We start from the raw sequence: 57,671 nt of genomic DNA on the forward strand, positions 1-57,671 counted from the left end.
CCCGACCGCCCGACCGGCTCGTTCCTGTTCCTCGGCCCGACCGGCGTGGGCAAGACCGAGCTCGCGAAGGCGCTCGCCGACTTCCTCTTCGACGACGAGAAGGCCCTCGTCCGCATCGACATGAGCGAGTACGGCGAGAAGCACAGCGTGTCCCGGCTGGTGGGCGCGCCTCCCGGGTACGTCGGCTACGAGGCCGGCGGCCAGCTCACGGAGGCGGTGCGTCGCCGCCCGTACAGCGTCGTGCTGATGGACGAGGTCGAGAAGGCCCACCCCGAGGTGTTCGACATCCTGCTGCAGGTGCTCGACGACGGCCGCCTGACCGACGGCCAGGGCCGCACGGTCGACTTCCGCAACACGATCCTCGTGCTCACGTCCAACCTCGGCTCGCAGGTCATCACCGACCCCGGCCTCAGCGACCCCGAGAAGGAGGAGCTGGTGCAGGGCATGGTGCGCCAGGCCTTCAAGCCCGAGTTCGTCAATCGGCTCGACGACATCGTCGTGTTCTCGACCCTGTCGACCGATGACCTCGGCCAGATCGTCTCGCTCTACGTCGACCGGCTCGGCCGCCGCCTGACCGACCGGCGGCTGTCGCTGGCCGTCACGCCCGACGCGCGCGCCTGGCTCGCCGAGCGCGGCTACGACCCGATCTACGGCGCCCGGCCGCTGCGTCGGCTCATGCAGCGACAGATCGACGACCAGCTCGCCATGGCGCTGCTCGGGGGCTCGATCGCCGACGGTGACACCGTGCGCGTGGACGTGGCGGCCGACGGCGAGGCACTCACGGTGGAGCGCTTCGAGGTGTCCGAGCCCGACGCCGAGACGCTGGACGACCTGCCGGCGTAGGCGCTCGCGACCTCGTCCCTGCATCGACGCGCGCCTCCCCTGGTCGACCTCCCCGAGGTCGCCCGGGGGAGGCGTTCGTCGTCTCGTCCTGGTCATTTTGTGAACACGCATCTAATATCTGGAACATGAAGATCATGAGCGTCGTCGGCGCGCGTCCCCAGTTCGTGAAGCTCGCCCCGATGGCGCGGGCGCTCGCGGCCCGCTGTACGCACCTCGTCGTGCACACCGGGCAGCACTACGACCCGGCGCTGTCGACCGTCTTCTTCGACGAGCTCGAGATCCCGCGGCCGGACGACCACCTCGACATCGGCTCCGCCTCGCACGGCGCGCAGACGGGGCGGATGCTCGAGGAGCTCGAGGCGGTCATGACCCGTCGTCGCCCCGACGCCGTGCTGGTGTACGGCGACACCAACTCGACGCTCGCCGCGACGCTCGCGGCCGTCAAGCTCGGCATCCCCGTCGCGCACCTCGAGGCGGGCCTCCGGTCGTTCGACCGCAGCATGCCGGAGGAGCACAACCGCGTCGTGACGGACCACGCGGCCGACCTCCTCCTGGCGCCCACGGCCGAGGCCGTGAGCCACCTGGCCCGCGAGGGGCTCGCGGGGCGGACGCGGCTCGTGGGCGACGTGATGACCGACGTCCTGCTGCGGGTGCGCGACCAGGTGGCCGCAGCCGAGGAGGCGCGTCCCGAGACCCTGCTCCGTCACGGCATCGAGGGCGGCTACGTCCTCGCCACGCTGCACCGCCCCGCCAACACCGACGACCCCGTGCGGCTCGCCGAGGTGCTCGACGGGGTGGCGACCGCCGCGACGCCGGGCGCGCCCGTCCTCCTGCTCGCCCACCCGCGCCTCCGAGACCGCGCGCGTGCCGCCGGCGTCGCGCTCGAGCGGCCCGGCGTCGTCGTCGCCCCGCCGGTCGGGTATCAGGAGCTCGTCCGCCTGCTCGGCGGCGCCGACGGCGTCGTCACCGACTCCGGCGGGCTCCAGAAGGAGGCGTTCCTCCTGCGTCGCCCCTGCGTCACCGTGCGCTCCGAAACCGAGTGGCCCGAGACGGTCGACCTGCACTGGAACGAGCTCGTGGGCGAGCGCCCGTGGTCGATCGGCGCGCGCCTCGCGGCCCTCGGCTGCGACGAGACGGACGACGAGCCCTACGGGGACGGCCACGCCGCGGACCGTGCCGCCGACGCCGTCCTGGGCCTGGCGCTGTCCCGGCGCTGAGCCGGCGCCTCCTCGAGGCTGGTCGGGCTCGCATGCCCTTGTCCGGCCGTCGTCCCGCGTGTAAAATATCAAACATATCCGACTTCCCGACGCACCCCGAGAGGCACCCGTGCGAGTCATCGACATCGTCCAGACCCTGGCCGCGAGCTGGTGGCTCCTGCTGCTCGGCCTGCTCGTGGGCGGAGGCGGGGCCCTGGCGCTGTCCGCGAGCGTGACGCCGACCTACGTCAGCACGACCACGCTCTTCGTCGCCGTCCGCGGCCAGGCCGACACCACGGCGATGGAGATCGCGTCGGGCTCGAACGCCGCGCAGCAGAAGATCAAGACCTACACCGCCCTGGCGGGCAAGCCCGTCGTGGTCGACCCCGTCGTCGCCGAGCTCGACGACGGGACCACCGGGGCCGACCTGGCGGCCGCCGTCTCGGCCAGCTCGCCCACGGCGAGCACGCTGATGGCCATCTCGGTGACCGACCCCGATCCGGTGCGCGCCGCCGAGCTCGCCGACGCCGTCGCGGCCAGCCTCCGCACGGTGGTCACGACCGTGCTCGAGCCCGAGTTCTCGGCAGGCGTGCCCTCCGTCTCGATGGAGGTCGTCGAGCCCGCGCGGCCCGCGGCGTCCCCGTCGAGCCCCCGCACGACGGCGAACCTCGCCGCCGGGGCCCTGCTCGGCCTCGCGGCGGGCGCCGCCGCCGCCCTCGCCCGGCGAGCCCTCGACACCAAGGTGCGCGACCGGCACGACCTGGCGGGCGACGGCACGGCCGACGACCTCGCCGTCGTCGGCGAGATCCCGTTCGACTCCGGGGTCCGGCGCCGCCCGGTGATCGTCCGTGACGACTCGGCGCACGCCCACGCGGAGGCCTTCCGCATGCTCCGCACCAACATCCGGTTCCTCGGCGCGGGCTCGAGGGCGCGGTCGTTCGCCGTCACGTCGGCGACGCCCGGCGAGGGCAAGACCACGACCGCGGCGAACCTCGCCGTCTCGCTCGCCGACTCCGGCCTCCGCACCGTCGTGGTCGACGCCGACATGCGTCGCCCGAACCTCGCTCGCGTCCTCGGGCTCGAGGGCGCCGTGGGCCTCTCGGACGTCCTGATCGGGCGCGTCGAGCTCGACGACGTGCTGCAGCACTGGGGCCGCGACGGGCTCGTGGTGCTGCCGGCCGGCGACGTGCCGCCGAACCCGAGCGAGCTGCTCGGGTCCGGGGCGATGCGCGCCCTGCTCGACGACCTCGGGCAGCGCTTCGACGTCGTCGTCGTCGACACCCCGCCCCTGCTCTCCGTGACCGACGCCGCGCTCGTCGGCGAGATGGTCACGAGCACCCTCCTCGTGGTCGCCGCGGGCCGCACCCGTCGTGACCACGTCGCGACGGCCCTCGAGCGCCTCGCGGTCGCGGGGACCCCGCGTGCCGCCGTGCTCACCATGACCCGGCGGACTCGTCGCGACGACTACTCGTACTACGCCGAGGGCGTGGAGCCGCTGCGGGGGGCGCGGGCGCTGCTCAGGCCGTTCCGTGGCGGCCGCGCGCCGTCGGGGCGCTCGTGACCACCGCCTCCTCGACGACCGCGCGTGCCGCACCCCGGCGTGCCCGCGCCCGCGACTCCTCTGCTCGCCTGCTGCACCAGAACGGACCGACCATGACCCCGACCCGCCCCCAGATCGTTCACGTCTCGAGCGCCCACCCGTGGACGGACAACCGCGTCCACCTGCGCGAGGCCGCGGGGGCCGCCGCCACGGGCTGGCGGGTCCGTCTCATCGCCGTCGAGAGCGACGTCGGCGCGGAGCCGACCGGAGTCGACGTCGTGACCATCCGCCGCCGAGGTCGTGCGGCGCGGATGCTGCTCAGCTCCGCCCAGGCCGTCGGGCTCGCGGTGCGGTCCGGCGCACCGGTCTGTCACCTCCACGATCCCGAGCTGGCCTGGTCGATCCCCCTGCTCAGGGCGCTCGGCCGCAGGGTGGTCTTCGACGCGCACGAAGACCTGCCCGACCAGGTGATCTCGAAGGCCTACCTGCCGCCGAGGCTCGTGCCGGCTGCTCGTCTCGTCGCCCGGGCCGTCGTCCGCGTGGTCTCGGGCGCGGACCGCGTGGTCGCCGCCACCGAGACGATCGCACGGGCCTACCCCTCCGACCGGACCGTCCTCGTGCGGAACTACCCCCGCCTCCGCGACGAGGAGCAGATCGCCGCGCCGACGAGCGAGCGGGCTCCCGTCGTCGTGTACGTCGGGGCCCTGAACGACGCCCGCGGCGGTCCGCTGCTGTCCGCCCTCGTCCGGTCGCCGGAGTTCCCCGTCGGCTGGCGGCTCGACGTCGCCGGGGGCGTCAGCGGCACGTCGGCGGCCGACCTCGACCAGCTCGAGCGGGCCGACTCCGTGCCGGTGCGGTTCCTCGGCAGGATCGCCCCTGAGGCGGCACGGGACCTGGTGCTGTCGGCTCGGGTCGGGCTCGTGGTCTTCCAGCCCACCGCCGCGCACCTCGCCTCGCTGCCGACCAAGCTCTTCGAGTACATGGCAGCCGGGCTGCCCGTCGTGCTGAGCGACTTCCCGCTCTGGCGCCGACTCGTCGGCCACCTCGACTGCGCCACCTTCGTCGACCCGGACGACCCCCACGCGGTGGCCAGGGCGATCGCCGCCTACGCCGCCGAACCGGCCCTGGCCGACCGGCACGGCGCGGCCGGGCGTCGGGCCGCCCTCGACCTCTTCAGCTGGGAGAGCGAGGAGGCGACGCTCGTCGAGCTCTACCGGGGCCTGCTCGGCTCGCCGGGGTCCAGGGCGTGACCGCCGTGGGCCTCGCCCCGACGGGCGCGCCGCGACCGCTGCAGGTGCTCGTCGTCTGCACCGGCAACCTCTGCCGGTCGCCGCTCTTCGCGGGCCTGCTGGAACGCACCGCCCGGGGCGGCGAGATCGTCGTCGTGAGCCGTGGCACGCAGGTCGGCGGGGCCGTCGCGGTGCCCGCGGCGACCCTCGCGGCCGCGCGGCGGCGCGGCATCGACCTCGCAGACCACCGCAGCGTGCCGCTCACGGCCGAGGACGTCGGCCGGGCCGACCTCGTCCTCACGGCGACCCGGTCGCACCGACGAGAGGTCGTCCGGCTCGTCCCGCGGGCGGCGCCCACGACCTTCACGGTGAACGAGTTCGCTCGCGTGGTCGCCGACCTCGCGCCGGCCGTGCCGGACGCCGGCGTCGCCGAGGGACGCGACCGGCCCCGTCCCGGCGGCGCTGCGGCCCTGCTCCGAACCCGCCTCGACGACGCCGTCGCGCTGCGGGGGGTCGCGCGTCGACCGGCCAGGCCGAGCGACGACGACGTGCTCGACCCGATGGGGAGGCGCCGGGCAGCACACGAGAAGGCGGCGAGACAGCTGGAGGCCGCCGCCGCGCGCGTGGCTGCGTTCCTGGGCGGCAGCGTGGAGCCCGATCCTGTCCCGGCCACGGCGCCCGGACGCCGACGGGAGCGCACGCGCCAGCTCGCCTGAGCCGTCGGCCCCCTCAGGCCCCGTCGGCCCAGCGGTGCACCGTCGCGCCCTTGTTCCACACCGCGAGGTCGGTCTGTGACCAGTCGTTGGCGAGCAGGTCCACGGAGTTGCCCGCGTTGGCCACGGCCACGCCCCTGAGCGGACCGGTGGTCCGTCCGGCGTCTCCCTCGCCCCCGGTGCGCTCGACCCGGGTGGCGGAGATCGTGGCCGTGTTCGACGCGCTGCGGACCTCGACGGCCGACACCGCGCCTCCTGCGGTCGTGGACACGAGGTCGGTGACCCGGGTGCGCGTCACCGTCGCCGCGTCGTTCGAGTGGTAGAGCAGCACCCCGCGGTCCACGCAGCCCTCGAGCGCGTTGTCGCTCAGGACCACGTGACGAGTCAGGTACAGGACGATGCCGGCCTCGCCCGCGCCGCCTCCGTGCCCTCGCACGGTGTTGCCCGTGACGAAGCCGGAGGCGCGCTCCCCGAGGTCGCCGACCGTCGTGCCCGCCCCCTTCAGGACGATGCCGGCCCCCGACGCGCGCAGCGACGTGCGCTCGACCACGTTGCCCGAGACGACGACGTCGAGCGGGGCGTGCGCGTAGGCACGAGTCGTCTCGTCCCGGCACGGGACGACGGCGATCCCGACGCGGCAGTCGCGCACCGTGTTGTCGCGCACGACGACGTCCTCGCCGGCGTGCGTGTCGATGCCCTCCCACAGCGGGACGTCGGTCACGGTGTTCCGCTCGATGCAGAGTCGGGACGAGCGCGGCGTCGTGCTGAGCGGCAGCGTGTCGTCGCGCGTCGCGATGATGCCGTAGCTGTTCACGAAGGGGGAGGGCTGCCGCACGCCGGAGACGGTGCAGCCACGGACCGCGCCGTCCGTGCACGAGAGCAGCAGGACGCCGGCGTAGCCGACGTCCTCGACGGCGACGGACTGGACGACGAGGCCGGAGACGTGCGCGGCTCGGACGCCGTCGTGGCTCAGCCCGCTCAGGCGGCCGCCGACGATGCGGACGTCGTCGAGCGGTCGCGCCGGGGTGCCGACCACGTCGACGCCACGGCCGGCGCCGGAGCTGCCGCCGCCCCGCCCGCGGACGACGGCGTCGACGACGGCGACCCCGGACGCCGTGATCCGGATCACGCTGATGTCGGCGTCCGTGCTCAGCTGCCCCTCGCCGGTGAAGCGCAGCGTGGCGGGCGACGCGACCTCGAGCGGCACGCTGAGCACCCACGGTCGCGTGATCACCAGCTCGCCGCCCGCCGGCACCTCGTCGAGCGCGGCCTGGAGGTCCGGGGCGCCGACGTCGTCCCGGGAGGAGGTGCACGGACCCGCGCTCGCGGCCGGGCCGGCCGCAGCGGCGGAGGAGGCGCGGCCCGACGAGCCGAGGGCCGTGGCCGCGGCGACGGCTCCCGTCACGAGGAGGGCGCGACGCCCCAGGGGTGCGGGGCGGCCAGCGGGTCGGGGCTTCCGTACATGAGGCATGCATGCACTATACGTGATGTTCCCGTGGTCGCGGCGGCGACGGCAGGAGGGGGAGCCGGGGCCGCCCCGTCGGCTTCCTCGGCGGCCACATCGGCGGAGCCGGGCGGCCCCCAGCCCGTGCGGGGCGCCAGCGCCAGCACGAGCGCCCCGATCACGAGCCCGTGGGAGAGCATGGCCGTCGGCAGCGAGGTGTTCGAGAGGGTGATGCTCGGCATCACCATGACCATCGCCCCGACGGCGAGGGGCAGGCCGCGGGACACGTGGTCGACGACCCGGAGGAAGAGCAGCAGCGCGACACCCGTCCCGACGACGCCGGGGACGCCGAAGTTCGCGAACCCGTCGGCGAACAGGTTGGCGTTCGCGGCGAGGGCCCCGCCCGGCTGCAGGTACTGGCCCACCTCAAGCGGGATCGATCGGTCGTACGGGTAGTCGACCCACCAGCGCAGCACCGACTGGCCGAGCATGGCCGGCGGGTTGTCGCCGAAGAAGTCGACGTAGACGCTGGTCAGCACGCCGGGGGTGATGAGGAACCTGCGCGTGAAGAGCGAGGTCCAGACCAGTCCGCCCTGCAGCTCGTCGGCCATCGCGGCCGCCGCCATGAGCGCGACGGGCGCGGCGAGCCAGGCCGCACGGACGGCAGCTTTCCGCCGGCGGAGCAGCCCGGTGGCGAGGGAGACCGCGAGGACGGCCGGGAACGAGAACAGGATGGTCTTGAAGCCCGTGCCCGAGTAGAGGACGAGCTGGCCGAGCACGCCGAGGACGACCAGCGGCACGTTGCGCCGCGACAGCCCCCGCGCGATCACGAGCGTGTTGACCACGTTCGCCTGGCCGCTGAGCAGGTAGCCGAGCGCTCCCGAGCCCGCGAGCACCTCCTCCTTGTAGGCCGCCCGCACGTCGTAGACGTCGTCGAGGGCCACGAGGTGCAGGGAGAGCCCCGTCGTCGCCGCCATCAGGCCGTACGTGAGGGCGGAGTGCACGCCGCAGACGACCCAGGCGAGCGTGCCGGGGCGGAGGCGTCGACGGGTCGTGGGCGACGTCGTGGGCGACGCCGCGCGACCGGTGGGCGAGCGCTCGTCCTCGGCGTCGGCGACCCGGGCCGCCCGGCCGTCGAGCAGGGGCGTGCCCACGGTCGCGACGGCGAACCCCGCACCGACGGCGAGCGTGGCGAGGACGGCGTCCGCGCCCCGGACGTAGCCCGTGTAGGCGACCATCAGCATGGCCGGCGCGACGGCGACGACGAAGAGCACGAGCAGGACGACGTGCGAGACGCGCGACGGACGAGGAGGCAGGGTGAGGGCGACCAGGCACGTCGTGCCCGCCGTCGCGAGCGTCGTCTGCAGCGTCGCGGCCCGGTAGGTGAAGCCCGCGTACGCGAACGGCTCGGTCACGAGGTGCAGGTAGACCCAGTGCAGAGAGAGCGCGTAGGCGGCGGTCACGAGCACGGTCAAGCCGCCCCGGGCGAGCAGCGCGCCGGCCGCGCGGCGGGCCTCGTCGCGCGTCACGGTCGCCGCCCGTCGGACGGTGCGGCACGGCCCGGTGCGGATCGGCCCGACGCCGACGTCACGGCGGCGTCGTCCAGCCCCGCCGCGAACCGGGCGGCGAGCACGTCGTAGTCGTAGTGCTCGAGGACGTGGCGGCGCCCGCGCTCGCCCATCGCCGTCCGTTCGTCCGGCGTCAGGGCGGCGAGGGCGAGCATCGCCCCGGCGAGGGCCTCGACGTCGTCGCCGGGCACTCGGACGCCGGCCCCCGCGTCCGTGACCGGGTCCGAGTCGACGCTCGCCCCCAGCACGACCGGCTTGCCCAGCAGCAGGTACTCGAAGAACTTGTTGAGCGAGGTGCCGTGCCGGTAGAGGTCGAGCGGCTGCAGGTTCGCCACGAGGCAGTCGGCGGCGCGGCCCAGCTGGCGGGCCCTGCCCTGGCTCACGTGGCCCTCGAAGACCACGCGGTCGGCGTGCAGGCACAGGGCTGCCCTGGCGATGAGCTCGGCGCGCTGCGACCCGGTGCCGACGAGGCGCAGCACGAGGCGCTCGCCGCCGGGCGACCGGGAGGCGCGGTCGAACGCCTCGACGACCGCGCCGAGCGCGTTGGCCGGGCCCATGGAGCCGAGGTAGGCGATCTCGAAGGTGTCGGTGTCGGTGTCGGTGTCGGTGCCGGGCCGGGCGTGCTCCGTGGTCGTCCCCGGCGCGTCGCGGTCGGCCGAGACGCCGTTCGGAACCCAGAGGAACGGTGCGTGCAGGCCTCGGTCGGCGAGGTAGCGGCCGGCGCCCTCGAGCGGCGAGACGACGAGGGCCGCCTGCGCGACCGCGCGGCGCTGCAGGGACTCGAGGAGGCGCGTCACCGGGTGCCGACGACTGAGCACGCCGAACTGCACCAGCGTCTCGGGCCAGAGGTCACGAGGCTCGTAGACGAAGGGCACGCCGTGCCGTCGGGCCAGGCGGGCTCCTGCCCAGGCGGCCAGGGGGTGCACCGAGCTGCCGACGACGAGGTCGGGTGCAGGCAGGCCGCGCAGCGCGCCGGGCAGGAGCACCAGCGCCGTGAAGACGAGCACGTCGAGGGCGCGGAGCACGCGGAGGCGGTCGTAGCCGACACCGCGCAGCCAGACGAACTCGTGTGCCGGCCCCCGCCAGCGCGCCCGGAGCCGGCCCGGCCCGAACGTCTGGCGGCCCGAGGGGTGGTCGGTGCTGGCCGCGACGACGACGGCGCGCCAGCCCGAGGCGCCGAGGCGCCGGGCGAGCTGTTCGTGACGACCGCTGCGGCCGTCGCGCTCCGCGTTCGTGGCGTGGTGGTTGACGATCCACGCCGTCCTGTCGACGGTGCTCATCGGGCGGGCACCCCGCGGACGACGACACTCTCGGCCACGTCGCGGACGACGCAGGCCGAGGCGCCGACGACGCTGTCGGCGCCGACGGACAGGCCCTGGAGCACGACGGCGCCGGCGCCCACGAGCACGCCCCGGCCGATCCGGACGGAGCCGGAGACGAGGGCGCCGGGGTTGACGCTCACGAAGTCGGCCAGCTCGGCGTCGTGCCCGATCGTCGCGCCGGGGCCGACGTGCACGTGCGAGCCGGCCCGGACCCCGGTGGACACGAGCGCCCCCGCGCAGACGACCGAGCCCGGGCCGACGTGGCTGTCGGAGCCGACCGTGGCGGCGGGGTGGACGAGGGCGGCTGCGCGGCCCGGCGCGGCGGCGAGGCGTCCCGTCAGCCGTCGCCGCACCTCCGGCGCCCCGATCCCGACGACCCACGGCGTCGTCCCGTCGTGGGCGAGCCAGGAGTCGACCGACCCGAGGAACGGCACGTCGAGCCGGGCGAGCCGGCCCAGGTCGACGACGGAGGCGCGGTCGTCGACCACGCCGACGACGCGGACCCCGGCGGCACGGGCCACGTCCACGGTCTCGCGGCCCATGCCGCCGGCGCCGACGACGACCACCTCGCGCGTCACGCGGCGGCTCCGGGGGCGTCCGTCGCCGGGGCAGGGCGCGTGCCCCGGAACGGCGCGCAGCTGACGTCGCCCGCGTCGGTCACGCCGGTGCGCCGCAGCACGGTGCCGACCGTGCGCACCAGGATGCGCAGGTCGAGGCGCAGGGAGGCGCGGTCGACGTACTCGACGTCGAGCCGGAGGCGCTCCTCCCACGAGAGGGCGTTGCGGCCGGCCACCTGGGCCAGGCCCGTCAGGCCGGGACGGACGTCGTGGCGTCGCGCCTGCTTCGCGTCGTAGAGGGAGAGGTACGCGGGCAGCAGCGGCCGCGGGCCGACGAGGCTGAGGTCGCCGCGCAGCACGCCGACGAGGCTCGGGAGCTCGTCGAGGCTCGAGGCCCGGAGCACCCGGCCGAGGCGCGTGAGGCGGTCGGCGTCCGTCGTGCGGCCGGCTCGGGGGTCGACGTCGTGCATCGTCCGGAACTTCACGAGGGTGAACAGTTCGCCGCCCCGGCCGGGGCGCGACTGACGGAACAGCACGGGACGGCCCAGGCGGAGGGCGACGGCGAGCGCGACGCCGGCGAGGACGGGGGAGGCGACGAGCAGCACGGTGCCCGCCACGACGACGTCGCCGGCTCGCTTGGCCGCGGCGGCGACGGGGCCGGGGCGAGTGGGGTTCCTGGGGCGGTCGGGACGGGTCACGGGTGGCTCCTCAGGGTTCGGTGTGTGAAATGTCAGACGAATATCACAGGAATGCACAGGGCCTGGAGCGCTGGAATATTCAGGACAGATGTCGTATTCTACCGACACATCCCGATCCGGAGGCGCCATGACGAACGTTCCGACCCCACCCGTCCACCACGGCCACCCGGCCCCCGACGGCAGCGCCGTCGTCGAGCACAGCGCCGACGTCGACCCGCGAGCGGTCCTCGGCACCGGCACCCGCGTCTGGCACCTGGCGCAGGTGAGGGAGCACGCGGTCGTCGGCGACGACTGCGTCGTCGGCCGGGCGGCCTACGTGGGCCCCGGTGTCGAGGTCGGCCGACGCTCCAAGATCCAGAACGCCGCCCTCGTCTACGAACCCGCCGTGCTCGGCGAGGGCGTCTTCGTGGGGCCGGGCGCCGTGCTCACGAACGACCTGCGCCCCCGCGCCGTCACCCCCGACGGCAGCCCCAAGCGTGCCGACGACTGGACGGCCGTCGGCGTCGTCGTCCGCGACGGGGCTTCGGTGGGCGCCCGGGCCGTCTGCGTCGCGCCGGTGACCCTCGGTCGCTGGTCGATGGTCGCCGCCGGCGCCGTCGTGGTCGCCGACGTGCCCGACCACGCCCTCGTGGCAGGGGTCCCCGCACGTCAGATCGGCTGGGTCGGCCCCGCCGGCGCCCGCCTCGTCGCCGACGGCGACGCGCTCGTCTGCCCCCTCACCGGCGCCCGGTGGCGCCTCGAGAACGACACCCTCCTGGAGGAACGATGACCAGCACCGCCAGCACGACCCCCACGACCACCCGCTCTGCCGCCTTCATCCCGGCGGCCCGGCCCCTGATCGGCGACGGGGAGCGACGCGCCGTCGACGCCGTCATGGCCTCCGGCATGCTCGCCCAGGGCCCAGAGGTCGCGGCCTTCGAGGCCGAGTTCGGCGAGGCGCTCGTCGACGGCCGTGCCGTCGTCGCGGTGAACTCCGGCACGTCGGCCCTGCACCTGGGGCTCCTCGCCGCCGGGATCGGCCCCGGTGACGAGGTCGTCGTCCCCTCCTTCACCTTCGCCGCCACGGCGAACGCCGTCGCCCTCGTGGGCGCCGTGGCCGTCTTCGCCGACGTCGACCCGGTCTCGTTCTGCCTCGACGCCGACTCCGTGCGGGGGGCGCTCACCTCGCGCACCCGGGCCGTGCTGCCCGTCCACCTCTACGGCCACCCGGCCGACATGACCGCGCTGGGCGCGCTCGCCCTCGAGCACGACCTGCTCGTCCTCGAGGACGCGGCCCAGGCCCACGGTGCCACCTGGGGCGGTGCGCCCGTCGGCACCTTCGGCGTCGCGGGCGCCTTCAGCCTCTACCCGACCAAGAACATGACCGCCGGCGAGGGCGGCATGATCTCGGTGGGCGACGCGGAGCACGAGCGCCTCCTCCGCCTCCTCCGCAACCAGGGCATGGAACGCCGCTACGAGAACGAGGTCGTGGGCTTCAACGTCCGCATGACCGACCTGCACGCCGCCATCGGTCGGGTCCAGCTGCGCAAGCTCGCCGCCTGGACCGAGCGCCGACGCGACTCCGCCGCCCGGCTCTCGGCGGGGATCTCGTCGGTGACGACGCCGGTCACTGCGCCGGAGGCGACGCACGTGTTCCACCAGTACACGGTCCGCGTGGCCGACGACCGCGACGGCTTCGCGCGCGCGCTCGAGGTCGAGCACGGCATCGGCACCGGCGTCTACTACCCGACGCCCGTGCACCGGCTGCCGTCGTTCCGGTCCGAGGTCGACCTGCCCGAGACCGAGGCCGCCGCCCGCGAGGCGCTCTCGCTGCCCGTCCACCCGTCCGTGACCGACGACGAGCTCGACCGCATCGTCGAGGCCGTCGAGCGCGTCGCGGGGGCCGGCCGATGACCGCGGCACGGGTCAGGACCGGGCTGGTCGGGCTCGGCATGATGGGGCGCCACCACGCGCGCGTGCTGCGCGGCGTCGAGGGAGTCGACCTGATCGGCGTCGCCGACGCGTGCGGCGACCCGCACGGCGTGGCCGGCGACCTGCCGCTCGTCGGCAGCGTGGCCGAGCTCATCGCGCTCGGCATCGACGCAGCCGTCGTCGCGGTGCCCACCGCCCACCACGAGGCCGTCGGCCTCGAGCTCGCCGCCGCAGGCGTCCACGCCCTCGTCGAGAAGCCCGTCGCACACGACGTCCCGGCGGGCCTGCGGCTCGCCGAGGCCTTCGAGAGCCGGGGCCTGGTCGGGGCGGTGGGCCACATCGAGCGCTACAACCCGGCGCTGCAGTCGCTCCGCAGCCGCCTCGAGAACGGCGACGCCGGCGACGTCTACCAGATCGCCACGCGCCGGCAGGGTCCCTTCCCGGCCCGCATCGCGGACGTCGGGGTCGTGAAGGACCTGGCGACGCACGACATCGACCTCACCGCCTGGCTCGCCCGCAGCTGGTTCGACATCGTCTACGGACAGGCCGCCCACAAGAGCGGCAGGCCCCACGAGGACCTCGTCGCCTTCTCCGGCCGGCTCGCCGACGGCACCGTGACCAGCCACCTCGTGAACTGGCTCTCGCCCTTCAAGGAGAGGCTCACGGTGGTGACGGGCTCGCGGGGCTCGTTCGTCGCCGACACCCTGAACGCCGATCTGTCCTTCTACGAGAACGGCACCGTGACGACCTCGTGGGACGCGGTCTCGGCTTTCCGCGGCGTCGCCGAGGGGTCGATGACCCGGTTCGCGCTCGAGAAGCGCGAGCCCCTCCTCGTCGAGCACGAGGCGTTCCGCGACGCGGTGCTCGGCGTCGACGCCACGCGCGTCGTCACCCTCCGTGACGGGCTCGCCACGCTGCGCGTCGCGGAGGCGGCCATCGAGTCCGCCCGCACCGGCCGGGCAGTCGACCCGCGACTCCTCGCCCGCTCCTCCGACGACGCCCTCCCCGCCCTCCGCATCCCGACCCTGAGCAGGACCACCTCATGAAGATCACCGTCATCGGTCTCGGCAAGATCGGCCTGCCCCTCGCGGCCCAGTACGCCTCCTCCGGCCACACGGTCACCGGCGTCGACCTCTCGCACCGCGTCGTCGACGCGGTGAACGCCGCCGTCGAGCCGTTCCCCGGCGAGCACGACCTCGCGCGACGACTCGGGGAGCTCGTCCCCTCGGGTGCGCTCCGTGCGACGACCGAGTACGCGGACGCGGTGCCCGGCGCGGACGCGGTGGTCGTCGTCGTGCCGTTGGTCGTCGACGACGAGGCGCGTCCCGACTTCGACTGGTTGGACGCGGCCACCGCCTCCCTCGCGGCGACTCTCACCCCGGGGACGCTCGTCGCCTACGAGACGACGCTCCCGATCGGCACGACGCGGACCCGCTGGGCGCCTGCGCTCGAGGCGGGCAGCGGGCTCCGCGAGGGGGCCGACTTCCACGTCGTCTTCTCGCCGGAGCGCGTGCTGACCGGGCGGGTCTTCGCCGACCTGCGTCGCTACCCCAAGCTGGTCGGGGCGCTCTCCCCGGCGGGTGCGTCCTGCGCGACGGAGTTCTACGAGAGCGTGCTGCAGTTCGACGAGCGGGACGACCTGCCCCGGCCGAACGGCGTGTGGGACCTCGGCTCGGCCGAGGCCGCCGAGCTGGCGAAGCTCGCGGAGACGACCTACCGCGACGTCAACATCGCCCTGGCGAACGAGTTCGCGCGCTTCTCCGAGGCCGTCGGGGTCGACGTCGCCGAGGTGATCGCGGCCTGCAACTCCCAGCCCTACAGCCACATCCACCAGCCCGGGATCGCCGTCGGCGGCCACTGCATCCCCGTCTACCCGCGGCTGTACCTCTGGAACGACCCCGACGCCTCGACCGTCCGGGCGGCGCGCGCGCGGAACGCGTCGATGCCGTCGCACGCCGTCGGCCTGCTCCGCCGGGTGCACGGCCGTCTGGCCGATCAGACCGTCGTGGTCCTCGGCGCCGCCTATCGCGGCGGCGTCAAGGAGACCGCGTTCTCCGGCGTCTTCGACACGGTGAGCGTGCTGCAGGAGGCCGGGGCCCGCGTCCTGGTGCACGACCCGCTCTACAGCGACGCCGAGCTCGCGGCCCTCGGCCTCGACGCGCACCACCGCGGAGAGCCCGCGGACGCCGTCGTGGTCCAGGCCGACCACGACGAGTACCGGGACTGGACGGAGAACGACGTGCCGGGGGTGCGTTCGGTCCTCGACGGGCGCCGCGTGCTCGACACGACGGCATGGCCCAGCGTCGTCGTGGCGCGGATCGGCGACGGGACCGTGCTCACGCCGGTCGAGGGCGCGGCCGCCGGTGCCGATCTCCGCCTGCCCGACGACGTGCCGGAGCACGGCCGCGACGTCGTGGCGGCGACCCGGTTCGCCGACACGTCGGCGTGACCGGAGTCGTCGACCCCGACGGCGTCCCGACCGCCGGTCGTCCGAGGGCGCTCCACGGCGGCGCACCCGGTCGTGCCCTCGCACGCCAGCTCCGCCGGCCCGCGGCTCGCGTCCTCGTCGGGAGCCTCCTCGGTCAGGGCCTGGTGCTCGCCGCCTCCCCCCTGATCACGCGCCTCTACTCGCCGGGCGATCTCGGCGCCCTGGCGGTGGTGACCGCGCTGGCGACCATCGTCGGCGCCGTCGCCCCGACGGGGTGGGATCGAGCCGTCGCCGTGCCCCGGGGCGAGACGGCGGCGCGCCTCCTCGTCGTCCTGGCCGTGTCGTCCGTGCTCGTGGTGGGCGTCCTGGCGACGCTCGCCAGCTGGGCGTGGCGGCACGACCTCGCCCGCCTGACCGGGACGCCCGCTCTCGTCGCCCTCTGGTGGGCGGTGCCGCTGACGATCGTCGTCGTGGCGCTCCAGCGCGTGGCGACCGCCTGGCTGGCGCGCCGCCGCGACTACGGAGCGCTGACCCGGCGGTCGGTGCTGCAGGGCGTCGGCCAGCTCGCCTGCACGCTCGGGCTCGCGCCGCTCGGGGGCCCTGCGGGGCTCGTCCTCAGCGTGGCGGCGGGACGGGCCGCCTCCCTGCTCGGGTCGACCGGGTCGCGACGACCGCCAGACGGCCTCCGGTCGCGCAGGCAGCCGTCCCGGCGGCTCGCCGGCGCCGTCGCCCGGCGGTTCCGGAGGTTCCCGCTCGTGGCGACCTGGTCCGGCCTGCTGAACGTCGCCGGCCAGCAGGCGCCTCTCCTGCTGCTGGCCGCGCTGCACGGCTCCGCCGCGCTGGGGGCGCTCGCCCTCACGATGCGCGTGCTCGGCGCACCGGTCGGCATGGTCGCCGACGCGGTCGGGCTCCAGGTCGAGGGCCAGCTGGGCGCTCTCGCGCGGGCGAGGCGCGGTGGGCTCGCGGCCGGCCTCCGGCGGACGCTCGTGCCGCTGGCGGCACTCGGCGCCGTCGCGCTGGTGGGCACCGTCGTGCTCGCCCCGTCCGTCTTCCCGGTCGTGTTCGGGGCGGAGTGGGCCGGGGCCGGCGTCGCCGCAGTGGTGCTCGCGCCCGCCTTCGCGACGCAGGTGGTGGTGTCGCCGCTGTCGCGCCTCCTGCCGCTGCTCGAGCAGCAGGGCACGCAACTCGTCTGGGACGCGTCGCGGATGGTGGCGACCGTCGGCGCGATCGGCGTCGGCTCCCTGCTCTCGCCCGGGGACCCGACGGCGTCGGTGGTCGCCTGGTCGGCGGCGTCCGTGGTCAGCTACCTGGTGCTGCTGGCGCTGGTGGTGCGGTCGGTGCGTCGGGCGGACGCCTCCGTCGCAGGCAGACTGGGCGCATGAGCACCTGGATCAAGATCTGCGGCCTGTCGACTCCCGAGACGGTCGACGCGGCCGTCGCCGCCGGTGCCGACGCCGTCGGGTTCGTCTTCGCGGCGGGCAGCCCCCGCACGGTCGACGTCGCGACGGCGAGCGCGCTGCGCGAGCGGGTGCCCGAGGGGGTCGAGGCCGTCGGCGTCTTCCGCGGACAGCCGATGTCCGAGGTGGTCGCCACGGCCCGCGCCGCCGGCCTCACCTCCGTGCAGCTGCACGGCGACGAGAGCCCCGCGGACGTCGCCGAGGCGCACGCGGCCGGGCTGCGCGTCGTCCGCGCCGTGAGCGCGCAGGCCTGGGCCGCCGAGGACGAGGAGGCGCGCGCCGCCTACCGCGAGGACGTCCTGCTCCTCGACGCCGTCGACCCCGGTGCCGGTCAGGTGCTCGACCCTGCGCTGCTGTCCGAGACGGCGCCCGCCGGACCGTGGGTGCTCGCCGGGGGACTGTCGCCCGACAACGTCGCGGCGTCCGTCCGCCTGCTGAGGCCGACCGGGGTGGACGTCAGCTCGGGCGTCGAGTCCTCGCGCGGGGTGAAGAGCCCCGACGCGATCACCCGGTTCGTCGACGCGGTGCGCTCCGCCGACTAGAGCCGGCCCAGCGCCTCGACGACGTCGGCGACCAGGGCGTCGACGTGCTGCTCGGTCGTGTCGAACGAGCACATCAGGCGCACCTCGCCCGTGGGCCGGTCCCAGTCGTAGAAGTGGTGCACCTCGCGGATCTCCTCGACGATCCCGCGGGGCAGCACGACGAACACGGCGTTGGCGTCGACCGGCTGCGTGATCGTCACGCCCTCGAGCGGCGCCAGGCCGTCGCGGAGCCGCCGTGCCATCCCGTTCGCGTGCTCGGCCGACCGCGACCAGAGGTCGTCCTCGAGCAACGCCAGGAACTGGGCCGAGACGAACCGCATCTTGGAGGCCAGCTGGGCGTCTGACTTGCGGAGGAAGGTGATGCCCTCGCGCGCCTCCTCGGTGAACGTCAGCACTGACTCGCCCAGCAGCAGGCCGTTCTTCGTGCCGCCGAACGACACGGAGTCGACGCCGGAGGCACGGGTGAGGTCGCGCAGCGACGCCCCGGTCGACGCCGCTGCGTTCGCGAGCCGTGCGCCGTCGAGGTGCACCTGCATGCCGAGCGCGTGGGCGTGGTCGCTCACCGCCCGGATCTCGTCGACCGAGTAGACGGTGCCGAGCTCCGTGCTCTGGGTGATCGAGACCGCGAGCGGCTGCGGGCGCTGCTGGTCTCCCCAGCCGTGTGCCTGCCGGTCGATCAGCTCGGGGGTGAGCTTGCCGTCGGGCGTGGGGACGGTGAGCAGCTTGAGGCCGCCGAGCCGCTCGGGCGCGCCGCCCTCGTCGGTGTAGATGTGCGCGGTCGCCGCGCAGATGACGGCGCCCCACCGCGGCGTGAGCGCCTGCAGCGCCGCGACGTTCGCGCCGGTGCCCGTGAGCACGGGGTCGATCGCCGCGCCCTCGCCGAACAGGTCGACGATCACCTCGCCGAGCCTCCGCGTGTAGGGGTCGGCGCCGTAGGACGGGACGTGGCCGCCGTTCGCGTCGGCCAGGGCGGCCAGCACCTCGGGGTGCACGCCGGCGTAGTTGTCGGAGGCGAAGGTGTGGGCGGCAGGGTCGTGCAGTCTGGTCACGCCTCCATCCTCCCGCACCGGGGTCGCGGCGAGGTCGCCGCGCTCGTCCTGCCGGACACGTGTCGCTCGGACGTCCGTCATGATGGGGCCATGGGCGGAGTGCTGATCGGATTCGGGATCATCGGGGTGATCATCGCCGCGGGCTGGGTCGTCGGACGGATCGACCTGCTGGGGCCGACCGGCCACCAGGTGCTCTCGCGCCTCGTCTTCTTCGTGCTCACGCCGTGCCTGCTCTTCTCGACCATCTCGCGCGCCGACGTGCACGTGCTCTTCTCGGACCTGCTCGTCGTGTCGGCCCTCGCGTCGCTGGCGGCCGCCGTGGTGAGCGTCCTCGTGCTCCGTCTCGTGCTGCGCCGCACGGCGGCGGAGACGACGATCGGCACGATGGGCGGCGCGTACGTGAACGCGAACAACATCGGGCTGCCCGTGGCCACCTACGTGCTCGGCAGCGCCACCTTCGTCGCGCCGGTGCTGCTCTACCAGCTGCTGGTCATCACGCCGATCGTGCTGTCCGTCATGGACACGGTGACGAACCGAGGGGGCAGCCTGGGGCGGGCCGTGCTGCGGCCGTTCACGAACCCGCTGCTGATCGGCTCCGTGCTGGGGGTGCTCGTCGCCGTGCTCGACGTCGAGATCCCGGACCCGGTCATGCAGCCGTTGTTGCTCGTGGGGGGCGCGGCCGTGCCCGTGGTGCTGCTCTCGTTCGGCATGTCGCTCTCGGGCTCACGACCCCTGCAGGCGCGGGAGGGCCGTGCCGACATCGCGCTCGCCACCGCGTTGAAGCTCGTGCTCATGCCGGTCGTGGCCTGGCTGCTCGGCGCCTTCGTGTTCGACCTCGACCACGACCAGCTCTTCGTCGCAGTCGTGCTCGCGGGGCTGCCGAGCGCCCAGAACGTCTTCAACTACGCGCAGCGCTACCGCACCGGGGTCGTCGTGGCCCGGGACACGGTGCTCCTGACGACGATCGGGTCCGTCCCCGTGCTGGTGCTGGCCGCCGCCCTGCTGAAGTAGGCCCTCAGGCCGACACGAGGGAGGTGCCCCGCACGCACCCGACGATCGCCGCCGCCACGCGGTCGCGCTGCGCCTCACTCATGCCCGAGCCGCTCGGCAGCGTCACGGTCGTGGCGAAGATCTCCTCGGCGGCGCCGGAGAGGGTGGCCCCGCGCTCGCGGAAGACCGGCTGGAGGTGCAGGGGCTTCCAGATCGGCCGGCTCTCGACGCGGGCGGCGGTGAGGGCGTGCTGCAGCTCGGCGCTCGCCACGGGGCCGGCAGGGTCGAGGCGGACGGCGGTCAGCCAGCAGTTGTCGCCGGCGTCGTCGTCGCCGCCCAGGATCTCGATGCCGGGAAGCTCGGCGACGAGCTCGCGATAGGCCTCGCGGTGTCGTCGTCGCCGGGCCATCATCTCGTCGAGCCGGCCGAGCTGAGCGCGGCCGAGGGCCGCGAGGACGTTGCTGAGACGGTAGTTGTAGCCGACGTCGACGTGCTCGTAGTGCGCGACCGGCTGACGGGCCTGGGCAGCGAGGTACCGGGCGCGCGTCGCGAGCTCGACGTCGTCCGTGAGCAGCATGCCGCCGCCCGACGTCGTCATGATCTTGTTGCCGTTGAACGACACGATCGCGGCGTCCCCGAACGAACCGGCCGCGCGCCCGTGCCGGGTGGCGCCCAGCGACTCGGCGGCGTCGGCCAGGACGGGAACGCCGTGTCTCCTGGCGACCGCGAGCACCGCGTCGTAGTCGACCGCCTTGCCGAGCAGGTCGACGGGAAGCACGGCTGCGACACGTCGGCCCTGGGCCGAGACGTCGCGGAAGGCCTGCTCGAGCAGCACCGGGCAGATGTTCCCCGTGACGGGGTCGCAGTCGACGAAGTGCGGCTCGGCGCCGGTGTAGACGACCGCGTTGGCGGTCGCCGCGAACGTCATCGTGGCGGTGAGCACGACGTCGCCGGGCCCGACCCCCAGGCCGAGCAGGGCGAGGTGCAGGGCCGCCGTCCCCGAGGACAGCGCCACGGCGGCGCGGACGCCGACCCGGTCGGCCATCTCGCGCTCGAAGGCGTCGAGGTCGGGACCGACGGGAGCGATCCAGCCGGAGGAGAGGGCACGCGCGACCGCGGCGGCCTCGGCCGGACCGGTGTCGGGCGGGGAGAGCAGGACGTCGTGGAGCACGGGGACCTCTCGGGCTGTCGTGGCGGGTCGGCCAGGGCGGGCAGGGCAGGCGGGGACGGGTGCGGGCGGTCGGGACGCAGGCGGCCCGGGTCAGGCGACGCGCAGGACCGCCGGCGCGTAGAGAGCCGGCTCGAGCTCGGCCGGGGAGAGCGGCGGCACGGTGGTGTGGGAGATGGACGGGTGGGTCGGGCGCTCGTCGTGCTCACCGTCGCCGACGAGTTCCTCGTGCAGTTTCTCGCCGGGGCGCAGGCCGGTGAAGACGATCTCGACGTCCCTGCCGGAGAGGTCGATGAGCCGGCGAGCGATGTCGAGGATCTTGACCGGCTCGCCCATGTCGAGGATGAGGACTTCTCCCGGGCGGCCGATGCCGCCTGCCTGGACGACGAGGTGACAGGCCTCGGGGATCGTCATGAAGTAGCGGGTGGCCTCGGGGTCGGTCACGGTGAGCGGCAGCCCGGCCTCGATCAGCCCCTGGAAGAGCGGCAGCATCGACCCACGGCTGCCGAGCACGTTGCCGAACCGGACCGAGAGGTAGCGGCTGCCGGTGGCCCTGGCGGCGTCGGCCGTGAGGCGCTCGGCGAGGCGCTTGGAACGGCCGAGGGCGCTCGAGGCGTTCGCCGCCTTGTCTGTCGAGACGTTGACGAAGGTCTCGACGCCGACGGCCTGAGCGGCGCGGAGCACGTTCAGGGTGCCGAGCACGTTGGTCTTCCAGCCCTCGGCCGGGTACTGCTCGAGCATGGGCAGGTGCTTGAGCGCGGCGGCGTGGAAGACGACCTGCGGGCGGCGTGCGACGAACACGGCCTCGATCGCTGCGGCGTCGCGGATGTCGGCGAGCACGACGTCGTCCGTGTCGAGCAGGCCGTGCCCGGCGATGCTGACCTGGACGCCCTGCAGCGCGGTCTCGTCGCGGTCGAGCATGATCAGCTCGGCCGGCGCCAGCGCGGCGATCTGGCGGCACAGCTCGCTGCCGATCGAGCCGCCTGCGCCGGTGACGAGGACGCGGGCGCCCCGCAGGTAGGAGGCGGCGGCCTCGAGGTCCAGGTCGAGGGGACGCCGACCGATGATGTCCTCTGCGGTGACCTGGCGCAGGTCGCTCACCCGCTGTCCGTCTCGGAGCATCTCGGTCACCGTCGGGATGACGAGGAGGCTGAGCCCCGCCCGGGCCGCCTCGACCCGCAGGTGCTGGACGAGCTCGGCGGGCGGGGAGGCGACGGCGATGACCAGCACGCTCGCCCCTGTCCGTCGGGCGACCTCGGCGACGTCGTGTCGGGTGCCCAGCACCGGCACGGACCGGACGCTCAGGCGACGGAGGCGCTCGTCGTCGTCGAGCAGGGCCACGGGCAGCCAGGGGGAGCGGCGATCGCGGAGCATGGTGGCGACGAACGACGCGCTGGCCTGGCCGGCGCCGAAGACGACGGTGCGCGCGGCACCGGCGGCGGGCCGCTCGGCCCGCTCGCGCAGGCCCCTGGCGGCCGCCCGCCCGCCGCCCGTCAGGAGGAAGGCGACGACGGTCGCCGCCAGCGGCGTGCCCACGCCGAGGGGGGACGGCACCAACGACGGGAGGGCGTCGGGGCTCGTGACGACGGTGGCCGCGGCGAGGACGGCGCCCACGAGGAGGACCACGCCGAGCAGGAGACGCGCCTCGTCGAGGCTGCCGCGCGGGTGCCGCCGGCGGTAGAGGCCGGTCGCGGCGCCCACGGTGAGCTGCGACGCGGCGGCGAGGACGGTGAGGCCGAGGAGGGAGGAGGCCTCGGGGACGGTGAGGTGCAGGTCGGTCGCCAGCAGGGCGCCCGCGGCGACGGCAGGCAGCCAGGCGAGGGCGTCCGCCACGGGGACGACGACCGCCTTGTGGCTCGTCAACGCCGCGGTGGTGGCGACTCGGAGCGGACGGAGGCGCGAGGCTAGGCCGGAGGGGCGGGGCGTCGGGATGCTGACCATGACTTCTTTCGTCGAGCGCTCGATGATTTCAATATCAGATTCTAGATGAACAACATCGACCCCACAAGGTAGCGGTCCGGCTGACATCCGATACTGGAATATCATGACGAAAAGGGAACAGAAAACCGGGCGGCCCTCGAGGGGCAGCCCGGCTCCTGCGGCGTCAGAAGATCATGGGCCGATCGTCGTCGAGCTCGGTGTCGAGCTCGAGGTCGACCACGACGGGGACGTGGTCGCTCGGGGCGTCGCCCTTGCGCTCGTCGCGGTGGATCGACGCGTCGGTGACGAGGTCGGCGAACGGCGCCGAGCCCATGATGAAGTCGATCCGCATGCCCTCGTTCTTCGGGAAGCGGAGCTGCTTGTAGTCCCAGTACGTGTAGCCCTCGGGCAGACGCGGGCGCACGACGTCGGTCAGGCCGACGCGCTCGAAGGCGGCGAAGGCGTCGCGCTCGGGCTGGCTGACGTGGGTGTGGCCCTCGAAGACCGAGACGTCCCACACGTCGGTGTCGAGCGGGGCGACGTTCCAGTCGCCCATCAGCGCGAGCGGCTGGTCGGGCCGCTCGGCGATCCAGGCCTCCGTCTCGGCGGCGAGGGCGGCGAGCCAGTCGAGCTTGTAGTCGTAGTGCGGGTCGCCCAGCTCGCGGCCGTTCGGCACGTAGAGCGACCACAGGCGGACGCCCTGGACCGTCACGCCGATCGCCCGCGCCTCCTTGGGCTGGTCGGGCCCCTCCTGCCCCTTGGCGAAGCCGGGCTGGGTCGGGAACGTGATCGTGACGTCGTCCATCGGCAGGCGGCTCACGAAGGCGACGCCGTTCCACTGGCTGAGGCCGTGCAGCTCGACCTCGTAGCCCGCCTCGCGGAACGCGTCGAACGGGAACTGCTCGGGCTTGCACTTGATCTCCTGCAGGCCCACGACGTCGACGTCCTCCCGCACCAGCCAGTCGACCACTCGCCCGACTCGGGCACGGACGGAGTTGACGTTCCAGGTCGCGACGCGCATGCCGACCACGCTACCGGCAGGAGGCGGACCCGGCCTGGGCGGAGCCTCCTGCCCTACCATTGGTCACCGTGACCGACGCACGCACGCAGCTCATCGACTACATCCGCTCCGAGGCCGTCTTCCACGGCGACTTCACGCTCACGAGCGGCAAGAAGGCGAGCTACTACATCGACCTGCGGAAGGTCAGCCTCGACCACCGCGTCGCCCCCCTGATCGGGCAGGTCATGGTCGACCTCATCACCGAGGTGCCTGACGTGTTCGCGGTGGGCGGCCTGACGATGGGCGCCGACCCGATCGCCTCCGCCGTGCTGCACCAGGGAGTGGCGATGGGGCGCGACTACGACGCCTTCGTCGTCCGCAAGGAGCCCAAGGACCACGGTCGCGGCAAGCAGGTCGAGGGCCCCGACCTCGAGGGCAAGCGGGTCGTCGTCCTCGAGGACACCTCCACCACCGGGGGCTCGCCCCTCGCCGCGGCGAAGGCGCTGGAGGCGGTGGGCGCGGTGATCGCGGCCGTGGCCGTCGTCGTCGACCGCAGCACCGGGGCCCGCGAGGTCATCGAGGCCGCCGGCTACCCCTACTACGCGGCCATCGGGCTGGACGACCTCGGGCTGCAGCCGTGAACGACGCGCGCGACGGCCGCGGGCCGGACGGCGAGGACACGGAGGCGGGCCGCGAGCCGGCCGCCGACACGTCGGGCCTCGACGCGGGCGACTGGCTCGCGGCGCAGTTCGCCGACGACGACGTGGTCGATGACGGTGACGCCGACGACGATGGCGTGGTCGATGACGACGCTGTCGACGATGACGACGCCGTGGTCGATGACGACGACGTGGTCGAACCCGGTCTGCGGACGGCGGCGACGCCGATCTCGGCCGAGACCGTCCGCTCCGCGCCGTTCACGGTGCCGCCTGCCCCCACCGCCGAGTCCGAGGTCGTGAAGAGCTCGGGCCACCCGATGGCGCTCGACCTCTCGGCGCTCGCCGGGACGGTGCCGCCGCCCTCGCCGACCGAGCCGACGTCGTCCGCCGAACCGACGTCGTCCGCCGACGGGGTAGACGAGCACGAGGCCGACCCCGTCTCGGACGAGAGCGTCCGGTCGGAGGCCGTCGCGCCTCCTCGCTACGAGGTCCCGCCGGCGGTCGCGCCGCGTCCTGCGCCGGTGCCGCCCGCCGCGGTGCCGCCCGCCGACCCGTCGGCCGCGGTGGCCGGCGACGAGCCCGACACCTCGGACGGGGTCTCGGCCGAGGAGACCGAGGCCGACCCTGCGCCGCGGGACGAGCCCGGCCCCTTCACCGCCCTGATCACGCCTCCCGTCGCTCCGCAGCCCGTCTTCCCGTCGTCCTTCGACTGGAGCACCCCGGCGGCGCCCGACGACCGGGCCGAGGACCCGGACCCGGACCCGGACCCGGACGGAGGGTCCCGGGACGACGGCGACCTGCCGCCCGCCGCGGGCGAGGACGCCGAGGAGGCGCCCGTCCCGTCGGCCGACGCGTCCGACGACGCGCAGACGCGCGCGTTCGACCTCCCGGTTGCCGGGGTCCCTGCTGCGGCTGCTGCGCCTGATCCGTCTGCGGACGCGTCCGCGCCGTTCGAGGCCGAGGCCGGAGCGGCCCCGGCCGGACCGGAGCCGACGGCCGCGCCGGAGCCCGAGCTCGCATCCGACCCCGAGCTCGAGGTTGCTTCCGAGCCTGAGGTCGAGTTCGCGCCCGAGGCTGAGTCCGCGACCGAGTCCGAGGCCGAGCTGCCCCGAGCCTCGACCGAGCCTGCGTCCGCGCCGGCGCCGGCAGTCGACCTGGTCGAGCCCGACTCCGAGTCCTCCGTCGAGCAGCCCGAGTCCGAGCCCTCGATCGGGCAGACCGAGACCGCGCCCGGGCTGGCCAGCGAGCCTGACCCCGCGTCCGAGCTGACAGGCGAGCCTGAGCCCGCGATCGAGCAGGCCGAGCCCGCGACCGAGCTCGCCTCGGAGCCCGAGCCCGAGCCCGAGCCCGAGCCCGAGTCGGGCACGGCCGAGTCCGTGCCCGCGGAGCCCTGGTGGATCGCCGAGCACCACGAGATGACCCGGCGAGAGCGCCGCGAGGCCGAGGCCGCCGGCGTCGTCGTGCCGCCTGCGGTGGCGGCGTCCCCGGACGCTGCGGCTGCTGCGGCGGCGGCCGCCGCTGCTGACGACGAGAGCGCTGCCGGGGCCCCCGCCGCGCCTCCTGCCGGCCTGCCCTCCGCCGCGCCGTCGGGAGCGGCTTCCGCGCCGTCGGCCGGCGAGCCGGAGCCCACGTTCACCGAGCTGCTGGGCATCGTGCGACCGTCGGGCGACGCGCGCGAGTCGCTGGAGGACACCCCCGGCGACCCGGCGGCCGACGCCGGTCGGAGCGACCTCGTCGATCCGGGGCCGCTGCCCGCGGGCGGGTCGTGGGCGCTGAGCGACGAGCTGGCCGCCGAGGGATCCGCCGCCGTGCGGGCCGAGGCCGCTGCCGAGGACGAGCTCGAGCGCGCCCGGCAGGACGAGGACCCGGCAGAGCCTGCCGACCTCGACGATCCCTTCGCCGCCCTCCAGGTCGAGACCGAGGAGGATGCTCCGGACGCCGCCACGGCGGCACTGCCCCTGGCGGGTGCTGGTGTGGCAGGTGCCGGTCCGGCAGGTGCCGGTGCGGCGGAGCCCGTCGCCGAGCGACCGCGCTCGGTGCCGCACGACGACTCCGAGCTGCCCGGGCTGAGCGTCGGGGGAGCGTCCGCGTCGACGCCGGCAGCCGCCTCCTCTGCTGCCCCGCCCCTCGTGCCCCGCGGCGGCCCGCCCGCGGCGTCCGCGCAGTCGGCGGCGTCGTCGCCGTCCGGCCAGGGGCGAGCATCGTCCGCGACGGGCTCGGGCGGCGGCATCGCGTCGTGGCCCCTCGGTCGCAAGGTGCTGCTCGGCGTCGCCGCGGCGCTCGTGGTCGTCCTCGCGCTCGTCGCGTTGTTCGTGCTCAGCCGGTCGCTCTTCGCCGGGACGCCGCAGCCGACCGAGGCCCCGGCCGCGGCGGCGGTCGCGACCCGCACGGTCACGGCGGCACCGGCCGAGATCGCCCAGGAGGCGGTGGCCGGGCCTCTCGCGACGGGCACGCACCCGTGGAGCGACCTGCAGGGCGGCGAGTGCTTCTCCGCCTTCGAGAACGCGTGGCAGCAGGACTACGAGGTCGTCGACTGCGGTCAGCCGCACGTCGCCCAGCTCGCCTCGATCGGCGCGCTCGACGCCGACCCGGCCGCGGCGTACCCGGGGAGCGACGCGCTGCAGTCGCAGATGTCGGTGCTCTGCACCGGGGCGAGCGCGCTCGACCTCGCGGCCGCCTCCACGTACCCCGACGCGCAGTTCAGCGCCAGCTGGCCGTCGACCGACGCGGAGTGGGCCGCCGGGGTCCGCTCGTTCTGGTGCTTCGTCGACCGCTCGGGCGGCGAGCCGATGACGACCAGCGTCGCGCCGGCCGCGGCCTAGAGCTCGCTCGGCACCGTGTCGGTCTCGAGCGGCTCGGCGCGGACGAGCTCGTGCACGCCGCTCAGCACCTCGTTCGGGCGGAACGGGTAGCGGTCGATCTCGGCCTGGTCGCTGATCCCGGTCATCACGAGGATCGTGTGCAGCCCCGCCTCGATGCCGGCGACGACGTCGGTGTCCATCCGGTCGCCGATCATCGCGGTGTTCTCGCTGTGCGCGCCGATGCGGTTCATCGCCGAGCGGAACATCATCGGGTTCGGCTTGCCGACGACGTAGGGCGACTTGTTCGTCGCGGCCGTGATCATCGCGGCGATGGCGCCCGTCGCGGGCATCGGGCCGTCGGCGCTCGGGCCGGTCGTGTCGGGGTTCGTGACGATGAAGCGGGCACCGCCGAGGATCAGCCGCACCGCCTTCGTGATCGCGTCGAACGAGTAGTTGCGGGTCTCGCCGACGACGACGTAGTCGGGGTCGGTCTCGGTCATGATGAAGCCCGCCTCGTGCAGCGCGGTCGTCATGCCGGCCTCGCCGATGACGAAGGCCGAGCCGCCGGGCATCTGCGAGCGGCAGAAGTCGGCGGTCGCGAGGGCGCTCGTCCAGATGCGCTCCTCGGGCACGTGCAGGCCCGAGGCGCGGAGCCGCGCGCTCAGGTCACGCGGCGTGAAGATCGAGTTGTTCGTCAGCACGAGGTACGGCGTGCCCTCGTCCTGCCACTGCTGGATCAGCGCCGCTGCGCCGGGCAGGGCCTGGTTCTCGTGCACCAGCACGCCGTCCATGTCGGTCAGCCAGCATTCGACCTCGTCGCGAGTACCCATGGGCACACCTTACTGAGCGGAGGTGGCCGCAGGAGGCGCACCGACGTGGACGCAGGAGGCGCGCTGCCGGTCGCCCTGCCGCCCTACGCTGGCCGTCGTGACCGACGAGCCCCGCGACCCCGAGCCCGACCCCGACCGCGATCCCGCAGGCCCCGTCGGCGCACCCGTCGCGGAGCCCGTCGTCGCGCACGGCGTCGGCCCGTGGCCCGGCGGCGAGTCGGCGTGGCCGACGGGCGACCGCTGGGACGAGGAGCTGCTGCGCGACGGCGACCGGCGCAACGTCGTCGACCGCTACCGGTACTGGTCGCTCGAGGCGATCGTGGCCGACCTCGACCTCGTCCGGCACCCGTTCCACGTGGCGATCGAGAACTGGCAGCACGACATGAACATCGGGTCGATCGTGCGGAGCGCGAACGCGTTCGCGGCCGAGGCGGTCCACATCGTCGGGCGCCGGCGCTGGAACAAGCGGGGTGCCATGGTGACCGACCGCTACCAGCACGTGCAGCACCATCCGGACGTCGCCTCCTTCGTGGCCTGGGCGCAGGAGGCGGGGCTCGTCGTCGTCGCGGTCGACAACGTCGACGGATCGGTGCCGCTCGAGACGACGGCGCTGCCCGAGCGCTGCGTGCTCGTGTTCGGGCAGGAGGGGCCGGGGCTCAGCCCGGAGGTGCTCGAGGCCGCCGAGCTGGTGGTCGAGATCTCGCAGTTCGGCTCCACCCGCAGCATCAACGCCTCCGCCGCGGGCGCCGTGGTCATGCACGAGTGGGTGCGGCAGCACCGGTTCTGACGGTCAGCAGCGCGGTCGGCGGCGCAGCGCGGCCGGCGCCCTCAGCGCCCTCGGCGCCCTCAGCGCCGCAGGGACCTGCGGAGCGCCTCCTCGTAGGCGTCGCAGACCGACTGCCAGGTGTAGGCGGCCTCGGCTCGTGCCGCCGCCGCCTCGCGCAGGCGCTGCTGCTCGGCGGGGTCGTCGAGCAGGGCGACGACCGCCTCCGCGATCGCCTCCGGCTGGGGCGGGACGAAGACGCCCGCGTCGGCGAGCACCTCGCGGTTGTAGACCGTGTCACGGGCGATCACCGGAGCGCCCGTGAACATGGCCTGCACGAGCGCGGGGTTGGTGCCGCCGACGCTGTGGCCGTGGAAGTACGCGCCGGCGTGCTGCCAGAGGGCGAACAGGCGGTCGTCGTCGCTGACGTGGCCGAGCCAGCGGACCCGGTCGTTCTCGGCGGCGAGGTCGCGGACCAGGTCGTCGAGCTCGCCGCCGTAGCCGGTCGAGCCCACGATCACGACGTCGTGGTCGACGGCGATGCGCCGTGCCGCCTCGACGAACTCGACGATCGAGTTCTCGGGCACGAAGCGGGCGACGACCAGGGCGTAGCCGCCGTGCGTCAGCCCGGGCTCGACGGGCAGCTCGCGCACGGGGTCGCCGCCGTAGGGGATGAAGGTGCCCTCGACGCCGAACTCGTCGCGCCAGCGCCGGACGATCTCGACGGCGTCGCAGACGAGAGCGTCGGCGAAGCGCGCGGAGGCGCGGGCCCCGAGCCTGAAGACGGTCTTGGCCGCCCGGCCCCACTTGGCCCGCTCCCACTCGATGCCGTCGACGTTGATGATCACGGGCACGCCGCGGAGCCGGAGCAGCGGCAGCCAGAACCCGTTCGCGACGTTCATCATCAGCACCGCGTCCGGTCGGCGCACGACGGCGTCGAGCACGGCCGTCAGCCCGTAGCTCAGGGTGCTCAGCGACCGGCTCTCGACCCCGCGGGTCGTGCGGGTGCGCACCCGGGGGTCGCGGGCGGGGTCGTCCTCGCGCACGGCGCCGTGCCTGCCGTAGACCGTGACGTCCCACCCGGCGTCCACGAGGGCCGGCGCGATCCGGCGGACGGCGGTCTCGAAGCCGCCGTAGTAGCTCGGGTAGCCGCGCGTGCCGATCACGGCCACGGAGGGCCTGCGGCCGTCGGGGGCCTCGCCGTCGAGGGCACCGGAGGAGGGGCGAGGGCGAGGCGACATGGACGTCCGTTCCGAGAGGGGGCGCGCGGCGCACCACGGTACCGCAGCCCCGCGCCGCGGCCGGGCTGGGCCCCGAGCGAGGGGGATGGTACAGGCGTGTCCCCAGGAGTGCGGACACGGTGAGGTGAAAGCCGGGGTGAATTGGGCGATCGGGGCTGTTCGGGGTACACGTGTCGCCCAAACTGGGACCGGGTCGCCTACTGGGACGGCAGCCCCGCCTCGGCATCCGCTCCGATCACGAGCTGGAGGGCCGATGATCGCCGCGCGCGGTCGCCAACCCGACAAATGAGGATCAGCCGTGCCCGCAACTCCCGACGCCCCGACGCGCCGTGACCGCTCCGCCCGCCACGTCCGCCGCCGACCGCGCCACCGTGCGGGCGGCAGCGCCTGGCCGCTGTCGATGCGCGTCGTCGCCGTCGTGCTCGCCGTGATCGTGCCCGTGACCGGCCTGTCGCTCGTCGACCCCGCCGAGCGCGCCGAGGCCGCGGTCGTCCAGTGGGGTACAGCAGGCGGCACCGCCCCCTCCTGGCAGGACACGGTCAACGGCGACTTCCTGCAGGTGGGCAACGGGGTGCTCGCCTGCGGCACGGCCGTCGTCTCGGGCGCCGGCACCTGCGCGAACCTGCACGCGGGCACCACGACCGCCACGAACAACGTCAACGACTACTTCTCGATGCAGGCCTCGAACACCGTGTCGGGCTTCACGACCAACTCGAGCTCCGCCTCCGTCACCATCCCCTCCGGGGCCACCGTCGCGAAGGCGTTCCTCAGCTGGAGCGCCAACACGGGCGTCTTCGCGGGCCGCACCGGCGGCGACGCGCTGCGCTGCGGCGCCCTGACGCAGAACCAGGTGGTGAGCGGCCAGTCGCCGCTCGCGACCCGTCCCGACAGCTCGTCGGGCTACCGCACGCAGCCGGCCAAGCTCAAGGTCGGCTCGGCCGCCGTGCGCAGCGTCCCCGCGACCGGCGTGCTCGAGGACACCGCGGCCACGGCCCCCGGCACGGCGCTCTACTACAGCGCCGGCGCCGACGTGACGGCCGCCTTCGCGGGCGCCGCCACCGGCAGCGCGCTCGCCGTCTCGGCAGGCGACATCTGGGCCCCCGTCGGGGCGGGCTGCTACGCAGGCTGGTCGCTCACGGTCGTCTACGACTACGGCAGCTACGTGCCCGGCAACACCGCCTCCGAGCCGCACAGCGTCATCTACTACGAGGGCCACGTGCGCGAGGGCGCCTCCGATCCCGACCTCACCGTCGCGTTCTCGGGCTTCTCGTCGCTGGGCGCCGCCCGCTTCGGCTACACGCTCTTCGAGGGAGACCGGGGCATCACCGGCGACTACATGCGCTACAACCGCCAGGCCGGGGCGTACGCCGAGATCCCCAACGCCGCGGGGGCCCTGGACAACGTCGGCATCAGCCGGGCCGACGGCTCGACGCGCTACACGCAGACCGGGTCGGCGGCCACGCCGGTCTTCACGAACGCGAGCGTCGACGCCGCGACCACGGCCCTGCCCGGCGTCCAGGCGGGCGACACCTCGATCAACCTGCAGATCGGCACCAGCGGTGACTCGTACCTGCTGCGCAGCGCCGTGCTCAGCGTGCCCACCGCCTCCTTGACGGTGGTGAAGAGCCTCGACGGCACCGTCGGCGACCAGTACCGGGTCGCCACCGAGAACACCCGGTTCCAGATCACCGTGTCGAACACGGGGTCGGTGGCGCTGACGAACGTCGTCGTGGCCGATCCCGACAACCCGGAGTGCCGGAGGACCGTCGGGACCCTGGCGGTCGGCGCCGTGGTCACCTTCAACTGCACCGGCCCGCCGCCCACCCAGGCGAACCAGGTCAGCTCGGCCACCGCGACCGGCGCCGCCGCCGGCAACTCCGCGGTCACCGTGACCAGCACCGGCACGACGAACGTGCACCTCAGCGCGATCGCGCTCACGAAGACGGGCGCGCTCCCCTCCGGCTCGACCGGGGCCGTCGGCGACGTCGTCACGTACACCTTCACCGCCTGGAACACCGGTGGCGGCACCCTCACCGGCGTCGCGATCAGCGACACGAGCCTGCCCGGCCTCTCCGCCCTCACCTACGGCACCTGGCCCTCGGGCACCGCCGGCACCCTCGGCGAGGGGCAGTCGGTCACGGCGACCGCGACCTTCGCCCTCACGCAGGCCGTCGTCGACGCCGCCTCGATCTCGAACACCGCCTCCGTCGTCGGCACCGACGCCGACGCGGGCCCCCAGCCCACCGCCTCCGCGACCGCCCGCACCGCCGTGCCGGCGAACCCGGCGCTCGCGCTCACGAAGACCGGCGCCCTCCCCGCCGGCAGCACCGGCCGGGCCGGCGACGTCGTGACCTTCTCCTTCACGCTGCGCAACAGCGGCAACCAGACCGTCACCGGCGCGACGATCACCGACGGCGTCGCGGGCGTCGGCACGATCGCCTACGGCACCTGGCCGAGCGGCACGGCCGGCCGGCTCGCTCCCGGGCAGCAGGTCACGGCCACCGCCCCGTACACGCTGACCCAGGCCGACGTCGACCGCGGCACCGTGCCGAACACGGCCACCGCCCGCGCGGCGTCCCCGAGCGGCGCCGCCGTCACGTCGAACACGGCCTCGACCAGCCTCGCCGTCGCGGCCGCGCCCGCCCTCGCCACCACGAAGCGGGCCGCCCTGCCCGCCGGAGCCGCCGGCGTCGCCGGTGACGTCGTCACGTACACCGTCACGTTGTCGAACACGGGCAACCAGACCCTCACGGGAGTCGCCGCGAGCGACCCGCTGACCGGTCTCTCGGCCTTCAGCTACGGCACGTGGCCGAGCGGCACCGCCGGCACCCTGCGCCCCGGCCAGCAGGTCACCGCGACCGCGACCTACACGGTGCGGCAGAGCGACGTCGACTCCGGCTCCGTTGTGAACCGCGCCACCGGCACCGGCACGCCCCCGAGCGGCGCGGCCGTCTCGTCGGCGGCCACGGCGACGCTGCCGCTCTCGACCGGCTCGTCCGTCTCGCTGACGAAGACCGGCGCGCTCGCCGCCGGTGCCGCCGGCCGCGCCGGCGACGTCGTCACCTGGAGCTTCAGCGCCGCCAACACCGGCTCCGTCACCCTGCGCGGCGTCACGATCACCGACGCCGTCGCCGGCGTCGGCCCCCTCGCCTACGGCACCTGGCCGAGCGGCACCGCCGGCACCCTCGCCCCCGGGCAGACGGTCACGGCCACGGCGCCGTACACGCTGACCCAGGCCGACGTCGACGCCGCCCGGGTGCAGAACACCGCCACCGTGCAGGGCACCCCGCCCTCCGGCGCCGTGGTGCGCCAGACCGCCACCGCCTCGGTCGACGTGGCCGCGGCGAGCAACGTCTCGCTGACCAAGTCGGGCGCGCTCGCCCCGGGCGCCACCGGCCGTGTCGGCGACGTCGTCACCTGGTCGTTCACGGTGCGCAACACGGGCGCCTCGACCCTCGACGGCGTCGCCGTCGCCGACCCGCTGGTGGCCGACCGCGTGGCCTTCGGCACCTGGCCGGGCGGCACCTCCGGCCGTCTCGCACCGGGCCAGCAGGTCTCGGCCACGGCCAGCTACGCGCTCACCCAGGCCGACGTCGACGCGGGCTCCGTCGTCAACACGGCGACCGCGACCGGCACCCCGGCCAACGGGCAGCGAGCGACGTCGAACGCGGCCGCGACCGTGCCCGTCGCCTCGTCTCCCGCCGTCTCCGTCGCCAAGTCGGGCCTCCTCGCGGCCGACGCGCAGGGGCGCGCCCGCGACCGCGTCGACTACACGTTCACCGTGCGCAACTCGGGCAACGTCAGCCTCACCGGCGTCGCCCTGACCGACCCGCTGCCCGGGCTCTCGGCCGTCACGTACGGCACCTGGCCGGGCACCGCGGGCACTCTCGCGCCGGGCCAGCAGGTGACGGCGACCGCGCGCTACGCGCTGACCCAGGCCGACGTCGACCGAGGCAGCGTCGCGAACACGGCCACCGCCTCCGGCACCCCGCCCGCAGGAGGCGCGGTGCGCGCGAGCGGGTCCGCCCTCGTCACCGTCGCCCCGGCCCCCGCGGTCGCGCTGACGAAGTCGGTCGCGGGCACCGCGGCCCGCGCGGGCGACGTGCTCACCTACACGTTCACCGCGACGAACACGGGCAACCAGACCCTCACCTCGGTGTCGGTCGCCGACCCGCTGCCCGGCCTCTCGGCCCCGGCGTACGGCACGTGGTCGAGCGGCACCGCGGGCACCCTCGCCCCGGGCCAGCGCGTCACGGCGACCGCGACGTACGCGGTGACGCAGGCGGACGCCGACGCCGGCTCCGTCGTGAACACGGCCACCGCCTCCGGCCGGACCCCCGCCCTCGGCAGCGTCTCGGGCCAGAGCTCCGCCACCGCGCCGGTCAGCGCACCGGGGTCGCTCGGCCTGACGAAGACCGGCACCCTCGCGTCCGGTGCGACGGGCGCCGCCGGCGACGTCGTCAGCTACTCGTTCCGCGTGGTCAACACCGGCGCGGCGACGCTCCGCGGCGTGTCGGTCAGCGACTCGCTGCCCGGGCTCTCCGCCGTCTCGTACGGCACCTGGGCCAGCGGCACCGCCGGCACCCTCGCGCCCGGCCAGGCGGTCACCGCCACGGCCAGCTACCGCCTGACGCAGGCGGACGCCGACCGGGGCAGCGTCGTGAACACGGCCACCGCCTCCGGCCGGACGCCCCAGAACGCTCTCGTGACCCAGGGCGCGACAGCCACGACCGCGGTGCCGCAGACCGCCGGGCTCGCCGTCGCGAAGAGCGGCGCCCTGCGTGCCGGGTCGACCCGCGCCGCCGGCGACGTCGCCGACTTCACGATCCGCGTGACGAACACGGGCACGGTCACGCTGGGCTCCGTGGCGCTGAGCGACTCGCTCGCCGGCCTCAGCGAGCCCGTGCTGACCTGGCCGGGCACCCCCGGCCAGCTCGCGCCCGGGCAGACCCTCGTCGCCCGCGCCTCGGCCGCCGTGACGCAGGCCGACGTCGACGCCGGCGCGGTCGTCAACACGGCGACGGCCCGCGGCACGGCCCCCGGCGGGGCGGCGACCACCGCCTCCGGCGCCGCCACCGTGCCGATCACGTCGTCGCCCGCGCTCGTGCTGACCAAGCAGGTCGCGCCCGTCGCGGGCGGCTCGGCCGGCCGCGCCGGCGACGCGCTCGAGTACCGCTTCTCGGCCACGAACCGCGGCACCGTCACCCTGACCGGCGTCGGCATCACCGACCCGCTGGCCGGTCTCGGCACCCTCGCCTACACGTGGCCGGGCGCCGCCGGCCGCCTCGCCCCGGGCGAGACCGTCACCGCCACGGCCCGCTACGTCGTGACCCAGGCCGACGCCGACGCCGGCAGCGTGGCCAACCGCGCCGCCGTGCGCGGCGCGACGCCGCAGGGCGTCCAGACGTCGGCCGAGGCGACGGCCGTGCAGCCGATCGGCTCCGCCCCGGCGATCGCCCTCGACAAGACGGCCGTCGTGGCCGGCTCGGGCTCGGTCGGCAGCCGCGTCACCTACCGCTTCGACGTGACGAACACCGGCACGCAGACCGTCTCGGGCGTCGCCGTCGAGGACCGCCTGCCCGGCCTCTCGGCCATCTCGTACGGCACCTGGCCCGGCGCCGTGAGCGGCCAGCTCGCCCCCGGCCAGACGGTGCGCGCCACCGCGACGTACGTCGTGACCCAGGCCGACGTCGACGCGGGCAGCGTCTCGAACGCGGCCACCGCCTCCGCGACGGGACCGTCCGGGACCGCCGCGACGGCCACCGACGCCGAGACGGTGCGCACGGCCGTGGGCACCCAGGCCGTCGGCCTGACCAAGACCGAGACGCTGCGCGGCACGGCCGCCGGCGACGTCGGCGACACCGTCGACCTCGGGTACGTCGTCACCAACACGGGCACGACCACCCTCACGGGCGTCTCGGTCAGCGACCAGCAGCCCCGCGCCACGGCCGTCGTCTACGGCGCCTGGCCGGGCGGCACCGCCGGCACCCTGGCCCCCGGCCAGTCGGTGACGGCCAGCTCGAGCTTCACGCTCACCCAGGCCGACGTCGACGCCGGCCAGGTCGGATCGCGGGCCACGGCCGTGGGCACGTCGCCGCGCGGCGCCGTGGTGCGCGCCACGGCCGACGGACAGGTCACGACCCGGCAGGCGCCGGGCGTCCAGCTGACGAAGACCGGGGCGGTGGCCGCAGGAGGCGCCGGTGCGGTCGGCGACACGGTCGAGTGGCGCTTCGCCCTCGTCAACACCGGCACGGTGACGCTCTCCGCCGCAGCGATCACCGACGCGCTGCCCGGGATCACGACGCCCGTCGTCACCTGGCCGGGCGCCGACGGCGTGCTCGCGCCCGGCGAGCGGGCGACGGCCTCGGCCTCCTCGGTCCTGACGCAGGACGACGTCGACGCGGGAGCCGTCGTCAACACGGCGCGCGCGACGGCGACCGCGCCCGCGCCGGGCAGCCAGACCGTCACGAGCACGGCGGCCGCGACCGTGGCCACCGCGACGAGCGCGCCCCGCCTCGAGCTGACCAAGACCGAGACCGTCACGCCGCCGGCCTCGGGCCCCACGACGGCGAACGACGGCGCCGTCTTCAGCTACGTCGTCACCAACACCGGCAACGTGACCGTCTCGGGCATCGCGATCCTCGACGAGCAGGCCCGCCTCTCGGCGGTCACCTGGGGCTCGGGCACCTCGACCACCGTGACGCTGCGCCCCGGCGAGAGCGCGACGGCGACGGGCGCCTACCGCCTGACGCAGGCCGACGTCGACGCGGGCCGCATCGGCTCGGCCGCGACCGCCTCGGGCACGGCGTCCGACGGCCGGCCCGTCCAGGCGTCCGCCGCGGCGGAGGCGCCCGTCACCCGGGCGCCGGCGCTCGCGCTCGCCAAGACGGCCGCCTTCGACGCCACGACCACCAACGGCCGGAAGTCCGACCTCGGCGAGACGGTCGTCTACTCGTTCCTCGTCACGAACACGGGCAACACGACACTCACCGGCGTCGGGGTGGACGACGCCATGGCGGGCGTGGACGTGCAGCTCGGGCCGTGGCCCGACGCGGCGGCCGAGGCCGCCGCGCGGCTGCTGCCGGGCCAGTCGGTCAAGGGCACCGGCCGTCACGTGGTGACCCAGGACGACGTCCACACGAACGGCGGCGTGCTCGTCAACGAGGCCACCGCCGCCGCGACGGCTCCGGACGGCTCACGGACCGAGGGCGCCGCGAGCGCGTCGATCACGCTCGACGCCGAGGCCCAGCTCGGCCTCGTCAAGACCGAGGTCTTCGCCGAGCCGGGGCTGCCCGCGCACGGGGAGGGCGACGTCGTCGTCATCGAGGTCCGGGTGACCAACACGGGCGCCGCCAGCCTCACCGACGTCGTCGTCCGTGACGACCAGCCGGGACTCGGCCGTCTCGTGCTCACCGGCGGCGACCCCGGCGCGAGCGTCGACCGGCTCGACCCGGGCCGGACGCTCGTCTTCAGGGCCGAGTACACGCTGAGCCAGGCCGACGTCGACGCCGGCCGGATCCGCAGCACCGCGACGGTCACGGCGGCGGCCCTCGGCCAGCCCGACCTGGCCGTCGACCCGGCCTCCGACGTGCGCAGCCTGCTGATCGCGGCCGCGCCCGGCTACTCGTTCGAGAAGACCGGAGCCTTCGCCGGCGGCGCGGCCGGTCGCCTCGGCGACCGCGTCGACTACGCCTTCGACATCGTCAACACCGGCAACGTGACGCTCTACCTGATCGAGGTCAGCGACCCGCTGCCCGGCATCGGCACCATCACGTACACGGGCCTCGGCGAGGGCCGCTCGCTCGCGCCCGGCCGCTCGGCCCAGGGCACCGCGTCGTACCGGGTGACCCAGGCCGACGTCGACCGCGGCCGCGTCGAGAACACGGCGACGGCCATCGCGAACCCGCCCGCCGGCGACGCGATCACGTCGACCCGCTCGTTCACGCTCGCGACGGCCGCCCAGGCGCCGTCGATCACGCTCGACAAGCAGGAACTGCTCGACGGAGGCGCCCGCGGCGTCGCCGGGGACGAGGTCCGCTTCTCGTACACGGTCACCAACACCGGCGACACGACCCTCCGGGACGTGACGCTCTCCGACCGCCAGCCGGGTCTCTCCGACATCGCCTTCGGCCCGTGGCCGGGCGCCGAGCGCACCCTCGCGCCGGGGCAGTCCGTCACCGCGACCGCGACCTCCCGCCTGACGCAGGCCGACGTCGACGCCGGGGGCATCGCCTCCACGGCGACCGTCTCGGGCTCGGCACCCGGCGCCTCGGGCGCCCCCGCCACCGTCTCGGACGACGCCGACGGCTCGGTCGCGAGCGTCCGCGAGAACGCCCTCGTGCTCGACAAGCGCGCCACCGCGACCGACGGCTCGGCCGTCGAGTCCGCGCAGCTCGGCGACACGCTGCGCTACGTCCTCACGGCCCGCAACACCGGCACGACGACCCTGACGGGCGTCGCGATCGTCGAGGCGCTGGCCGACGCGACGCCGCTGCGGTACGGCTCCTGGCCGATGGCCGAGGGCACGCTGCTGCCCGGCGAGTCGATCGTCGCGACGACCGACCGCGTGGTCACGCAGGCCGACGTCGACTCGGGCTCGGCCCTGAACACGGCCACCGTGTCGGGCACGCCGCCGACGGGCTCGGGCGACTCCCCGACCGCCCGCGCCTCGGCGAGCGTGGTCACCACCTCGGCCGCGCCCTCGATCCGCATCGAGAAGACGCAGGCTCTCGCGCCCGACGCCACCGGCCTGGCCGGCGACGTCGTGCAGTACTCGTACGTCGTCACGAACACCGGCGGCGTCACGCTGACCGGCGTCACCGTGCGCGACGGCCAGGCGCGCGTCACCGACGCCGTGTTCGGGCCGTGGCCCGGCGGCACGGCCGGCAGGCTCGCCCCCGGGCAGTCGGTCACCGCGACCGCGACGCACGTCCTGACCCAGGCCGAGGTCGACGCCGGGGGAGTCTCGAGCACGGCGACCACGCGCGGCACCCCGCCGAGCGGCGCCCGCGTCGCCGACACCGACGACGGCCGCACCGAGGTCGTCGCGCGCCCCGACCTGACCGTCGCCAAGACCGGCACGCTCGCGGACGGCGCACGCGGCGTGGTCGGCGACCGCATCGACTACCAGTTCGTCGTCGTCAACCGCGGCAACGTGACCCTCGACCTGCTGACCGTGCGCGACGCCCTCGCCGGCGTCGGCGACGTCCGCTTCGGCGAGTGGCCCGGCCCGGTGGGCCAGGTCGGCCCGGGCGAGCAGGTCCGCGCCGCCGCGTCGTACACGGTCACCCAGGGCGACGTCGACGCCGGGGCGGTCGTCAACCAGGCGCTCGCCACCGCGACCCCGCCTTCGGGCGAGCCCGTCACGGGCACCGGCGTGCACACGCTCGCCCTCGCGCCGACGACGCCCGCGCTCTCCGTCGCGAAGACCCAGGCGCTGCCCGCCGGCACCGCGGGCGTGGCCGGCGACGTCGTCACCTACTCGTTCACCGTGACGAACACGGGCACGGCGACGCTGACCAGCGTCTCGCTGTCCGACGCCCAGCCGGGCCTGTCCGACCTCGTCGTCGGCCGCTGGCCGTCGACGGACGGCGTGCTCGCGCCCGGCCAGTCGGTCTCGGCGACCGCCAGCTACGTGCTGACCCAGGCCGACGTCGACGCCGGCGTGCTGTCGTCGCCCGTGACCGCGTCGGGCACCCCGCCGCAGGGCGACGCCGTCGCCGCGCGGGCCTCCGCGTCGACGCCGCTCGCCGCGGCCGCGGCCGTGTCCCTCGACAAGTCCGTCGCGGACGCCGACGGCGGCTCCGGCGCCGTGGGCGACACCGCCGTCTACTCGTTCACCGTCGGCAACACCGGTGCCGTGACGCTCTCGGCCGTCGACGTGGCCGACGCCCTGCCGGGCCTCGGCACGATCGCCTGGCAGTGGCCGGGCGCCGCGGGCGTGCTCGCGCCGGGGGAGACCTCGGTGGGCACCGCCTCCTACGCCCTCACGCAGCAGGACCTCGACGCCGGCTCGGTCGCGAACCGCGCCACGGCCTCGGCCCAGCCGGCACGTGGCGAGACCGTGCGCGCGTCGGACGCCGCGACGCTCGCGACCAGCTCCGGACGACCTGCCCTCGCGTTGACCAAGACGGAGGCGCTCACGGCGGGGGCGCGCGGCGTCGCCGGCGACGCCGTCCAGCTCAGCTGGGTCGTGACCAACCCCGGCAACCAGACCGTCACGGGCGTCCAGCTCGCCGACGACCAGGTCGGCGCCCCCGCTCCCGTCTTCGGCTCCTGGCCCGGGGGCACCGCCGGTCGCCTCGCGCCCGGACAGAGCGTGACCGCCACGACCACCTACCTGCTCACCCAGGCCGACGTCGACGCGGGCGGCGTGACCAGCGCCTCCCGAGCCACGGGCGCGGGCCCCGGCGGCGTGCCCGTCCGGGCCGTCGCGACGGCCGGCGTCGGGGTCGACCAGGTCTCGACGATGTCGTTCACCAAGGCGGGCCGTCTCGCCGCCGGCACCACCGGGCAGGTCGGCCAGGGCGTCGACTATACGTTCCAGGTGCGCAACACCGGCACGGTCACGCTCAGCCTGCTCGACATCGTCGACGAGATGCCGGGCCTCAGCGACGTCACCTTCGACCGCTGGCCGGGCGCGATCGGCGTGCTCGCGCCGGGCGAGCGCGTCATGGGCCGGGCGGGCTACACGATCCGCCAGAGCGACCTCGACGCCGGCGGCGCGATCACGAACACGGCCACGGCCTTCGCGACCGCGCCCGACGGCACCGTCGTCCGGCGACCTGCGTCGGCCACCGTGCAGGCGGCCCCGCAGGGCCCGGTCGTGGGCCTGACGAAGGAGGCGCAGCTCGCCGAGGGCGCGACCGGTCGCTCCGGCGACCGGGTCGAGTACTCGTTCACCGTCACGAACCAGGGCAACACGACGCTGACCGGCGTCGTCCTCGCCGACGACCAGCAGGGCCTCGGCACGATCGCCTTCGGCCCGTGGCCCGCCGGCGTCGCCGGCACGCTCGCGCCCGGCGAGACCGTCCGGGCGACGGCCGTGCACGTGCTGACGCAGGCCGACGTCGACCGCGGCTCGGTGTCGTCCGTCGCGACGACCTCCGGCCGCTCGTCGGCGCCCGCCCAGACCGTGACCGCGAGCGACGAGAAGACCGTCGTCGTGCCGCCGCAGCCCGCGCTGACGTTCGCGAAGACCGTCGCGCCCGCCACGGGCACGGCGCCCGGCGACGCGCTCGGGTACACCTTCACCGCGACGAACACCGGCACCGTCACCCTCGACGGCGTCGTGTTCGACGACGCCCTCGTCGGGCTCTCGCCCGTGGCCGTCGCGACCTGGCCGAGCGGGACCGCCGGGCGACTCGCGCCGGGCGAGACCGTCACCGGCACCGCGACCTACCGCCTCACCCAGGCCGACGCCGACAGCGGCTCGGTCGTCAACTCGGCGCGGGTGCTCGCCAGCCCGCCGACGGGCGCGCCGCTCACCGCGAGCAGCGCGGCCACGGCGTCCACCGCCCCCACGGCCGCCGCGATCGGCGTCGAGAAGACCGCCGCCCTCGCGACGGGCGCCGCGGGCGTGGCCGGCGACGCCGTCGAGTTCTCGTACGTCGTCACGAACACCGGGACGGCCACCCTCACCGGCGTGACCCTGACGGACGCCCTGACCGCCGCCTCCCCCGTGGCCTTCGGCCCGTGGCCGAGCCCGACGAACCGGCTGCTGCCCGGCGAGAGCGTCACCGCCACCGCGCGGTACGTGCTGACCCAGGCCGACGTCGACGCGGGCGCCCTGCACTCGTCGGCCCGCACCACGGGCACGACGACCGACGGCTCGGTCGTCGCGTCCGACGCCGCCGCCGGCGTCGAGCTCGCGCGGACCGCCTCGGCCTCGGTCGACAAGACGGCGTCGTGGCTCGCCGGAGGCGCCGGCCGCGTCGGCGACGTCGCCCGCTTCACGATCGCGGTCGCGAACACCGGCACGGTGACGCTCTCCGACGTCGTCGTGACCGACCCCATGGCCGCCACGGAGGCGGACCCGTCCGGCGTCGTCGCCCCGGCGACCTGGCCGGGCGCCCCCGGCACGCTCGCCCCGGGCCAGCGCGTCACGGCGACGGTCGACCGGGTCGTGACCCAGGCCGACGTCGACTCCGGCGCGCTGGTGAACGTCGCGACGCTCCGTGCCGCCCCGCCCGCGGGCGCCGGGGCCCCGCTCGTCCTCCGCGACGGCGCGACCCTGGCGACGGCCGTGACCGCGCCCGCGGTGTCGATCGTCAAGACGGCGACCCTCGAGCCCGGCGCCGCCGGCGTGGCCGGCGACGTCGTCCGCTACGAGTACCTCGTCACGAACACGGGCGACGCGACCCTCTCGGGCGTCGTCGTGTCGGACGACCAGGCCCGCGCCTCCGTCGTCTCGTACGGCGACTGGCCCGCAGCGGCCGGCACCCTCGCGCCCGGCCGGACGGTCACGGCGACGGCGAGCTACGTGCTCACGCAGGCCGACGTCGACCGCGGCGTCGTCGCCTCGCGCGGCAGCGTCGTGGGCACGCCGCCGAGCGGCCCCGTCGTCCGCGCCTCCGAGGTGCAGGAGGTGCGCCTCGACGGCACGGCCTCGCTCGCCCTCACGAAGACGGGCGCGTTGACCGCCGGGCCCTCGGGCACGACCGGCCGCGTCGGCGACGGCGTCTCGTTCGCCTTCACGATCACGAACACCGGCGCCGTCACGGTGTCGGGCGTCGCGGTCGACGACCGGCTGAACGGCGTCTCCGCCGTCGAGCTCGGCCCCTGGCCGGGCGAGGTCGGCGTGCTCGCGCCCCGCCAGGTCGTCACCGGCACCGCGACCTACGCGGTCGTGCAGGCCGACGTCGACCGCGGCAGCGTCGTCAACGCCGCGACCGTCTCGGGCACCGCGCCGTCGGGAGCCGCCGTGCTCGCCGACGCGCGCACGACCGTGCCGCTGACGGCCGACGGGCCCCTCATCGGGCTCGTCAAGCAGGTCGCCCTCGCGCCCGGCGCGACCGGACGCGCCGGCGACGAGGTCGTCTACACGTGGGTCGTGACCTCGACCGGCGACGTCACCGTCCGCGACGTCGCGGTCGCCGACGAGCAGCCCGGCCTGACGACGCCCGCGCTCGCGTCGTGGACGGGTCAGGGCGCCTTCGCCGGCGTCCTCGCGCCCGGCGCCTCCGCGACGTTCACCGCCCGGCACGTGCTCACGCAGGCCGAGGTCGACGCCGGGGTGCTCTCCACCCGCGCGACGGCGACCGCGGTCGGCGACGACGCCGCGGCCACCCCGGTCTCGGCGACCGACGCCGTCCCGCTCGTCCTGCCCTCCTCGCCGGCCCTCTCGGTCGACAAGGAGGCGCGGTGGGCGGACGGCGGCACCGGCCGCGTCGGCGACGTGGTCGAGTACCGCGTCTCCGTGGCCAACGTCGGCACGGTCACGCTGACCGACGTCGTGGTGAGCGACCCGCTGCCCGGGCTCTCCGCCTTCACGTACTCCGGCGGGACCGCCGACGGCTGGCCGGCCGAGGCCGGCGTGCTGGCCCCGGGCGAGTCCGTCGTCGCCACGGCCCGGTACACGGCGACCCAGGCCGACGTCGACGCGGGCTCGGTCGTGAACGCGGCCTCCGCCTCCGGGGTGCCGCGGACCGGCGCCGCCGCCGTGGCGAGCGACGCGGCGACGATCGCGACCGCCGACGTCGCGCCGCGCGTCGCCGTGACGAAGACGCAGGCCCTGCCCGAGGGCGCGGCCGGCGTCGCGGGCGACACCGTGCCGTTCGCCTTCACCGTGACGAACACCGGCTCGGTCACCCTGACCGACGTGCGGCTCGCCGACGGCCAGGCCGGTCTCGGCGACCTCGTGGTCGGCCCCTGGCCGGGCGCTGCGGGTCGCCTCGAGCCCGGGCAGAGCGTGACCGCCACGGCGTCCTACCTGCTGACGCAGGCCGACGTCGACGCCGGCGCGATCGCGTCGACCGTCACCGCGACCGGCACGCCCGTGCGGGGCCCCGGCGGCTCCGGCGCCCCCGGGGTCCCGGCCGACGTCTCGGCCTCGGCCGACGGCCGCACCCCGCTCGTCGCGGACGCCGCCCTGGTCGTGGCCAAGACCGGCGCCGTGCGCGGCTCGGGCTTGGCGGGCGAGGTCGTCGACTGGACGATCACCCTGCGCAACGAGGGCGGCGTCACGCTCTCGGGCGTGCAGGTCGCCGACCCGCTGCCCGGCCTCAGCCCCCTCGTGCTCGGCCCGTGGCCGACCGCCGAGGGCAGGCTCGCCCCGGGCGAGTCCGTGACGGCCGTCGCCACGTCGACGCTGACCCAGGCCGACGTCGACGCGGGCGCCGTGACCAACACGGCCACCGCCTCCTCGACCCGGCCGACCGGCGAGGCCGTGACGGCAGCCGCCCAGGCGACCGTGCGCACGGCGCCCGCCGTCGCCGGCCTCACGGTCGCCAAGACGCAGGTCATGTCCGACGGGGCGACCGGCAAGGCCGGCGACGTGTTGCAGCTCGGCTACGTCGTGCGGAACGCCGGCTCGGTGACCCTGCGCGGCGTGACGCTGTCCGACGCGCAGCCCGGCCTCTCGCAGATCGTGTTCGGCACGTGGCCGGGCGAGCCCGGCGTGCTCGAGCCCGGGCAGAGCGTGACCGCGAGCGCCACGTACGTGCTCACGCAGCGCGACGTCGACGCGGGGATCGTCACCTCCGAGGTGACCGCCACGGGCGAGGCGCCCGGCGGCGCGATCGTCGACGACGTCGCCGAGGCGGGGGTCGTGCTGCCCGGCTCGTCCAGCCTCTCGCTGCGCAAGACCGGCGCCCTCGTCGGCGAGGGGGCGGCCGGCGAGCTCGTCCGCTTCGGCTTCGAGGTCGTCAACACCGGCGACGAGACCCTGTCGGCCCTCGCGCTGACCGACGAGCTGCCCGGCCTCGGCGAGGTCGTGTTCGGCCCGTGGCCCGGCGCCGAGGGCGTGCTCGCCCCCGCGCAGGGCGTGACGGCCACGGCCGACTACGTGCTGACCCAGGCCGACGTCGACGCGGGCCTGGTCCGCAACACCGCCTCCGTCCTCGGGACGACCGCGGGAGGCGCCCTGCGCGCCGACGAGGACACGACCGTCGTCACGGTGGTGCCGCGCCCGGGCGTCGAGCTGACCAAGACGGTCAGCTACGCGCCCGGCAGCGCGGGACGCCTCGGCGAGCAGCTCGACTACCGCTTCGTGGTCGTCAACACCGGCACGGTGACGCTGGTCGGCGTCGGCGTGGAGGACGAGATGCCCGGCCTCGGCGACGTACGGTACGAGTCGTGGCCCGGCGAGCCCGGCGTGCTCGCACCCGGACAGCGCGTCGTCGCGACCGCCGCGTACACCGTCACCGCCGCCGACGTGGCAGCCGGCGAGGTGTCCAACACGGCGACCGCGATCGGCACGGGCACCGGCCCCGACGGCACGGTGCCGCCCGTGACGAGCCCCGACCCGACCCCCGACCCGACCCGCGACGACGACACCGTCGTCGTCCCGACCCACGACCGCGTGCTCGCCTTCACCGGAGACGAGGTGGCCGCCCCGGCGCTCCTCGCCCTGGTGCTGCTGGTCGCCGGCCTCGGCCTGGCCCTCACGGGCCGGCGTCGCGACCGGGACGTGCGCACGACGACCGCTCGCCCGAGAGGACACTCATGACCACCCGACCCGCCCTGCTCCGCACCTCCTCCGCCGGTTCCCGCTCCGCGCTGACCCGCTCGGCCGTGGCCGTGCTCGGGGGCGCCGCGCTCGTCGTCGCCCTCGCCGGCTGCACCGGGGGAGGCGACGGCGACGCCAGCCCGTCGCCCACGCCCTCGAGCACGGCCGCCGCGGCGCCCGCCGTCACCGACATCCAGGACGACCCGGGCACGGCGCCCGACTTCGTGGGAGCCCTGCAGGACGTCCAGCAGACCGCGTGCGAGCTCGACGGAGGCGCGTACTCGGTCACCGGGACGGCCGCGAACCCCACGGACGCGGCCCAGCACTACCGGATCTACGTGTCGCTGCTCGACGGCGACCAGGCGACCCTCGGCCTGACCCAGGTCGACCTCGACTCGGTCGCCGCCGGCGAGACCGCCGAGTGGGAGGCGCAGCTCGCCGTCGACGCCGCCGACCTGACCTGCGTGCTGCGCGTGGAGCGCTTCGCCGCGTGACCACCGTCAGCGGCGTGCCCGCGATCGCGGCGACGGCGGGGTCCGCCGTCCGCACGTCGCCGACGGGCGTGCCGCGGCTGCCGGGCGCGACGGTCAGCCGACCTCGGCTGCTCCGGGCCCTCGACGAGGCCTCGGGGTCGCCCGTCGTGGTGGTCCGCGGGCCGGCGGGCTGCGGCAAGACGGTGCTGCTGGCCGACTGGGCCCGCCGGCACCGCCGCGACCACGAGCGCGTGCTGTGGCTCGGCCTCGACGCGGCGCTCGACGGCGTGCCGGCCGCTGACCGGCGGCGCGCCTTCTGGGCCGCCGTGGGCCTCGCGCTGCGGGCCTCGGGACGATCCTCGTCGGCCCTCGCGCGCCTCCTCGGCGACGACCTCGCCCTGGCTCCGTCACGGCCCGCCCTAGTCGAGGCCGCCGCCGCCCCCGACCAGCCCCTCGTGCTCGTGCTCGACGACCTCGACCTGCTCGACGACCCGGCGGCCCGGGCCGACCTGGAGGCGGTCGTCGGCTCGGGCGGACGGGTCAGGGCGGTCGTGGCCACCCGGTCCCGCAGCTGGCTGGAGCGGGGCGACGTCGCCGCCGCCCTCGACACCGTCGTGGTCGGGCCCGACGCCCTGGCCCTGACCGCGGCGGAGGCCGCGGTCGTCGTGACCGGCGTGCTGCGGCGCCCCGTGGACGCCTCCCGCGTCGTCGCCCTGCATGCAGCCGTGGGCGGCCACGCCGGGGCCGTCGTGGCGTCCGCGCGGGCCGTCGCCGATCGCGTCGACGCCGACCGCACCCTGCTCGTCGACCGCGGCGGCCGGTCGTTCGAGGAGGCGCTGGCCGCCTGTGCGCTCGACCACGTCCGTGCCTCGCTGGCCCGTCACCTGCGCGGCGGGCCCGCCACGGAGTTCGTGCTCCGCACCTCCGTCGTCGACTCCCTGCCCACGGCGCTCGCGGCGCGCCTCGCCGACCTGCCCGACGCCGACGCCGCGGCGGCCGCGCTCGAGCGTGCGGCCGAGGACGGCCTCGGGGCCTGGCGCACCGAGAGCACGGGCGCGCACGGCGAGTTCGCCTACTACGCGGCGGTGCGCGAGGCGCTGCGGAGCGAGCTGGACGCGCGGCGGCCCGACGACGCCCGCACGCTGCGCCAGGGGGCCGTCGAGTGGGCGCTCGAGGCGGAGCGGCCGATGATCGCCGCCCGGGCCGCGGCGGCGCTGCTCGACATGCCCCTCCTCTCGCGCGTGCTGCAGCGGTCGTGGCCCTCGTTCACCCTGCGGCACGCGGCCGAGCTGGTGGGCGTGCTCGGGACGCTGCCGAGCCGGCGCACGGCCCGGCACCCCGTCGTGCTCGCCATGACCGCCCTCGCCTTCTCGACGGTGAGCATGCACCACGCCCGCGTCGCGCAGGCCCTCGAGGCCGCCGTCGCGGCCGTCGAGGAGCGCGTCGGCTCCGTCCCGGCGCCCGACCAGGCGTTCCTCCTCGCCGTCGAGGCCCAGGCCCGCCGGATGCTCGGCGACGTCGCCCGCGCCCGCGCCGCCGCCGCACGGGCCGAGGTCGTGCTCGCGGGCCTGTCGCCGGCCGAGCGGGAGGAGATGGCGACCGTCGCCTCCTTCGTGCACCAGCAGCTCGGCGTGACGGCCCTGCTCGACGACTCGCCCGAGGACGCCCTGCGCTCGTTCGCCGCGGCGTCCGGCGCCGCGTCGGGACCGGAGCACGCGGCCCAGCGGGCGTCGTCGCTCGCCGCCGGCGCGTTCGTGCACCTGTGGATCGGCGAGGTCGCCACCGGCCGCGCCCTGCTCGCCCAGGTGGGCGACGAGACGGCCGGCCCGGTGGCGCTCGCGCGGGCCGTGCTCGCGCTCGAGGACTTCCGGCCGCACGAGGCCCTGCGCCTCGTGCCCGACGTCGAGCCGCTGATGGCCTCGTCCGAGCACTGGCCGATCGTGCTCGCCGTGCGGGCGTCCGCCATGATCTCGCTCGGCCAGACCGCCGTCGCCGGCCACCTCGTCGACCTCGACGCCCAGGCGGCGCGCTGGAGCGTCCGCTCGCCCACCGCCGGCGCGTCGAGCGACCTGCTCGCGACGACGCGGGTGCGGCTGATGCTCGCGGTCGGGCGCGTGAGCCGGGCCGAGGCGGAGCTGGAGCACCTGCCGGCCGACGACCCCGCGGTCGTCCTGCGCCGCGGGGCCGCGCACCTGCTGCGCGCCGACGCCCGACGCGCCGCCGACACCGTCTCGGGCGCGCTGCTCGCCGGCGTCCCCGACCAGCGGGTCCGGTCGCAGCTGCTGCTGCTGAGGGCCGTCGCCGAGCTGCGGCTCGACCGTGCGGCCGCGGCGCTCGCGACCTTCACGGCGGTGCTCGACGCGCTGGCCCACACCGGCCTCCGCACCGTGCTGCTGACCGTGCCCCGCGACGACCTCGAGCAGCTCGTCGCCGCGGCGACCGCGTCGGGCGACCCGCGTGCCGAGGACATGCTCGGCTCCGGCCGCTCGCTCGCCAGCGACCTGCCCGCCGACGCCATCGGCAGCTCCCTCTCGGAGCGCGAGGCGGTGGTGCTGCGCTCGCTCGCGACGGAGCGCAGCCTGCCCTCCGTCGCCGCCGAGCTGCACGTCTCCGTGAACACGGTGAAGACGCAGCTGCGGAGCGTCTACCGCAAGCTCGGCGTCTCCGGCCGCCGCGAGGCCGTCGAGGCCGCCACGCAGCGCGGCCTCATCGGCGGCTGACCCGGGAGAGGATGGACCCATGTCCTCCACGAACCTCCTCGGCGTGCCCGAGACCCTCCTGCCCGCCGACCCTGCCGTCACGGCCGACCTCGAGACGCTCTCGCTCGCCGAGGTCGTCGTCGCCCACCCGACGTCGTCGCTCGCCTGGGCGCTGCTCAGCGACGAGGCCTCCGCGCGGGGCGCCGACCTCGAGGCGTACGCGTACGCGCGGGTCGGCTACCACCGCGGCCTCGACGCGCTGCGCGGAGCCGGCTGGCGCGGACAGGGCCCCGTCCCGTGGTCGCACGAGCCGAACCGCGGGGTGCTGCGCTCGCTCTTCGCCCTCCGCCGCGGAGCCGCCGCGATCGGCGAGACCGCCGAGGTCGAGCGGCTCGGCACGTTCCTGGCGGACGCCGACCCCGCGGCTGCCCCGGCCATCGAGGCCGAGGAGGCGGGCCGGCGCTGACGGCGCCTGCCGCGCCTCCTGCGCCCGCGACACCTGCGCCCGCTGCTCAGCCGATCAGCGACGGCCGCAGGTCGCGCAGGGTCCGCTGTCGCGTCATCCGGGCCGTCGCGAGCAGCGACACCAGCAGCGCGCCGAGCATCCAGAGGGCGAGCACGCCGGCGTCGGTCCACGCCGTCGCCGTGCTGCCGCCGTACATCAGCTGGCGCAGCCCGTCGGTCGCGTAGCTCATCGGCAGCACGAAGTGCAGCGCGGCGAGCGGTCCGGGCAGCGTCTGCCACGGGAACGTCCCGCCGGCGGTGACCAGCTGCACGACCATGAGCACCAGCCCCAGGAACTGCCCGACGCTGCCGAGCAGCACGTTGAGCATCATGATGATCGCCGCGAAGGTGACGCTCGCCAGGCCCATCATCCCGAGCATGCCCCAGGTGTGCGCGACCTCGAAGCCGAGCGCCCCGCGCACGATCGCGAACAGGGCGACCATCTGCAGCACGCCGAGCAGCGCGGGCGTCAGCCAGCCGGCCGCGACGACCCGCACGGGCGCCTTCACCGCGGTGATGGCCCGCTTCGACACGGGCTTCACGATCAGGAACAACGCGTAGATCCCGATCCACGCCGCGAGGCTGATGAAGAACGGGGCGAGCCCCGCGCCGTAGGTGCCGGCGCTCGTGAGCGGCTGGTCGTCGACGCCGACGGGGTCGCTGATCGCGGAGGCCTGGTCGTCGCGGCTCTGCTCGGTGCTGGCGGGGATCTCGCCGAGGCCGCTCTGCAGCCCGTCGCGAAGCTGCACGGCGCCGTCGTCGAGGGTCCCGAGCCCGTCGCGCAGGCTGACCGTGCCGGTGCTGAGCGTGCCGAGCCCGGTCGACAGCGAGGCCGCCCCCGTCTCGAGCGTGCCGAGGCCCGACGACAACGAGGAGGCGCCCGAGGCAGCGCTCTGCGCTCCCGTCGCCAGCGTGTCGGCCCCGGCGGCCGCGTCGGAGATGCCGCTCGCGAGGGCCGGGGTCGCCGAGGCGAGCGCCGCCGCGCCGGCGGAGACCTGGTCGGCGCCCGTCGCGAGCGCCCCGACCTGGCCGTTCAGCTGCTGCACCTGCGTGTTCGCGTCGGCCAGCCCGTCGGTGACGGGGGCGAAGTACGAGGCGACCTCGGTCGCCGAGGCGACCGCCTCCTCCTGCGTCTGTCCCTGCGAGACGAAGAGGGCGACGAGCTGACGCCCGATCGCGGCCTGGGTCTCGGGGGCGGCGTCGGCGGCGGCCTGGCTGGCCGTCGCGGCCTGCCCGACGGCCGTCGCGAGCTGCCGGTTGCCGTCGGCGACCTGGGCCGCGCCGTCCGCGAGCTGCTGCGTGCTGGCGGGCAGGCCGGTCGTCTGGTCGCGCAGCTCGTCGAGCCCGGTCGAGAGGGTCGACGCGCCGGTCGCCAGCTGAGAGGTACCGCTCGCGAGCGACCGCGCGCCCGTCGCCGCGGTGGTCGCGCCGGTCGAGAGCTGGTCGGCTCCCGACGACGCGTCGGCCGCCCCGGCCACGAGCTGGTCGGCGCCCGACACGGCGGAGTCCGCGCCGCTGACGAGCTGCGACGCCCCGTCGACCGCGCTGCCGAGGTTCGTCCGGATGTCGGCGAGGCCGACGAGCAGGGTGGACGCCGCCTCCTTGCCGACCTTCTCGGCCACCGACGCGCGGATGGTCTTGCCGGCCTGCCCCGCGATCGTCGTCGCCAGGTAGCTGTTCGTGTCGTTCGTCGCGAGGACGATCTGCGCGCGCCGCGGGTCGTCCGAGCTGGCCGAGGTCAGGTCGGCGCTGAAGTCGCGCGGGATGGTGAAGGTGAAGTCGTAGGTGCCGTCGCGCAGCCCGGCCGCGGCCTCGGCCGACGAGACGGTGTGCCAGTCGAAGGCGCCGCCGTCGACGACCTCGTCGGTCACCTGGTCGCCGTAGTTCGTCGCGGTGCCGTCGACGACGGAGCCCTGGTCCTCGTTGACGAGCGCCGCGGGCACCTGGTCGAGGTTCGCGTACGGGTCCTGGTTCGCCCACAGGTAGAGGCCGCCGTAGAGCAGCGGCACCGTCATCAGGGCGACGAGGGCGAGGCGCGCGAGCCCGGTGGAGGTCAGCCGCTGCAGCTCGGCTCGGACGATGGCGATGATCTTCACGGTCAGCGGTCCTCTCGGGTGGGGGCGACCGCGCTGTCGTCGGGTGGGGTGATGTCGGTGTCGAGGTCGAGGTCGAGGTCGAGGTCGGTGTCGGTGTCGGCGTCAGGGGCGTCGAGGGAGGTGGTGCCCAGGTGGTCGGGACCGGTCGCGTCGTCCGCGTCCGCGTCGGCGTCCGTTCCTCCGGCGGCGTGCTCGCCGTGCTGCCCGAAGTCGGGCACCGGCAGCGCCTCGACGGCGGCCAGCGCCGCGGCCCCGGTGATCGTCAGCACGGTGACCCCGCGGGAGACGAGGTCGTGCACGACGGCGAGCCACGCGGCGACGTCGCCGCCGTGCCGCTCGGGCGAGGTGAGGACGAGGCCCCGCACGCCCTCGCGCAGCACGGCGAGCTCGCAGAGCAGGCGGACGCGCAGCTCCGTCGGCAGCGCCTGGAGGCGGGTGCGGCGGTGCTCGGCGAGGCCGATCTCGTCGAGCAGCAGGGCGGTCGAGGCGCGGTCGCTGCGGAGGCCGGCGAGCGCGAGCTCCTCCCGGGCGACCTGCGCGACGGTGAGCGAGCCGAAGGGCTCGGCCACCGACGGGGTGTCGACCAGGGCGAAGGAGGCGCGGATCGCGGCCGCGTCGTCGCTCCCGTCGAGCGTCACCTGGCCGCTGGTCGGGGCCATGCGGCCGCCGGCGATCAGCGACGCGAGCACGGGGGCGTCGACCGTCTCGACGGCGACGAACCCGGGCGCGCCGCGGTCGGCGACGACGGTCAGCTCGGGCAGCGGCGCACCGGGCCCCTCGCCGACGGCGACGTGGTCGAGCTCGAGCCTCACGAGCGGTCCTCCGTGGTGCGGAGCGCGAGGGCCGGCGTGCTGCGGACGAGCTCGCCCGCCTCCTGCCAGCCGAGCCCGACCATGCCGAGCACGGCGAGCATCACGAGCCGGTGGCCCTCGGCACGGTCGAGGTCGCGGACGGTCGCCTCGTCGAGCACGGCCAGCGCCGACCCCTCGACGAGGTGGGCGAGCGTCTCGACGTCGACGTCGTCGCGCATCCGGCCGTCGGCGACGCCGCGGCGGACGGTCTCGAGCAGGAACGCGCGCAGGGGCGCGAGCGCCGTGCCCACGTCGCGCATCAGCGGCCCGCGCACGGTGAGCTGCGCCATGACGCGCACGTGCTCGACCTCGGCCCACAGGCGCGCGCCGAGCTCGGCGAGCTGTACGACCGGGTCGTCCGAGGGCGCCGGCAAAGCGGCCGCGCCGATGCGGGCGGCACCGCGCAGGGTCACCTCGCGCACGAGGTCGTCCCGGGTCGCGAAGTGCCCGTAGACGCTGCGTCGGGACAGCCCCGCCTCGGCGGCGATCGCCTCGAGCGGGACGGCCGGGTCGACGTTGAGGAGGCGGACGGCGGCCGCCATCAGGGCCTCGCGGTTCGCGGCGGCGTCGCGTCGCGGCGCGCGGGTGGGGGAGAGGGGGGAAGACGGGGAGTGCACGTCCCCGATCATACGATCTTGCACACCAGTGTGCAAGATCGTGAGGGCGACGGAGGACGAGGAGGCGTCGGTAGGGTCGTGCGATGACCCTCGAGGAGGCGGCGCGGCAGCTCTACGCCCTGCCGCCGCAGCAGTTCACGGCCGCCCGCGACGCCCTGGCGGCCGACGCGAAGGCGGCTGGCGACGCCGACCTCGCGACCTCCGTGCGCGCGCTGCGTCGCGCCTCCGCGTCCGCCTGGGCAGTCGACCTCCTCGCCCGCGACGCCCCGGACGACCTCGTCGCCCTCGCGGCCCTCGGCGACCGGTTCCGCACCGCCCAGGCCGACGGCGACCGCCCCGCCCTCTCGGCCCTGACCCGTGAGCGGAAGGAGGCGCTGGCCGGCCTCGTCGCCCGCGCCCGCCTCCTCGCGTCCGACGCGGGCCGCCCGCTCTCGACCGCGGCGCTCGCCGAAGTGGACCAGACCCTCCGTGCCGCCGTGGCCGACGGGACCGCCGCGGCCGCCGTGCGCAGCGGTCGGCTCGTGCGGGCGCTCGCCGCCGACGGCCTCGAGGAGGCGGACCTCACCGATGCCGTCGCCGGCCCGGCCCCCGAGGGCGTCGCCCCTGCGCGGCTCCGCGCGGCCGCTGCGCCCGCCGGTGACGACCACGACGAGGAGGGTGGAGGAGCGACGGGACCGGCCTCCGGCGGCGGATCACGGACACGCGACCGGAAGGCCGCTCGGCAGGCCGCCGCCGAGGCTGCCCGCCGCGCCGCCGAGCAGGCGGCCGCGGACGCCGAGCACGAGGCCGACGACGCGGAGGCGGCGCTCGCCGAGGTCGACGAGCGCGCGACCCGGCTGGCTCACGACCGTGACGACGTCCTCGACCAGCTGCGCCGCCTCCGGGACGAGTTCGCCGCCGCCGAGCGTCGCAGCGCCGAGCTCGACGACCGCGAGAAGTTCCTCACCCGCGAGCGCCGCCGAGCCGACGCCGACGCGGCCGCCGCGCGCCAGGCCGCCGACCGGGCGCGAGCCGCCCTCGACTGACTCCCCGCCTGCCCGCGACTGATCCCGCCCCCGCGACTGGTCCCGCCCGCCCGCGCGTCTGCCCGCCCGGCTCCATGTCGCCGCCGAGTTCCCCGTGACGACGAAGAACCTCGTTCCGTTCAAAGAACCACCCTGCAACGGGGTTCTGTGAACGGAACGAGGTTCCGTGCCGACCAGGCTCGCGACGCGAGCGCTGGAGCGCTGGTCTTCGGTTCTAGTTCCGAGCGCCCATCAGGTGCTCGAGCGCGAGCTGCTGCAGGCGGACGAACCCGTACCCGTGGCCGCCGAAGTGCTGGCCCGCGTCGTAGTCCTCGTACGAGGCGCGGTCGGCGAGCAGCTGCTCGTAGCCCTCGCCCTCGCCGAGCGTCGGCGTCGACAGCTCCGCGACCTGGGAGGCGGCCAGCGCCTCCTGCACGTCGGGGTCGGCACGGAACGCCTGCGCGCGCTCCTTGAGCAGCAGGTACATGCGCATGTTGGCGGCGGCGGAGTCCCAGACGCCCGAGATGTCCTCGGTGCGCGACGGCTTGTAGTCGAAGTGGCGCGGGCCGTCGTAGGTCGGGCCGCCCTGGGGCGAGCCGTGCTCGAGCAGGTCGACGAGCGAGAACGCGTTCTGCAGGTCGCCGTGGCCGAAGACGAGGTCCTGGTCGTACTTGATGCCGCGCTGGCCGTTGAGGTCGATGTGGAACAGCTTGCCCTGGTAGAGCGCCTGGGCGATGCCGGCCGTGAAGTTGAGGCCCGCCATCTGCTCGTGGCCGACCTCGGGGTTCACGCCCGCCATCTCGGGGTGCTCGAGCGTCTCGATGAACGCGATCGCGTGGCCGAGGGTCGGCAGCAAGATGTCGCCGCGGGGCTCGTTGGGCTTGGGCTCGATCGCGAAGCGCAGGTCGTAGCCCTTGTCGAGCACGTACTGCGAGAGCATGTCGACGCCCTCCTTGTAGCGCGACAGCGCCGCCTGCACGTCCTTCGCGGAGTCGTACTCGGCGCCCTCGCGGCCGCCCCACATGACGAAGGTCTTCGCGCCAAGCTCGGCGGCCAGGTCGATGTTGCGGAGCACCTTGCGGAGCGCGAAGCGGCGGACGCCGCGGTCGTTGGAGGTGAAGCCGCCGTCCTTGAAGACGGGCGCGCTGAAGAGGTTGGTCGTCACCATCGGCACGACGATGCCGGTCGCGTCGAGGGCGCCCTTGAGGCGGTCGATCTGCGTCTGGCGCTCCGCGTCGGTCGAGCCGAACGCGAAGAGGTCGTCGTCGTGGAAGGTCAGGCCGTAGGCGCCCAGGCGGTCGAGGTTCTCGACGGCCTCGACGACGTCGAGGTCGGGGCGGGTCGGCCCGCCGAACGGGTCGGCGCCCGTGTAGCCGATCGTCCAGAGTCCGAAGGAGAACTTGTCGTCGCGGGTGGGAGTGGTCGTCATGTCCGGGGTCCTCGTCGTCGAGAGCGTTTGTTGTCGTCTCCAACATATGCGCTCGGGGCGACGATCACAAGGGCGTCGTCGCTGCTCCTCCCCAGGGCGGGCCCAGCGCCGGCGCGTCCCCCGTCGTCGGGCGGGGAGGTTGCGTGCCCTCGTCGCCGCCCGTACTTTGTTGTTGGCCACAACGAACGTGGCGACGCGTGACGAAGGAGTCAGATGTCCCCCGACGAGACCAGGGCCGACGCGACGAGCGCCGACGCGACCCGGCCCGATGCGACCCGGCTCGACGACGCCCGCGCCGACCTCGGCGTCGCGATGGTCGGCCACGGCTTCATGGGCGCCGCCCACTCGCAGGCCTGGCGCACGGCGCCCGCGTTCTTCGACCTCCCGCTCGCGCCGCGGATGACGGCGATCGTCGGCCGCGACGCCGAGGCGACCCGCGCCGCGGCCGCCCGCTGGGGCTGGCAGCGCGCCGAGTCCGACTGGAGGCGCGTGGTCGAGAGCGACGACGTCCAGCTCGTCGACATCTGCTCGCCCGGCGCGACGCACGTCGAGATCGCGGTCGCCGCCCTCGAGGCAGGCAAGCACGTGCTCTGCGAGAAGCCGCTCGCCAACACCGTCGCCGAGGCCGAGCTGATGGCCGAGGCCGCCGAGCGCGCGGCCGCCCGGGGAGTCCTCGCGATGGTCGGCTTCAGCTACCGCCGCGTGCCCGCGATCACCTTCGCCCGCGACCTCGTCGCCCGGGGCACGATCGGCGAGCTGCGCCAGGTGCGTGCCCTCTACCTGCAGGACTGGCTGGTCGACCCCGAGGGCCCGATGACCTGGCGCCTCGACAAGAGCGTCGCCGGCTCCGGCTCGCTCGGCGACATCGGGGCCCACCTCGTCGACGCCGTGCAGTTCGTGACGGGCCGGGCCCTCACCGACGTCAGCGGCCTGCTGCACACGTTCACGACCGAGCGCCCCCTGCTGGGCGAGGTCCGCGGCCTCGGCGGCACCGCCTCCTCCGAGCGCGGGCAGGTGACGGTCGACGACGCGGCCCTCTTCACGGCCAGGGTCGAAGGAGGCGCCCTCGCGACCTTCGAGGCCACCCGCGTCGCGACCGGCCGCAAGAACGCGCTGCGGCTCGAGTTCAGCGGCACGGGCGGCGCGATCGCCTTCGACCTCGAGCGGATGAACGAGCTCGAGGTCTACGACGCGGGCGCCCCGGTCGACCAGCTCGGCTTCCGGCGCGTGCTCGTGACCGAGCCCGAGCACCCGTACACGGGCTCGTGGTGGCCGACGGGTCACGGCCTCGGCTACGAGCACGCCTTCAGCCACCAGGCGCGCGACCTCGTCACCGCGATCGCGGCGGGGGAGCAGCCGACCCCGTCCTTCGCCGAGGGCCTCCAGGTGCAGCGCGTGCTCGCCGCCGTCGAGCGCAGCGCCGCCGACGGCAGCCGCTGGCTCGCGACCGCGCCCTGACCCGACCCGACCCGTCCCTGCCGAGAGAAGACCCATGAGCACCCCCACCACCCCCCTCCGCGTGACCGTCTGGGGCGAGAACCACCACGAGCAGATCGAGCAGCACGTCGCCGAGCGCTACCCCACGGGCATGCACGGGGCGATCGCCGAGGGCGTCGGCGAGAACCTGCCCGACGCGCAGATCACGATCGCGACGATGGACATGCCCGAGCACGGCCTCAGCGAGGAGGCGCTCGAGCAGACCGACGTGCTCACCTGGTGGGGCCACGCGGCGCACGACGAGGTGAGCGACGAGGTCGTCGAGCGGGTGCACCGCCACGTGCTCGCAGGCATGGGCCTGATCGTGCTGCACTCCGGTCACTGGTCGAAGATCTTCACGAAGCTGATGGGCACGACCTGCACCCTCCGCTGGCGCAGCGAGCACGACCAGGAGCTCGTCTGGACCGTCAACCCGCAGCACCCGATCACGCGCGGCGTGCCGAACCCGATCGTCATCCCCGAGCAGGAGATGTACGGCGAGTACTTCGACGTGCCGACCCCCGACGAGCTGGTCTTCATCTCGGGCTTCACCGGCGGCGAGGTGTTCCGCAGCGGCATGACCTACCGGCGTGGCTTCGGCAAGGTGTTCTTCTTCAGCCCCGGCGACCAGGACTTCCCCGTCTACCACCACCGCGACGTCCGCCGCGTGATCGCGAACGGCGTCGAGTGGGCACGCCCCGAGCGCGAGCGCGAGACGCCGACCCTGCTGCGCTACGAGACCGGCCAGTACTTCCAGGGGGCCGACTACGAAGGGGCCCTCGAGTGATGACGTTCCGCACCGTCGACAGCCGAGGAGGCGCCCTGCGCGTCGTCCAGGTCGGTGCAGGAGGCATGGGTCGGGCCTGGCTCCGCGCGCTCGCCGACAGCGCCGACGTCGAGCTGGTCGGCATCGTCGACCTCGACCTCGACGCCGCCCGGGCGGGTGCCGAGCACCACGGAGACGCGTCGCTGCCCCTCTCGACCGA

Annotated in this window: 38 protein-coding genes (2 of these 38 running past the window's edge); 23 read left to right on the forward strand and 15 right to left on the reverse strand. The window is 75.3% G+C overall.

The window, feature by feature from the left end; genetic code table 11:
• From ITJ48_RS15660 to ITJ48_RS15680, 5 genes are all read left to right on the forward strand, one after another.
• Nucleotides 1-843, forward strand: partial view of an ATP-dependent Clp protease ATP-binding subunit gene (locus ITJ48_RS15660; protein ID WP_370544957.1) — the 3' portion only. It extends 1,350 nt beyond the left edge of the window; 843 of the gene's 2,193 nt are visible here — the last part of the coding sequence; its start codon lies beyond the left edge, outside the window; its stop codon occupies nt 841-843.
• Nucleotides 844-968: 125 nt separating this feature from the next.
• On the forward strand, nt 969-2,060 hold the full coding sequence (wecB, locus tag ITJ48_RS15665) for a non-hydrolyzing UDP-N-acetylglucosamine 2-epimerase (protein ID WP_194614352.1): 1,092 nt from the start codon (nt 969-971) through the stop codon (nt 2,058-2,060).
• 109 nt (nt 2,061-2,169) lie between these two features.
• The gene (locus ITJ48_RS16815) at nt 2,170-3,600 is read left to right on the forward strand and encodes a polysaccharide biosynthesis tyrosine autokinase (protein WP_194614353.1); all 1,431 of its coding nucleotides are present in this window, start codon (nt 2,170-2,172) and stop codon (nt 3,598-3,600) included.
• On the forward strand, nt 3,597-4,829 hold the full coding sequence (locus ITJ48_RS15675; protein WP_194614354.1) for a glycosyltransferase: 1,233 nt from the start codon (nt 3,597-3,599) through the stop codon (nt 4,827-4,829). Before ITJ48_RS16815 ends, ITJ48_RS15675 begins: the two co-directional genes overlap by 4 nt.
• A complete protein-coding gene (locus ITJ48_RS15680; protein WP_194614355.1) occupies nt 4,826-5,524 on the forward strand; it encodes a hypothetical protein in 699 nt (232 codons plus the stop codon). The genes ITJ48_RS15675 and ITJ48_RS15680 overlap by 4 nt, the downstream gene beginning before the upstream one ends.
• A gap of 13 nt (nt 5,525-5,537) precedes the next feature.
• Here ITJ48_RS15680 and ITJ48_RS15685 read toward each other — a convergent pair whose 3' ends face one another.
• The 5 genes from ITJ48_RS15685 to ITJ48_RS15705 are packed head-to-tail and all read right to left on the reverse strand — an operon-like array spanning nt 5,538 to nt 11,110.
• Nucleotides 5,538-6,926, reverse strand: a complete 1,389-nt coding sequence (locus tag ITJ48_RS15685; RefSeq protein ID WP_194614356.1) for a right-handed parallel beta-helix repeat-containing protein — start codon at nt 6,924-6,926, stop codon at nt 5,538-5,540.
• On the reverse strand, nt 6,923-8,494 hold the full coding sequence (locus ITJ48_RS15690) for a hypothetical protein (RefSeq protein WP_194614357.1): 1,572 nt from the start codon (nt 8,492-8,494) through the stop codon (nt 6,923-6,925). Before ITJ48_RS15690 ends, ITJ48_RS15685 begins: the two co-directional genes overlap by 4 nt.
• Nucleotides 8,491-9,813 carry a glycosyltransferase family 4 protein gene (locus ITJ48_RS15695; RefSeq protein ID WP_194614358.1) on the reverse strand — a complete coding sequence of 441 codons (1,323 nt, stop codon included), beginning with the start codon at nt 9,811-9,813 and terminating at the stop codon, nt 8,491-8,493. The genes ITJ48_RS15690 and ITJ48_RS15695 overlap by 4 nt, the downstream gene beginning before the upstream one ends.
• On the reverse strand, nt 9,810-10,433 hold the full coding sequence (locus tag ITJ48_RS15700) for a NeuD/PglB/VioB family sugar acetyltransferase (protein ID WP_194614359.1): 624 nt from the start codon (nt 10,431-10,433) through the stop codon (nt 9,810-9,812). Before ITJ48_RS15700 ends, ITJ48_RS15695 begins: the two co-directional genes overlap by 4 nt.
• Nucleotides 10,430-11,110, reverse strand: coding sequence for a sugar transferase (locus ITJ48_RS15705; RefSeq protein ID WP_370544958.1), 681 nt, complete (start codon nt 11,108-11,110; stop codon nt 10,430-10,432). Before ITJ48_RS15705 ends, ITJ48_RS15700 begins: the two co-directional genes overlap by 4 nt.
• 127 nt (nt 11,111-11,237) lie before the next feature.
• Here ITJ48_RS15705 and ITJ48_RS15710 point away from each other — a divergent pair, with 127 nt between their 5' ends.
• From ITJ48_RS15710 to ITJ48_RS15735, 6 genes are read left to right on the forward strand one after another with little or no spacing between them, the layout of a single operon-like run.
• Nucleotides 11,238-11,879 carry an acyltransferase gene (locus ITJ48_RS15710; protein WP_194614361.1) on the forward strand — a complete coding sequence of 214 codons (642 nt, stop codon included), beginning with the start codon at nt 11,238-11,240 and terminating at the stop codon, nt 11,877-11,879.
• Nucleotides 11,876-13,003, forward strand: coding sequence for a DegT/DnrJ/EryC1/StrS aminotransferase family protein (locus tag ITJ48_RS15715; RefSeq protein ID WP_194614362.1), 1,128 nt, complete (start codon nt 11,876-11,878; stop codon nt 13,001-13,003). The genes ITJ48_RS15710 and ITJ48_RS15715 overlap by 4 nt, the downstream gene beginning before the upstream one ends.
• Nucleotides 13,000-14,067: a Gfo/Idh/MocA family protein gene (locus tag ITJ48_RS15720; protein WP_194614363.1), complete on the forward strand. Its 1,068-nt coding sequence runs from the start codon at nt 13,000-13,002 to the stop codon at nt 14,065-14,067. The genes ITJ48_RS15715 and ITJ48_RS15720 overlap by 4 nt, the downstream gene beginning before the upstream one ends.
• A complete protein-coding gene (locus ITJ48_RS15725) occupies nt 14,064-15,470 on the forward strand; it encodes a nucleotide sugar dehydrogenase (RefSeq protein ID WP_194614364.1) in 1,407 nt (468 codons plus the stop codon). Before ITJ48_RS15720 ends, ITJ48_RS15725 begins: the two co-directional genes overlap by 4 nt.
• Nucleotides 15,467-16,831 carry an oligosaccharide flippase family protein gene (locus ITJ48_RS15730; protein WP_194614365.1) on the forward strand — a complete coding sequence of 455 codons (1,365 nt, stop codon included), beginning with the start codon at nt 15,467-15,469 and terminating at the stop codon, nt 16,829-16,831. The genes ITJ48_RS15725 and ITJ48_RS15730 overlap by 4 nt, the downstream gene beginning before the upstream one ends.
• Nucleotides 16,828-17,448 carry a phosphoribosylanthranilate isomerase gene (locus ITJ48_RS15735; protein ID WP_194614366.1) on the forward strand — a complete coding sequence of 207 codons (621 nt, stop codon included), beginning with the start codon at nt 16,828-16,830 and terminating at the stop codon, nt 17,446-17,448. The genes ITJ48_RS15730 and ITJ48_RS15735 overlap by 4 nt, the downstream gene beginning before the upstream one ends.
• On the opposite strand, the gene ITJ48_RS15740 is transcribed toward ITJ48_RS15735, so the two are convergent.
• A complete protein-coding gene (locus ITJ48_RS15740) occupies nt 17,445-18,497 on the reverse strand; it encodes a low specificity L-threonine aldolase (protein ID WP_370544959.1) in 1,053 nt (350 codons plus the stop codon). The genes ITJ48_RS15735 and ITJ48_RS15740 overlap by 4 nt on opposite strands.
• 90 nt (nt 18,498-18,587) lie before the next feature.
• Between ITJ48_RS15740 and ITJ48_RS15745 the strand changes: the two genes are divergently transcribed.
• Nucleotides 18,588-19,508, forward strand: coding sequence for an AEC family transporter (locus ITJ48_RS15745; RefSeq protein ID WP_194614368.1), 921 nt, complete (start codon nt 18,588-18,590; stop codon nt 19,506-19,508).
• 4 nt (nt 19,509-19,512) lie between these two features.
• On the opposite strand, the gene ITJ48_RS15750 is transcribed toward ITJ48_RS15745, so the two are convergent.
• From ITJ48_RS15750 to ITJ48_RS15760, 3 genes are all read right to left on the reverse strand, one after another.
• Entirely contained in the window at nt 19,513-20,658 is a 1,146-nt protein-coding gene (locus tag ITJ48_RS15750; RefSeq protein WP_194614369.1) for an aminotransferase class I/II-fold pyridoxal phosphate-dependent enzyme, read from the reverse strand.
• A 90-nt stretch (nt 20,659-20,748) separates the two neighbouring features.
• The gene (locus ITJ48_RS15755; protein WP_228506940.1) at nt 20,749-22,683 is read right to left on the reverse strand and encodes a nucleoside-diphosphate sugar epimerase/dehydratase; all 1,935 of its coding nucleotides are present in this window, start codon (nt 22,681-22,683) and stop codon (nt 20,749-20,751) included.
• Nucleotides 22,684-22,759: 76 nt separating this feature from the next.
• On the reverse strand, nt 22,760-23,596 hold the full coding sequence (locus ITJ48_RS15760) for an exodeoxyribonuclease III (RefSeq protein ID WP_194614370.1): 837 nt from the start codon (nt 23,594-23,596) through the stop codon (nt 22,760-22,762).
• A 68-nt stretch (nt 23,597-23,664) separates the two neighbouring features.
• Here ITJ48_RS15760 and pyrE point away from each other — a divergent pair, with 68 nt between their 5' ends.
• Together pyrE and ITJ48_RS16820 are read left to right on the forward strand one after the other, a co-directional pair.
• Nucleotides 23,665-24,216, forward strand: a complete 552-nt coding sequence (gene pyrE / locus ITJ48_RS15765) for an orotate phosphoribosyltransferase (RefSeq protein WP_123548607.1) — start codon at nt 23,665-23,667, stop codon at nt 24,214-24,216.
• Nucleotides 24,213-27,056: a septum formation family protein gene (locus ITJ48_RS16820; RefSeq protein WP_194614371.1), complete on the forward strand. Its 2,844-nt coding sequence runs from the start codon at nt 24,213-24,215 to the stop codon at nt 27,054-27,056. Before pyrE ends, ITJ48_RS16820 begins: the two co-directional genes overlap by 4 nt.
• On the opposite strand, the gene ITJ48_RS15775 is transcribed toward ITJ48_RS16820, so the two are convergent.
• Entirely contained in the window at nt 27,053-27,865 is an 813-nt protein-coding gene (locus tag ITJ48_RS15775; RefSeq protein WP_123548538.1) for an HAD-IIA family hydrolase, read from the reverse strand. The two genes, ITJ48_RS16820 and ITJ48_RS15775, sit on opposite strands and share 4 nt — an antisense overlap.
• Nucleotides 27,866-27,962: 97 nt before the next feature.
• On the opposite strand from ITJ48_RS15775, the gene ITJ48_RS15780 reads away from it, so the two are divergent.
• Nucleotides 27,963-28,652: an RNA methyltransferase gene (locus tag ITJ48_RS15780; protein ID WP_194614372.1), complete on the forward strand. Its 690-nt coding sequence runs from the start codon at nt 27,963-27,965 to the stop codon at nt 28,650-28,652.
• Between the two features lie 59 nt (nt 28,653-28,711).
• Here the strand turns inward: ITJ48_RS15780 and ITJ48_RS15785 are convergent, their stop codons facing one another.
• Nucleotides 28,712-29,869, reverse strand: coding sequence for a glycosyltransferase (locus ITJ48_RS15785; protein ID WP_194614373.1), 1,158 nt, complete (start codon nt 29,867-29,869; stop codon nt 28,712-28,714).
• A gap of 298 nt (nt 29,870-30,167) precedes the next feature.
• Between ITJ48_RS15785 and ITJ48_RS15790 the strand changes: the two genes are divergently transcribed.
• The 4 genes from ITJ48_RS15790 to ITJ48_RS15805 are packed head-to-tail and all read left to right on the forward strand — an operon-like array spanning nt 30,168 to nt 49,174.
• Complete coding sequence (locus ITJ48_RS15790) at nt 30,168-45,536, forward strand: DUF11 domain-containing protein (RefSeq protein WP_194614374.1); 15,369 nt, start codon at nt 30,168-30,170, stop codon at nt 45,534-45,536.
• Complete coding sequence (locus ITJ48_RS15795) at nt 45,533-46,030, forward strand: FxLYD domain-containing protein (RefSeq protein WP_194614375.1); 498 nt, start codon at nt 45,533-45,535, stop codon at nt 46,028-46,030. Before ITJ48_RS15790 ends, ITJ48_RS15795 begins: the two co-directional genes overlap by 4 nt.
• Nucleotides 46,027-48,729 (forward strand): LuxR C-terminal-related transcriptional regulator, encoded by a 2,703-nt coding sequence (locus tag ITJ48_RS15800; protein ID WP_194614376.1) that lies wholly within the window; start codon nt 46,027-46,029, stop codon nt 48,727-48,729. The genes ITJ48_RS15795 and ITJ48_RS15800 overlap by 4 nt, the downstream gene beginning before the upstream one ends.
• A gap of 19 nt (nt 48,730-48,748) precedes the next feature.
• Nucleotides 48,749-49,174, forward strand: a complete 426-nt coding sequence (locus ITJ48_RS15805) for a DUF3151 domain-containing protein (RefSeq protein WP_192043032.1) — start codon at nt 48,749-48,751, stop codon at nt 49,172-49,174.
• Nucleotides 49,175-49,220: 46 nt separating this feature from the next.
• On the opposite strand, the gene ITJ48_RS15810 is transcribed toward ITJ48_RS15805, so the two are convergent.
• Genes ITJ48_RS15810 through ITJ48_RS15820 form a run of 3 tightly spaced genes read right to left on the reverse strand, consistent with a single transcriptional unit; the run spans nt 49,221 to nt 52,776 of the window.
• The gene (locus ITJ48_RS15810) at nt 49,221-51,308 is read right to left on the reverse strand and encodes a YhgE/Pip domain-containing protein (RefSeq protein WP_194614377.1); all 2,088 of its coding nucleotides are present in this window, start codon (nt 51,306-51,308) and stop codon (nt 49,221-49,223) included.
• A gap of 2 nt (nt 51,309-51,310) precedes the next feature.
• Nucleotides 51,311-52,120, reverse strand: a complete 810-nt coding sequence (locus tag ITJ48_RS15815) for a hypothetical protein (RefSeq protein ID WP_194614378.1) — start codon at nt 52,118-52,120, stop codon at nt 51,311-51,313.
• A complete protein-coding gene (locus tag ITJ48_RS15820; protein ID WP_370544960.1) occupies nt 52,117-52,776 on the reverse strand; it encodes a TetR/AcrR family transcriptional regulator in 660 nt (219 codons plus the stop codon). The genes ITJ48_RS15815 and ITJ48_RS15820 overlap by 4 nt, the downstream gene beginning before the upstream one ends.
• Before the next feature lie 83 nt (nt 52,777-52,859).
• Between ITJ48_RS15820 and ITJ48_RS15825 the strand changes: the two genes are divergently transcribed.
• On the forward strand, nt 52,860-53,801 hold the full coding sequence (locus ITJ48_RS15825) for a transposase (RefSeq protein WP_194614380.1): 942 nt from the start codon (nt 52,860-52,862) through the stop codon (nt 53,799-53,801).
• Between the two features lie 214 nt (nt 53,802-54,015).
• On the opposite strand, the gene xylA is transcribed toward ITJ48_RS15825, so the two are convergent.
• On the reverse strand, nt 54,016-55,209 hold the full coding sequence (gene xylA / locus ITJ48_RS15830) for a xylose isomerase (protein ID WP_194614381.1): 1,194 nt from the start codon (nt 55,207-55,209) through the stop codon (nt 54,016-54,018).
• Nucleotides 55,210-55,521: 312 nt separating this feature from the next.
• Between xylA and ITJ48_RS15835 the strand changes: the two genes are divergently transcribed.
• The 3 genes in view from ITJ48_RS15835 to ITJ48_RS15845 are tightly spaced (at most 34 nt apart) and all read left to right on the forward strand, a layout consistent with a single transcriptional unit that may run on beyond the window.
• Complete coding sequence (locus tag ITJ48_RS15835) at nt 55,522-56,667, forward strand: Gfo/Idh/MocA family protein (protein WP_194614530.1); 1,146 nt, start codon at nt 55,522-55,524, stop codon at nt 56,665-56,667.
• Between the two features lie 34 nt (nt 56,668-56,701).
• Nucleotides 56,702-57,472, forward strand: a complete 771-nt coding sequence (locus ITJ48_RS15840) for a ThuA domain-containing protein (RefSeq protein ID WP_194614382.1) — start codon at nt 56,702-56,704, stop codon at nt 57,470-57,472.
• Nucleotides 57,472-57,671: the beginning of a Gfo/Idh/MocA family protein gene (locus tag ITJ48_RS15845; protein WP_194614383.1), read on the forward strand. Its footprint extends 973 nt past the window's final position; the window shows 200 of its 1,173 coding nt (coding positions 1-200); its start codon is at nt 57,472-57,474; its stop codon lies beyond the right edge, outside the window. The genes ITJ48_RS15840 and ITJ48_RS15845 overlap by 1 nt, the downstream gene beginning before the upstream one ends.

It is taken from the genome of Frigoribacterium sp. VKM Ac-2530 (assembly GCF_015350835.1).
In the GTDB taxonomy this organism is placed as follows: domain Bacteria; phylum Actinomycetota; class Actinomycetes; order Actinomycetales; family Microbacteriaceae; genus Frigoribacterium.

Coding starts and splice junctions, on each gene's coding strand:
- wecB (WP_194614352.1), top strand. CDS start 969: ATGAAGATCATGAGCGTCGTCGGCGCGCGTCCCCAGTTCGTGAAGCTC.
- ITJ48_RS15695 (WP_194614358.1), bottom strand. CDS start 9,813: ATGAGCACCGTCGACAGGACGGCGTGGATCGTCAACCACCACGCCACG.
- ITJ48_RS15710 (WP_194614361.1), top strand. CDS start 11,238: ATGACGAACGTTCCGACCCCACCCGTCCACCACGGCCACCCGGCCCCC.
- ITJ48_RS15715 (WP_194614362.1), top strand. CDS start 11,876: ATGACCAGCACCGCCAGCACGACCCCCACGACCACCCGCTCTGCCGCC.
- ITJ48_RS15720 (WP_194614363.1), top strand. CDS start 13,000: ATGACCGCGGCACGGGTCAGGACCGGGCTGGTCGGGCTCGGCATGATG.
- ITJ48_RS15725 (WP_194614364.1), top strand. CDS start 14,064: ATGAAGATCACCGTCATCGGTCTCGGCAAGATCGGCCTGCCCCTCGCG.
- ITJ48_RS15735 (WP_194614366.1), top strand. CDS start 16,828: ATGAGCACCTGGATCAAGATCTGCGGCCTGTCGACTCCCGAGACGGTC.
- ITJ48_RS15745 (WP_194614368.1), top strand. CDS start 18,588: ATGGGCGGAGTGCTGATCGGATTCGGGATCATCGGGGTGATCATCGCC.
- ITJ48_RS15755 (WP_228506940.1), bottom strand. CDS start 22,683: ATGTCAGCCGGACCGCTACCTTGTGGGGTCGATGTTGTTCATCTAGAA.
- ITJ48_RS15760 (WP_194614370.1), bottom strand. CDS start 23,596: ATGCGCGTCGCGACCTGGAACGTCAACTCCGTCCGTGCCCGAGTCGGG.
- ITJ48_RS15775 (WP_123548538.1), bottom strand. CDS start 27,865: ATGGGTACTCGCGACGAGGTCGAATGCTGGCTGACCGACATGGACGGC.
- ITJ48_RS15785 (WP_194614373.1), bottom strand. CDS start 29,869: ATGTCGCCTCGCCCTCGCCCCTCCTCCGGTGCCCTCGACGGCGAGGCC.
- ITJ48_RS15795 (WP_194614375.1), top strand. CDS start 45,533: ATGACCACCCGACCCGCCCTGCTCCGCACCTCCTCCGCCGGTTCCCGC.
- ITJ48_RS15805 (WP_192043032.1), top strand. CDS start 48,749: ATGTCCTCCACGAACCTCCTCGGCGTGCCCGAGACCCTCCTGCCCGCC.
- ITJ48_RS15825 (WP_194614380.1), top strand. CDS start 52,860: ATGACCCTCGAGGAGGCGGCGCGGCAGCTCTACGCCCTGCCGCCGCAG.
- xylA (WP_194614381.1), bottom strand. CDS start 55,209: ATGACGACCACTCCCACCCGCGACGACAAGTTCTCCTTCGGACTCTGG.
- ITJ48_RS15835 (WP_194614530.1), top strand. CDS start 55,522: ATGGTCGGCCACGGCTTCATGGGCGCCGCCCACTCGCAGGCCTGGCGC.
- ITJ48_RS15840 (WP_194614382.1), top strand. CDS start 56,702: ATGAGCACCCCCACCACCCCCCTCCGCGTGACCGTCTGGGGCGAGAAC.